Origin of the sequence: Clostridium sp. C8 (genome assembly GCF_001010885.1) — a bacterium.
In the GTDB taxonomy this organism is placed as follows: domain Bacteria; phylum Bacillota; class Clostridia; order Clostridiales; family Clostridiaceae; genus Clostridium; species Clostridium sartagoforme.
This window is the reverse complement of record NZ_LBMX01000015.1, coordinates 1-55,310: the sequence shown is the minus strand read 5'-3', so window position 1 is coordinate 55,310 and position 55,310 is coordinate 1. Positions and strand designations below refer to the sequence as shown.

Genomic DNA, 55,310 nt, shown 5'->3' with positions numbered 1-55,310 from the left:
TTCTTTTCGAATGTTAAGCATCTCTACTACATACTCCATATAATTCACCGCTTTCCTCTTTAATACTTGGAGGGGAATTTAAAAGCTAAGCTTTTAAATTCCCTCTATAATTATTTAATTAAATCACCTTTTTCAGATGCAACTTTAACTTTACCTTCTTTTATTTGATTGAATATTTCATCAACCTTACTTACAGTTTCTTTACTTAAATTTGGATTTTCTTTTGGAAGACCTATACCATCATTCTTAGCATCGAATGTTAAAGTTTGTCCACCTGGGAACTTTCCATCTAATTCAGCTTTAACCATTTCAAATGAAGCTGAATCTACTTTCTTCATTGCAGAAGTTAAAATGATTGATTTATCATCTTTGTAAATACCATCTGCATATTGGTCAACGTCAACCCCTACAATCCAAGCTTCTTTTCCAGCTGTTGCTCTAGCTTTAGCTTCATTTATAGCTCCAACTCCAACTCCACCAGCTGCTGTAAATATAGCTTTAACTCCGTTATCAAACATAGTTGCTGCTAATTGTTGTCCTGCTGCTACGTTATCAAATGATCCTTGATAAACAACATTTTCTGCTTTTATTGACATCTTTGTTCCTAAATTATCATTAGCATATTTAACACCTTGTTGGAATCCCCAGTTAAACTTTTGAACTGCTGGTATTTCCATACCACCTATGAAACCTAATTCTCCTTCTTTTAATTGAAGAGAGGCTGCTACACCAGCTAAGAAACCTGCTTCATGTTCAGCAAAGAATATAGCAACTGCATTATCAGCTACTTTTTCAACTCTATCTGCTCCATTTTTCCCATTATTAGGAGATCCATCGATAATTACAAATTTTGCATCTGTATATTTATCTTGAGATTGGAATATAGCTGTTTCAAACTTAAATCCAGGAGTAACTATAAATTTATATCCTGTATCATAAAGATTTCCAATTTCCTTCATATAGTCAGCTTCTGTTGTTCCTGTTGGTTTTAAATAGTTAGTTTCAACTTTTAATTCTGTTTCTGCTTTCTTTATACCTTCCCAAGTACCTTGGTTAAATGATTTGTCATCAATAGTACCTGCATCAGTAACCATACCTACTTTTAAATCATTTTTCTTGTCTGTACCTGTTTCTCCACCCTTGTTACCACAGCTTACAAGTCCAGTGACCATAAGAGCTGAAAGTGTTAATGCTATTAGCTTTTTTTTCATAATAATCCCTCCATAAAATAATATATAGCAATCTTTGATATACAAAGAAGTGCGTCTTTTTAACAAAAATTTTACCCTTGATACCGCTTACAAATAAACTCAATATTTATTTATTAACTTTTTCTTCTGATCCATTTAAAATTAGTTTTGGTGGAATGTTTATGCGATTTATCTTCTTATTATCTTTATTCTTAAATATCTCTAAAAGTAACTTTATAGCTGATACTCCTAATTCCATAGGCGAATCTTCAATATAAGTTAAATTAATTCCCACTATATCTATTAAATCTATTTTATTAAAACCAACTAACGCCATATCCCTTGGTATATTCTTTTCTCTTTCAAATAAAGCTTTAATTGTTCCTAAGGTCATTCTATTACTGCATGAAATTATCGCAGTAGGTGGGTTTTCCATATCCAAAAATTCTTTAGTTATTTCATAAGCTCTATCTAAACTAAATTGTCCTTCTTTTATATAATCATCTATAATTGGTATATTACTTTGGATTAATGCCTCTTTATACCCATTTAATCTATTCATTGCTGAACTTGAACTAATTATTCCTGTTATTATACCTATTTTTTCGTGACCTTCATTTATTAATAACTTAGTAGCATCAAAACCACCTTTTACATCATCAACAAAAACTCCATTTAAATTTATATAATTTAAATCTGCAGAAACTAATACAATAGGTATATTTATACTATTTATTATATCTATAAATACATCTTCTAATTTCGTATCTCCAAACCCTGGAGTCATTATAACTCCTTTTAATCTATGCTTTTTAACTTCATCTAATGCTTTTAATTCACTTTTTACATCATTATTTGTATTAAATAATATTATATTTAAATTAACTTCTTCTGCAATTTTACTTATACCTTTTATTATCTCACCAAAGTATGAATTTGTTATATCCGGAACTATTATTCCTATAGTGTTTGTCTCTCTTTTAGAAAGACTTCTTGCTATTGCACTCGGAACATAATTCATTTCTTCTATAACCTTTAAAACTCTTTCTTTAGTTTCCTCTTTTACATATGAGGAATTATTTAAAACTCTAGAAATAGTTGCAGAAGATACACCAGCTTTTTTTGCTATGTCATCTATAGTTACTGCCATATTTTTTCTCCTTATGTATCTACGATAAAATTTAATAAATTTGTCTATATGCCTATTATATATCTATTATATTCATTAATACTAGTCCTAAATTCTATTAAATATAGATTTTGATAAATTTTTCTATAATCACATTTACTTAAGTTAATATTAATTTATTTTTATTCTTAAATAATTACTTTTCCTTTTTGTTTTATGTTAAACACAGGTTTTGTAATATTTATTAGGAATTAACTACTATTTTTATAAATATTCTAGATGTTAATATAATCCTTGTATATTTAAATTTATAATTTTATATTAAATACTTAATTGTCTTAATAATATGTAATAGCTATATTTCTGATATTATATGCTGAATATCTTATATTTTAAACAAGATATTCAGCTCATTCAACTATTATTTGTATAATTACTTAATGCAAGCTTATATTTTATAGGTTATATAATTTTATTTAAGAAACTCTCTCCTATGGCAAAATTAAACTTCTTATTATCCTTATTAAAATTATCTACTATGGATACTCCTATATCTGCCATACTCTTTAATACATCTATTTCTTTAGGTTCTGTTAACTTCTTACTATAAACTAGTACAGGAACATATTCCCTAGTATGATCTGTTCCTTCAAATGTTGGATCATTACCATGGTCTGCTGTTATTATTAATAAATCATCATCATTTAATTCATTTAAAAGAGTGCTTAATTGAACATCAAATTTTTCTAAAGCTTCTTTATATCCCTTTGGATCTCTTCTATGTCCATACATTGAATCAAAATCAACTAAATTTAAGAAAATTAACCCATTATACATATTTTCTTTAGCTATTTTTATTGTTTCTTCCATACCCATATCATTACTCTTAGATTTTATACTCTTTGTTATTCCTTGATTGCAATATATATCAGCAATTTTACCAATTCCAACTACATCTAAATTCATTAAATTTAATTCATCTAGCATAGTACTAGTTGGTGGCTTCAATGCATAATCTTTTCTATTTGATGTCCTTTTAAAATTTTCTTTATTATTACCAATAAAAGGTCTTGCTATTACTCTTCCAACTTTATATTCTTCTTTTAAAGTTATTTCTCTTGCAATTTCACATACTCTATAAAGCTCTTCTAGTGGAATAATTTCTTCATTAGCAGCTATTTGTAAAACACTATCTGCTGAAGTATATAATATTAAGCTCTTTGTTTTTAAGTGTTCCTCACCTAAATCTTCAATAATTGCTGTTCCTGATGCTGCAATATTTCCGAAGAATTTATGCCCAGTTTTTTCTTCTAATTCATCTATCAATGATTGTGGAAATCCGTTATCTGTAAAAACTTGAAATGGCTTTTCTATATGGATACCAGCAATTTCCCAATGTCCTGTTATCGTATCTTTTCCTTTAGATAATTCTGTTGCTTTTGTATAATATGCAATTGAATTTTCTACTCTTTTAACACCTTTAATATCTGCAATATTCCCTAGTCCCATTTTTTCCATATTAGGAACATTTAATCCATTCATTGAGTTAGCTATATTTCCTAAAGTATTTGCACCCTTATCTCCGTAATCTTCAGCATCATGTGCTTCTCCTATTCCAACAGAATCAAGTACAACTAGGAATACCCTATTAAAATTCTTCATCTTAATACCCCCTAACTTCTTCATTATTCATTATCTTAATTATTGAACTAGTTCCAAGTCTTGAAGCTCCTTTTGATATAAACTCTTCTGCTTTTTCAATACTCTTTACTCCACCTGCTGCTTTAATTTTAACATCTTTTCCAACATATTTTTTAAACAACTCTATATCTTCAATAGTTGCTCCACCTGTACTGAATCCTGTAGATGTTTTTATAAAATCAGCTCCAGACTTTGTAACACAATCGCATAATTCTATTTTTTCTTCATCTGTTAAAAGACAAGTTTCTATTATAACTTTTAATATAGTATCTCCACACGCCTTTTTAATTTCTTTTATTTCTTCTGTAATAAATTTGTAGTTCTTTTCTTTTACCATTCCTATATTTATTACCATATCAATTTCATCTGCACCTTTTGATATAGCATCCTTAGTTTCAAATACTTTAACTTCTGTTGTATTATATCCATTTGGAAATCCTATTACTGTACATACCTTTAAGTTCTCTCCAACATAATCCTTTGCTCTTTTCACAAAGGAAGGTGGTATGCATACTGATGCAACTTTATATTTCATACCATCATCACATATAGTTTTTATTTCATCCCATGTTGAAGTTTGTAAAAGTAATGTATGATCAACTGTTTTTAGTATATCTTTTATATCCATATTTCCTCCTCTTGTAATTACTCAATTATTTTATATATTATATCTGCCTTAGCTGGCTTTTCATTAGATATTGTATAAGCTGATAAAAGCATTTCTTCGGCTTTTTCAATTCTATTTATATCACTTGTATATATAGTAGCTAATAAATCACCTTTATTAACATAGCTTCCCATCTTTTTTGATAGTATTATTCCTGCTCCATAATCTATATCATCATCTTTAGTTTCTCTTCCTGCTCCAGCTAATAATGATGCTATTCCTACTTTTTCAGCATTTAATTCATATACATACCCTTCTTCTTTTGCTTTAACTTCATGAACTACTTCTGAAATAGTAAATAAATCCTTATTTTCAATTACACTTACATCTCCACCTTGATTAACTACAAGTTCTTTTAGCTTTTCAAGAGCCTTACCATTCTTAAGAACTTCTTCTAAAATTCCTCTAGCCTTATTAACATCACTTTCTATATTTGATAATTTAAGCATTTGTGCTCCAAGTCTTAGACATAATTCTCTTAAATCTTCAGGGCCCCTATCACTTAATACTTCTATTACTTCTTGTATTTCTAATGCATTACCTATTGCATATCCTAATGGTTCTCCATTTAATGTTATTGCTGCTGAAGTATTTCTATTTAACCCCTTACCTATTGATACCATAGCTTCTGCCAATTTTTCAGCATCTTCTTTAGTTTTCATAAATGCTCCATCACCATATTTTACATCTAGTAATATTGCATCTGAACCTGATGCGATTTTTTTACTCATTATACTTGCTGCTATTAATGGAATACTGTCTATGGTAGCAGTTACATCTCTAAGTGCATATAACTTTTTATCTGCTGGTACTATGTTTTGCGTTTGACCTGCTATTACAAGTCCTGATTTATTAACAAAATCTATGAAGTTTTCCTTTGTAACATTTATATCAAAATTAGGTATTGCTTCAAGCTTATCAAGTGTTCCACCAGTATGTCCTAATCCTCTTCCTGATAATTTAGCAACTTTGCCTCCAGCTGCTGCAACCATAGGAACTAATATTAAAGAAGTTTTATCTCCAACACCACCTGTACTATGCTTGTCAACCTTTATTCCATTTATTTCGCTAAGATCAACAACATCCCCTGATTTTATCATAGCCATAGTAAGATTAACTGTTTCTTCTTCATTGAAACCATTTAGATATATTGCCATCAATAATGCTGATGCTTGGTAATCTGTCACCTCACCTTTTGTATATCCATCTATAAAAAATTCTATTTCTTCTTTACTTAATTCTTTACTATCTCTTTTTTTTGCAATAATATCAAAAGCTCTCATTTTAAAACCCTCCATTTAATTTTCATATTTATTTATTTTAACCCAAGCTTCAAGTTCTTCCTTGTTCTTAGGTATTGTTAATTCGTCGTTTACTATCTTAGATTTTATTTTATTTACAGTTTTCATTATATTATCATCTAATTCTACTTCTGATCCTTCTCTTGTTATGTCTATAATTCCTTCTTTTAGTCCTGATAAATGAACTCCATCATTCCAACTATTATCATTCACATACTTTATTTCATTAAATATAATTTGATTCATATATCTTGTAGCAGTTGAAATTATAACACTAGGATCAAAATAATTTTGATTTTCATCTATTCCGAAGGCATATCCACCTACTTCTTTCGCTGCAGAAAATACTCCAAGCCCTGATGCACCTGCTAGATGCTGAATGTATTTTACACCTTTACTATACATCAATAATGCAGTTTCTCTTGCTTTTAAAGGATTCTTAAAATCGTTTACTACTGCAGATATAACTTCCCCATCTGGATTAACATATCTATATCCAGCTTCAAAACCAATCGCGCCTTCTCTTAAATGAGGTACTTCCATACCTAAAATTATTCCGGCCTTATTCATATAACCTATTTTTTCATATTCTTCTTTACTAAGTAATCCTGCAACGACTCCATTTAGAAACGCTTGTTCTTCCCACCTTGTATAAAGTGAACTTATATTTTTTGCTTCAAGCTTTGAATCTATTAAAGTAAATTTTTGATTAGGATATTTTTCTGAAACCGCTTTCACATCTGCTTCTTGTTCTGGCCCAATAGCAATAATCAATTGATACTCTTCAGTTTCTGCAAATTCCATTATACTCTTTTCATAGTCCTCTGCATGTATAGGTTCTGAATAATCAAACTCTATACCAAGTTCTTTTTGAGCTTTTAATAAACCATCATAAATTAAATCATTAAAAGATTTATCTCCAAGACCACTACCTGTAAAAATTACTGCTATTTTTAAGTTCTTTTCTTTTCCCTTTTCATTTGAATTATTGTTGAAGTTAAGAACTATTGCTGCTACAAAAAATATTGTTGAAATCAGTATTAACAATATAACTAATACCTTATCTATTCTTTTAACCATTTAATCTCCTTTGCAATAGATATTATCTATAACATCTTTTGTATAATATAATTATACATAAATAAACCTTTACTTTATATAGAGAATATTGATATTAAATATAATTATTTGGATATAATTTTATTTATCAAATATGTTTTTTTATATCTATTTATAAAATATTGATTTTTTATAATTTATTTGACATTTAGTTATAAACTTATCAATACCTATCTTCTTCTGGAGAAACTCCAGTGTATTTCTTATAATTCTTAGAAAAATACCCTGCATTAGAATATCCTACTTCAGATGCAATCTGTGATATTTTCATATCTGTATTTTTTATTAATTCTTTTGCTTTTTTAATTCTATATATTGTTAAATAAGTACTAAAATTTTCTCCTACCTCTTCTTTAAAAAGTCTTGAAAAATATTCATGAGATAGATATATATGTTTAGCTACATCCATTAAAGAAATATGATTCTTATAGTTATTATCTATATACTTCAACGCCTTATCAATTGATCTAGAATAAGATTTGTTTTTATTTATATCTTTTTTCTCTAATCTTTGCTCTTTAGTATTATCTCCTATAGCTTTTATTTTATTATTTATCTTAGTTAATATTTCGCTTAATTCCTTGGGTCTAATATCTGATTTTATTAAATACTCATAGACTCCGCAACTTATTGCTTCCTTTGCATATGAGAATTCAGCAAAATTAGTTAATATTATTATATAAATTTCCGGAAATAACTCTTTTATTTTTTTAGATAATTCTATTCCATCCATAACTGGCATTTTTATATCCGTTATTATTACATCAGGCTTAGAGTTTAAGGCTAATTCGTAAGCTTCCTTACCATTATTCACGCTACCTATAACATTAAATTCTTCCGATATATTTTTTATAGTATATCCTATCCATTCCCTTATTGGAGCTTCATCCTCTACAATTAATACATTTAGCATAAAAACCCTCCTTATTTAGGTAATTTAAATATAACTTTAGTTCCGATTCCCTCTTTGCTACTTACTTCTATTCCATATTCTTTACCATAGTTTAACTGTATTCTCTCGTGAACATTTATCAATCCTACTCTATTTATAGATTCTTTATTATTAAAAACCTTGTCTATTTGGCTACTGCTCATCCCCTTACCATTATCGCTTATTTCTATAAGTATATTTTGATTTTCTATATATCCCTTTATTTTTATTTCACCTTTTCTATTCTCACCTTCCATGCTATAAAAAATTGCATTTTCTACAATTGGTTGTAATATTAATGCTGGAACCATTGTATGTTTTATTTCATTATCTATATCTATATTTACAACAAAACTATCTGGATATCTTATTTTCTGAAGATCCGTATAAGTCTTGATCATTTCTATCTCATCTTCTAGAGAGATTAATTCACTAGCTTTTGGTAATATACTTCTTAAAAGCTTAGAAAACTTATATAACATCTCTTCTGCTTCTTCATTTTTATTCATTGATACAAGAAATCTAACGCCACTTAATGTATTATATAGAAAATGTGGATTAATTTGAGCCTGAAGAAAACTCAATTCTGCAATACGTTTTTGCTTTTCTTTTTCCTTTATCTCTTCTATAGAGTCATCTAACCATTTAACCATATTATTAAAAGATTCCTCTAAATCACCTATTTCATCATTTCTATCAATTTCAACTTTAACTTTTAAGTTTCCTTTCATTACTTTTTCTATTGTATTTTTTATATTAATTACAGGTTTAGTAACCCAAACAGAAATCTTATATACTACTACTGATGAAACTATTATTACTAAAGCTAAAGTCAAAAGAAACTTTTGTGTTATTTGTTTTATAGGTTGTCTAACTATATGTAATGGTATTTCCTCTATTATAGACCATTCATACCTATCTAATGTATCTATTAACTTCATATAATCTGTATTATCTCTTTTAAATATAGAGTACCATTCTTCTGTTTTTAAATAATCTCCATAATCCAATTCTTTATAGTAATTTTTTCCTATAAGTCTTTTATCTCTTCCTGATATTATATTTCCTTCTTTGTCTATAATATAAATACTTCTTCCATCTTTGATAATTCTATTATATCTATCATATAACATTTTTTCACTTACATCCATTATAAGTACGCCTAAGGTTTCATCTGTAATCAAATCCTTAATTAATCTTCCCATTCTAAATATGCATTTGTACGGACCTATTCCATCTTCATCTTCAAATGTACTTATAAGCACGGTATTTCCATTAGCTTTTACTATTTCATTATACCAGACTTCATTTTTTATGGATTTCATTGTGTACTTATTTTTTGAATAAGTTCCAAAACTAAAACCGTTTTCAGAAATTACATATAGCTCAGGCTTCATATTATATTTTCCATATCTCCATACTTGCTCATTTAATAGACCTTCTACATATTTATCAGCATCTATTGCTTCTTGAGTATTGTTCAAAACATCTTCCTTTTTAATAGATAAAATACTTACTAACTTATTGTCTTCCACAATATTATTACCTATTTCTTCAATATTAGATAAAAGTATTGAAATATTATCTGCTACCTCTTCCAATATTTCATTATTCATTTTCCCTATTTCTATTTGAACTATATTATTAGTATCTTTTATAGACCAAGTTCCTATAATTATTGAAACTACAATTATAAATGTTACTAGTAGTAAACATAATTTTAAAGTTATACTTTTTATTTTCATTATTTAATACCTCAATACTTATTTTAGTTCACAAGGCACAGTTCACAGTTATTTTCATTTTATAGGTAACAAGGAACAGATAACAAGTAATAAGTGTAAAATATATAACAAAAATTAAGAAACATCTGTCTCTGAGCAAGTTTCAGTAGATAGGCTTTCATACTAAGTTCAATTGTAACTGCGTTCAACTTCACTAAGTGTATTCGTCAAATGAACATCTACTTCAGACAAGCTTCAGTAGATGGGCTTTCATACTAAGTTCAGTTATCGTTACACTCAACTTCACTAAGTATTCAATGCCTGCTATTTAAAACTTAAAATTTACTTGACATAAGGTAGATTTTATTTAAAAACAAATTAAGCTTTTCCTTGTATATCTAGTCATTATTTCGCCTTGAAAAATCTAATATTTCTTTCATCTTCCCTCACACCTGTTACCTGTTACCTATTACTTCATTCTAAAAACTGTGAACTGTGAATTGTACACTGTGAACTAACTAAAATTGCTTCGCAATTTATTATTAATTTTACTAAACTTCTATTATCTATGTCTATGATTATTGTAATAATATTTTAATTTTCTAAATTTTCAATTTTAAGAATTAAATAAATTAATTAATATATACTGAAAAATATAAGCTAAGAACATAAAATTCTTAGCTTATTTATATTACACTTTATTTTTTATTTAATGAAGCATTAATTAATCCTATGAATAATGGATGTGGTCTGTTTGGTCTTGATTTTAATTCCGGATGGAATTGTACTGAAACGTACCACGGATGATCCTTCACTTCCACAATCTCAACTAACCTTCCATCTGGGCTTGCTCCTGTAATACTCATGCCTGCATCTGTTATAACTTTTCTAAATTCATTATTAAATTCATATCTATGTCTATGTCTTTCATATATTAATAAGTCATTATAAACATTATATGAATTGCTATTTTCATCCAATTTACATGGATATAATCCTAATCTCATAGTTCCCCCTAACTCTTCTATATCCTTTTGATCTGGCATCAAATCTATTACTGGATATTTAGTTTGAGGATCAATTTCAGCGCTATTAGCACCTTCATACCCTAGTACATTTCTTGCGAATTCAATTACCGAACATTGCATTCCTAAACATATTCCAAGGAATGGCACATTATTTTCTCTTGCAAACTTTATAGATTCTATTTTCCCTTCAATTCCTCTATCTCCAAATCCACCTGGAACTAATATTCCATCACAATCTCCTAAAACTTCTTTACTATTATCTCTACTTACACCTTCTGCATTAATCCATTTTATTTCAACTTTGCAGTTATTAGCTAATCCTCCATGATTTAGTGCTTCTACTATTGAAATATATGCATCATGTAATTCAACGTATTTTCCTACTAACGCTATCTTTACACTTTCTTTTAGATTTTTAACCTTATTGACCATTTCTATCCATTCAGTATTGTCTATATCTCTACATCCTAGTTCTAGTTTTTCACAAACTAATCTATCTAATCCCTCTTTATGTAACATTAGTGGTACTTCATATAAATGCTCTGCATCCAAATTCTGTATAACACATTTAGCTTCTAGATTACAAAACAATCCTATCTTCGATTTTAAATCCTCTGACAATTCCTTTTCTGATCTACAAACAATTATGTCTGGCTGTATTCCTATACTTCTCAATTCTTTAACTGAATGTTGTGTTGGCTTAGTTTTTAATTCTCCTGCTTTACCTAAAAATGGAACCAATGTTACGTGAATAAAGCATACATTTTCTCTACCAACTTCATATTTAATTTGTCTTATCGCTTCAAGAAAGGGTTGTGATTCTATATCTCCAACAGTTCCACCTATTTCTGTAATTACCACATCTACTTCTTTTTCTTTAGACACTCTATAAACTCTTTCTTTTATTGCATTTGTAATATGTGGTATTACTTGAACCGTTCCACCCAAGTATTCCCCTCTTCTTTCTTTAGATATTACTGACCAATATATTCTACCTGTTGTTACGTTATTATTTTGGCTTAAATTTTCATCTATAAATCTCTCATAATGACCTAAATCTAAGTCTGTTTCTGCTCCATCATCAGTAACAAATACTTCTCCATGCTGATATGGACTCATTGTACCTGGATCAACATTTAAATATGGATCAAACTTTTGTATAGAAACCTTAAGTCCTCTATTTTTTAATAACCTTCCTAATGATGCTGCTGTTATTCCTTTTCCTAAAGAAGATACTACTCCTCCTGTTACAAATACATATTTAGTTTTCATAATTTTCCTCCAAAAAAATAAATTTTTTTATTTATTCTCTTGACACTAAGTTCCCTACTTGATATAATCATAATTACCTCACTATTTATGATGGGTTCATAATGTCTAAATTCAATAAGTAGTATAATAACATAAATAAATAAATAAATCTATATATTTTTTATTTATTTATATTATTTTATTTAACCCTTCTTCTATTTTAAAATACATTTCTCTAAATTCTTTATTCACCAATATCTTTTCTTGAGCCTTATTAATATTATAATTTATACTCTTATCACTAATAATTTCTAGCATTTCTTTTACTTTTTCCCTATCTAAGCATTTATAATTTTTCAATAATAATAAAAACATATATTTATTTTCTCTTTTTTTCAACTTTTTATTTATATCACTTGCATCAATTCCTAAATGTGTACATAAAACATTTATAACTATTGCCGTTTTATCTAAATTATTTGTACTACTCATTATATCACCTCTTATTCTTTATATTATTACCAATATTTATGACATATATTCAGACGGCAGTTTATATATAATATTAATTATTCTAATTCTCCTATTAGGATTAAAATAATTTATATATAAACTTAAAATTAAATACAAAAAAATCCTAGTAAAAAGGAATTTATTTACCCTTTACTAAGATTAAAATTTTAATTTATTTTTACATTCACCGCCAATTTAGTTGTTATAGGCGGTTGCCCTGCAAGTTCCATTGAATATTTAGCAACGATGTCTCCACCATTTTCATCAATATCCACTTCTAAATACTCAGTATGTATTTGTAAATCCAAAACACCATATGGGGTATTGTATAAAGATATAGATGTTTCTCCTTTTTTAAAGTCCATTTTTGCGCTTGTACTACCTTCCCTCTCAAGTAATAACGCATCATCTAGCATTGTTAATGTAGTTGTTGTACCGCTCATTCCTGATATCTCTGTTTCTTCGTAAATGGCTTTAAAACCATTTTCAGTTACAAGAAATTCTCCAGGTGTTACTACTTCAATTACATCTTGCTCATCTAAGTCATTAAAACTTTTTAATGATATAATTGCTTTTTTCTTCATATTCTGCCTCCATCTACTCTATAATAATTCTTTTAAATCCTCTTATATTTGCTACTACCAATATCTTTTATAATTTCTATATTTTTGAGTTTAGCTTGTCCGATTACATATTTTCAACTTATATATTTTTCTTTATATCATATAGTTTAAATTTATTAATAAAAATTATCAAGTTTTATATTTTTACTTTTATAGTTTATTTCTCCTTATTTCCAAATAATAATTCAATAAATTTAGATTTAAATTTAATATCACTTTTCGATTTTTTATTATCTTTTTCTCTTGTGATATTTTCTTTAATTTTGCCTGATTCTTCTGTAATCTTTTCTTTAATATTATCAGAGTCAACAGCTTCTTTAGTTTCATCTACAAAACATAATGGAGGAAACATTACACACCACCAATTTTGTCCTTCTGCATTTCCTATAAGTATTCTATAGGCTTCATACTCTCCTTGCGGAAAAACTAAATCTCCATATACTTTATCCGGAAAATTCTCTTTTGAAAGCATACTTGTTACATTATATGAATATCCATTTTCCTTAATAACATCTTCGGCAATTTTTTCTACTGTAGATTTGTTTTCAATTATAAAATCTCTAGCTTCATTTAAATCCTTGCACTCTTCTAATTGATCTGATACATAATCTATAACTCTATCTCTTACTTTTAACTTTAAATTTTGATCCTCTTCACTATCACTGTTAGCTATTACATGGAATCTTATTATTTTATTTACTATATCCTCATAGACTAACTCGTCATTTTCTTGAAAGACTTGTCCTCCGTAATAACTTGAACAGCCTGTCATATTAATAAATAAAATAACTATAAAAAAACTAATAATAATTCTTTTCATACTATAAACCCCCTTATAGCTAAATTATTGCCAAATTTAGGAGGTTTATACTTATATTTTAAACTGTTCTTGTAATAAATACATCATTATATTTTTCTTTCATTTTTTCAAAACATCTTTGAGCCTTTAACATATCATCAAAAAATGCAAAAACAGTAGGTCCACTCCCACTCATCATAGTTCCTATAGAACCATAATACCTCATTTCTTCTTTTATATTTATGAGGATTTTATGTTTTCTTAATGTTACATTTTCTAATAAATTCTTCATATTACTACATACTAGCCTTAAGTCATCTTTTTCCATAGCTTCAATTATCAAATTTGTATCAGGATGATTTCTAGCTTTTTCAATATTAAATTCCTGATATACACTTCTGGTTGACACTCCAAAAGGAGGTTTAACTAGAACTATAATTTTATCTTTAAAATTCTTTAATTCCGTTACTTTCTCTCCAATCCCTTCACATAATGCAGTTCCCCCCTTAATACAGTAAGGAACATCGGCTCCTAATTTAAGGCCCAATTCCATTAATTCTTCATTTGAAGCATTTACATTAAATAATGAATTCATTATTTTTAAGACAGTTGCTCCATCCGTGCTCCCACCTGCCAAACCTGCACAAACAGGTATGTTTTTCTTTATATATATATATACTCCATCATTTATATTATATTTTTCCTTAAATAATTTAGCTGCTTTATAAGCTAGATTTTTTTCATCAGTGGGTACATATTGTTTGTTACACTTTATAGTAATATCTTCTTTTTGTTTTTCTATTGTAATCTCATCATATAAGTCTATTGATTGCATAATCATTTCTAACAAATGATATCCATCTGCTCTTTTACCTATTATATCTAATGATATATTAATCTTAGCATAAGCCTTACTTCTCATACTTTTATTTCCTTTCACTATAGTACAAATATTTCAAAATAAACTTCAGAGTCTAACTCTGAAGTTTATTTTATTATATATTTTTTTACTTATATAGTAAACTAGGAATATCGAAAGCTTAATTTGAAATACTTTTATCTATATAACTATTCTCATCTTTGTATATAGAAAATTCATTTATTATATTAACTAATGGGGCCATATCTTCAAAAAACATTACTATAGTATCTCCTTTTTGAGAAATATTGAGAGCTTTTATTAATGCTTCTTCTTCTCTTAATACAACTTCATATTTTTTCTTAGTATCTCTTTTTTTCACCCCATCAACTATTAATTGTGCGATTTCCCCTTGTTTTCTGCCTCTTAAATCTTTATCTTCTTTTACTATTATATAATCTAAATGATGTGATGATATTTTACCTATTTCTAATGCCATATCATCACTTCTATCTCCTGGTATTCCAACTATTCCATATAACTTACCTTTATTTATATATTTTACAGCTGAAAGAACAGCATTATATCCATCTATATTATGTCCATAATCTAAAATAACGTTCACTCCATTAACATTATAACAATTAAATCTTCCAGCATTCTTATCTGAGTTTAATAAATAGCTTGTTATTCCATTTTTTATCATGCAATAATCTATTTTCAGTCCCACTAAAGCTCCACATGTTGCAAGTATATTCTCAACATTGAACATTAATTTTCCACCTAAGGTAATTGGAACCTCATCTATATTGCATATAGTATGTTTTTTGCCCTCATTAACCACTACTATATTCTTATTTTCTAAATAAACACATATATTGCTTAGCTTATTTTGTTTTAGTAACGGATTATTGCTATCCTTACTAAAAAGTATTATATTAGCTTTTATTCTATTTAAAATAGACTTGCTCCAATAATCATCAGCATTTAATACTACATAACCATCTTCTTTAACTGCTTCTCCAACTAAAGATTTTACATAACATAATTCTTCCATAGTATTTATTCCATCAATACCTAGGTGATCTTGTGTTATATTAGTTATTACTGATACATCAGCTAAATCATATGCTAACCCTTTTTTTATCATTCCACCCCTTGCAGTCTCTAAAACTGCCACATCTACATCTTTATTTATTAGTATTGACTTAGCACTTTCAAAGCCTGTATCATCTCCTGAGTCAATACACTCATCGTTTATATATATTCCACTAGTGCTAGTCATCCCCACACAGTATCCCATTTTAGATAAAGTATGACTTATAACTCTTGTAACTGTAGTTTTTCCATTAGTTCCTGTTATTGATATAACCGGTATATTATATGGATTATTGTTGTATAGCATATTTACTATTTCTTTTCCTAAATCTCTCGCAGCTCCTTCACTTGGGGATAAATGCATTCTGAGTCCTGGTGCTGCATTTACCTCCATTACTATACCATTATTATGTATTATAGGCTTCGATATATCTTCTGTGCATATATCTATACCACAAATATCTAGTCCTAGCATCTTAGCTGCCCTTATACATAAATTTATATTTTCATTACATATTTTATCCGTATAATCTACCGCTTCCCCTCCAGTAGATAAATTAGCATTTTTCCTTAAATATAATTTTTCTTTTTCTTTTAAAATATCATTTATTTCTTTACCTTGCTCATTTATATACTTTATAACTTCAGCATCTATCTTAATCTTAGTTAAAGACCTTTCATGATCCTCTCCTCTCTCCGGACTTTCATTTAGCTTATTTATAAGTTCTAATATTGTATTAATTCCATTTCCCTCAATATGCGGAGGTCTTCTGAGAGATACTGCTACTACCTTATAATTAATTACACAAACTCTAAAGTCATTTCCAACATAATATTTTTCTATGATTAAATCCTTAAACTTATCTTTTACAGATTTATATGCAATTAGTAACTCTTTTTCATTTTTTATGCTTAATATTACACCTTTTCCTTTATTACCGTATTGGGGTTTTAAAACAACTGGATATCCTATTTCCTCAGCACATTTTAATAAATCTATTATATTTCTAACCTTAAATCCTTGTGCAACAGGAATATTTTGTGTTTTTAAAAGTTCCTTTGTTAACATTTTATCGCAAGAAATATCTACAGATACACAACTTGTATTAGTACCTATTGATGACTCTATTATTCTCCCCTGCTTCCCATATCCTATTTGATAAAAGTCTCCATTTCCAAATCTTATAATTGGTAAACCAACCTTTTTAGCATAATCACATATTGCCTTTGTACTTGGTCCAATCATTTCATCTTTTAAAATATTCTTTAAATACTCTATTCTTTCATCATAATTTATTGGAATTTTATTTATTAAAGCATTTATTATATCTATTGCAAGCTTTGCACTTTCAATAGCCACATTTTCGTATAAATATTGATAAATTATATAATAATGATTTCCTTTAACTTCTCTGGACTTTCCATAATGTACATCTATACCAAGTTTATTTTGTATTGCTATAGTTATATGCTCGCATATATGGGCTAAATAAGTTCCTTCAATTAATCTTTTTACAAATCCTCTTTCTTCATCAATTCCGCATCTATGAGTATTCAATTCAGGAATCATATTAATAAGATTATCATTAAAATCTTCTATATCTTTACTTGGAGTTTCACTATATCCTTCTAAATCTACATCCATCCTTATACACATTTTATGAGAATAGATATTTTTCCCTTTAAAGACTTTAGTCTCTATTATTTTCATTTCTATTGCTTTCCTCCTCAAAAGGTACCTTAGTAAGAAGATTAAATCTATCTCCTTCTTTTAATACATGTAAGCTAACATTAAACATACTTAATACTTCATCATAATATTGCTCAGATGCATTGCTATGGGTTATATTTCTTGCATCCAAAAAATAGACAGCTCCACTTCCTACAACTTGAGCTTCTCCACTGTCTTTAACTACTATAGCAGTATCTTCATCGATTCCAATTCCTAAAACTTCTGGGTTTTGAGCTATCCCTGTAAGAAGCCTTCCAATTCTTCCTCTTTGAGCAAAATGTTGATCTATCATTATGCCTTTTACTAAACCTAATCCAGGTGCCATTTTTAAGGTACATTTTCTTGGAGATTCATCATCTTCTCCTTTAACCACCATAGTATCACTCATAACTGAAGCTCCTGCTGATGTTCCAACTATTATACACCCATCTGAACTTGCTTCTTTAATAGCATCATAAATAGGTGTTCCTCCTATTAGGCTAGTTATTCTTAATTGGTCTCCTCCTGTAAAAAATATAAGTGATGCTTCTTCTACAAGTTTTATATTTTCTTTATTTAAAGAATCTGCTCTTTCTTTTATATTTAATCCTTTTATTTTATTAACTCCTAATTTATTGAATATCCTAGTATATTTTTCTAGTGCTTCCTTTGGATATTCTGTTGCTATTGTAGCTATTAAAATATTATCTTCTTCTTTATTTATTGAACTACAAACTTTTTTTAGAATTTCCTTATCTCCTTCTTTATCTTCTGCTCCTCCAATTATTATTAAGTCGCCTTTAATTTTTTCTGACATTTTCTCACCTCTTATCATGCATTTCTTATTTTATCCAACCTTCCTTAATATTATTCACAAAAGTCCAAATGAAACCTTCTATAATAAAGCATAAAAAAATATAGCGGCTATAGAATAAATTCAAAGAATCTATTCTATAGCCGCTAAAAAATTAGAATAATGCTCTACCTGGTATTATTAATTTATCTCCTGATTTTATGTTTTCATTTCCCTCTAATTCATTTAATCTATTCAATTCATCCATTGTAGTATTATATTTTTTAGCTAAATCCCATAATGTATCATCTTGTCCAACAACATATATAGTTACTGATGATTTCTTTTCTTTAACTTCTGAAGGTCCTTCTATTACATCTGTTACGCATTCTTTTTTCACTTTATAACAAACTTTTATAGTAAGACCAACATTAGCCTTCACTGATATGGAATTACCTTCTATACTTGCATCTATGCTTTCTAAGGAAACTTTAACTAGCGCGTTCATGCCCTTTTTAGCGCCCTTTACATCAGCTGCTGTAATAAATGGAATTTCACCTGTTATAATTCCATATCCTAATTCTTCTCCAGCAACCTTGTAAATTATAGCTGTTTTAACTATACCTTCAACTTTAACTTTATCATTATCAACCATTTTATCTGTTATTATAGGATTTCCCATTACTGATATTATTTGCTCTATTCTTTCATCTGAATTTTTTAATTCAACATTATCTTTTGCTGTAGCTTCTACATTGTTTACTGAATGTATAGCTCCAAATTCTTTCTCATCCTTTGAAATATCAATATTCATAGTAGGTGAATATGCATCTTTTAACATTTCTATCTTGTCTTTAGAATACACCTTAACGTTTCCTCTTATTACAAATTCTACATCTACTACTCTATTTTCCCCTAAATCATCTAAATTAATTGCATATTGTTGATCCTTAATATTAAGATTTAATGAGCTAATCATATCTCCTGAAATTCCTAGCATTTCTTCTTCTTTTGAAAGATAGACATCATCTTGCAATGTTATAAGCTCTTTATTTTCTTTGCCTTTATATAAAATTTCTATTTTACAATAGCAGCCTATATATACTTTATCTTCTACAAGTTTTATTTCCTTCTTATGAACATTCATAGAGCACTTCAATATTTCTTCTATTTCTGGTTTATCCATTGTTACCTTAAGCATAGATTTGCCCATTAAATCTATCTCTTTTTCTCCCTTTACACTATTCAACATTTCATCTTTCTTCTTGATTTGTATATCTTCCTTACCTTCAATATCTTTTACATATTCAAATTCGCCATTTTTATACATTTCCCATTTTAATGTAAGAACTCCATCAATGCCTACTTTTCTTTCATTCATCCAATTAGCTTCAATATGTTCTATCTCACACTCAACATCGCATATTATATTATGTTCATCACTATTAAGATCAAGATAGTTAGCGAATTTATCAGTAAAAATAACTGAATGTATTTTATTTGTTGGTGAATCTGTTATGACTTCATCTTTAGGTAAATAAAATACTATATAAACTAGCTGACCTTCTACCATAACCTTATCACCAAGTACTTCTTTATTTGTTATAGTAGCTTTAGAATCTACTCCTAATACCTCTTTCATATCAGGATATTGTGAATCTCTTATTAAGTATTCTCCCTTTAGTACATGATTAGTTGAATTTTCCCTAAGTAATTGTTCATACCGAACCACTTCTTTTATTACATCTATCTGTGACATATAACCCCTCCCATACAATACCTATTACTAAATATATTTCTAACTGTATATATTTATTCATATTACTTTGGAATGTTTCTAAAATAAAAAGTTTAAATTTCAACAAATTTATTACTCTTATTTACAATATAGGATTTAATATCTAAAAAAATGTCGAATTTTAATTATCATTTAAAGTTTTTTGTGTTTTTTTTAAATAATATGTTGACATACAATAAAATATGTCGTATTATAAAGAAGGTTATTGACCATATAACCTCTCATAAATTCTCAATACCCTTTTATACCATAGTTGAAAGATGGAAACCCACCATCTTTCTTTTTTTTATAAAACTACAAAAAAATATAGAGCCTCGTTTTTTCGAAGCCCTATTCTCTATAAAGCAAAATATAACTGTACTGTCTTTGTTAATACATCTGAATAGCTGTATGTTACCGTCCTTTGAATATCATTTTCTAGCCTTACTACAAAAATGCTTGGATGAGCACTTTCTATAACTCCGTTGTTTACTAGGATCTTTTTTCTTCCACCGTTTGCCTTTAGAGTTACTTTATCTCCTATATGATCTTCTATATCCCTCTTTATAGCGGCGATAGTCTTTACTTTTTCCACATAAACACCTTCTTTCTCCTTATATTATACTCTCAAACCCACTTTTTGTCAAGTAAAATTTATATTTTATCACCTTTAATATAAGATGTCAATGTAAACTTTTACCTTTTTAACGCTATAATATACATTTATTATTATACCTATATATTGTTTTTTTATACATTTTGTTTATATATTTAATAAATTAGTAACATTTGTAGAATTTTGCAAAGAAATTTATTCAGTTCACAGCGCACAATTGACGGTTCCCAGTTTATGATGAAACCACTTCGTAGTTTCTGAATTTTAAGTTATTTTAACTCCTTTATTTTTGATATAACAATTTCTTAATTCAGCAGAGCTGAATTATTTACATAACTATGAACCGTCCCTTATTAACTGTGAACTAAAAATCTTAATTACCAATTTATATATACGGTGATCTCGGATATCCTTCTCTATATTTTCCTCTTGTTTGTAAACCACCTATTCCTTTTGTCCCTGTTATTGTATTATCTATAACATCTGTTATAGATACCACCTTATCTATTCTAGTATAGGCTATTTTTTCACATACAAATACAGGATCTAAACAGTGAATTAATACCCTATTAGGTGAACTTGCAAAATTAGCACCTGCATCTAACATACATTCATAACAACTTTGGCAGGCACCTGCAAAGATAACTAACTCATCATAACTTGAGTTATAATTTCTTAAAGCTTTAACAGCATCTATATAATATCTTGAATTTCTATAATTGTCTAAGTTTAAAAAATCATCTGTTATTCTTAAAACACTATCGTGCCCAGTTAAAACTACTATATCTGGCTTTATTTCTTTAACTAAATCAACTATAACCTCTGGTTGATTTTTTTCTGGTACAGCCCTTCCTACTGCCTCTAAAGACAACTGTTTATAAACTTTAAGGCACATTTCTAAATATTCTTTATCACCATCTATATGCAATATTTTCCCTGGCCTTCCAAACATTAATTCTTTATTTTGTTGTGCTTTAGAGGACTTACTCCCCCTTGATAAACTACCTATTTTGCTAAGAGCTTCAGTATCCCCTCTCATAGATACAGCCTTCTTTATTGCCTCATCCACTCTTGTATTTAATATTTTTTCTTTTGTTCCTACATATTGCCCATCAACCTCTTCTAAATCCTCTTTTTGAGAATCTGCTATTATTCTAATACTAATTCCTTTTAGCACATAAATAGGATTTCCATTTTCGTCTTCCTTAATATCTATTATTCTAAAGGTAATATCTTTATCATAGGATTTCCTAACTACTAAATCACCTATTTCCATTTTTCCCTCTTAGTTAATTATTTTATATTATCTTATGTCGAATTTTAATCATTTGTACATAAAAAAAGGTCATATGTAATTTTTCTTATTCAGTCGTTCCACTCTAAGTCAACGTAAACTTATATATCACCTTTCGCAAGATAGAAGAATAAAAAAAGTGCTCATAGCACTTTTTTTATTCTAAATTATATACATTTTTAAATTCTTCTAAAAACTTTAACATAGATTCTTGCTCATTTATTATTGATTCAATTTTGTTTCCAAAAGTATTTTGTCCCCAGTTGACCTCATTATAATAATATCTATTAGCAAGCCTCCAATACCGTTGAGGAAATTGTAGGTATGCATATAGAACTTTATATTCACTATCTAAAAATGGTGAAACATCATTGTATGACTCTATTATCGCTTTAGCAAAATTTATATCCCAGTCTACTCTCTTTAAAACCTTTATCATAAAATTGGATATATCAAATGTTCTTACTTCTCTTTTGCAATAATCAAAATCAATTACATTGCAATCATTGTTTCCATCTAAAATTATATTGTGATAGGTAAAATCATGATGGCAAAAACTTTTTTCATTTTCTGCTATCTCACATAATTTCATATATTCTGATTCTTCTAAAGTTTTTAAAGCTTTTTTACCTATTTCTTTATAAAACTCCATTGATTTTAAATATAGTAAATCAAAATTATTTTTATTATTTTTCTTCCTTACCATATCCCTCATTTTATCAAAGGATTTTATCCTTTTATTCATAAGGTGAGTCCATCTACCTAAATCACTTTTTAGTTTAGAATTTTCTGGAGGGTCATATCCTTTTGATGCTTCATGCAGTCTAGCAAGAGTTCTTGCTGCTAATTTCACCTCTTCTATATTATGAAAATCACATTCTCTGCCATCTATCCATTCTGATAATGTATAAAGATCTTCATTAACTAGAGCGTATGGCTCTCCATCTATGTTTAAAAAATACTTATCTACCCCTTTAAACCCATTGTTTATCAGATGTTCCTTAGCTCCATAAACAAATAATAGCTTTTGAGGGCCATAATTTATCTTCTTTAAACATCTTTCTCCCTTATTAGTTTTTAAATAATATACTCCTTTATTTGCTTTTAAAACTTCAATTTTAACGTTAAATTGTCTTTCTATTTCAAATTCTCTCATCATAACTCTCACCCCCTTTATATTTATATGACTATATGTATTCTTTTATTAACATTTTATTCCTATCTTTAATATAATAAATTAAAAACAATATGAAAGGATTAAATCATGAAGATAGGCATAGATGGCAGAGCTGCAAAATGGTATAGAGGAACTGGAATTGGCACATATACTTATCAACTCATAAATAGTATAAACAAAGTTGATAAACTTAATGACTACTTAGTTTTTCTACCTGAAAACTCAGCTCTAGATTTAAGTGGCAATTTTAATGTTGAATCAGTTAAGGCCTCTTCGAATTCTAGTTTTTGGGATGAAGTTAGAATTCCTAATATTTTAGATGATACTAATATAGATATCTATCATGTCCCTCAGAATGGCGTTGGTCTTTCCACTAGTATAAATTGTCATAAAACCATTACTTTGCATGATATAATCCCATTGAGAATGCCAGAAACCGTTAGTGATCGTTATTTATATATATTTAACAACGAACTTCCTAAGATAATAAATAGTTGTGATGGTATTTTAACAGTTTCTGAATTTTCAAAGCAAGATATATCAAAAGAATTTAATTTTCCTAAGGATAAAATTTTTGTTACTCATCTTGCTGCTGAGGATATATATAGACCTTTGAATAAGCGTCAATGCAAAAAAATTATTGAAGACGAATATAGTATAGAAGATGATTTTATATTATATGTAGGTGGCTTTAGTCCTAGAAAAAATATAGTAGGTTTAATAGAATCATTTTCTCGTCTTCCTAAAAATGCAAAAAGAAATCTTAAGCTAGTTATAACAGGGAAAAAAGGTATTTCATATGATATTTATAAAAAACGTACTATAGATCTTAATATTGAAAATGATGTTATTTTTACAGATTTCATTCCTCTTGAGAAATTACCTATTTTTTATAATGCATGTGAATTATTAGCGTATCCATCATTTTACGAAGGATTTGGTTTACCTCCATTAGAGGCAATGGCTTGTGGTACTCCCGTAATAACTTCTAATGTGACATCACTTCCTGAGATCTGTTATGATTCCGCTTTATTAATTAATCCTTATAGTATAGATGAATTAACCTGTGCTATAGATAGAGTTTTAAATGACAATTCTCTTAGGTTAAATATGATTAGTCAAGGAATAATAAAAAGTTCTAATTACTCATGGAATATAACTGCTAAATCAACTCTAACAGCTTATGAAAAAATTATACAAAATTGATATAGGAAAAATAAAAGGACATCTATTTAATTAATAGTGATGTCCTTTTATTTATTTAGTAGAAATATTGATTCATTTCTACTATAAAATTTTCTATAAGGTCTTTTCTATAATTCTCGTTACTTATTTTATCATTCAGTCTATTTAGAAATACTTCATAATCCCATTTTTTTTGCTTATAATAGTAATCTCTGACTATTGTAACAAAATCTCTTGGAAAACTTATTATTGAATATATAAGTTTTATTTCTTGTTTGCTTAATTTTTCTATTGAATTATAAGAATCTAATACTAGTTTAAATTTACTAATATCATAATAACTATTTTTTATTACTCTTATAACATAATTAGCTACATCTACAGCTCTAGTATCTATTTTACAATAATCAAAATCTATTATCTTCACTCTATCCCCATCAATAATAAAATTATGGTGCGCTAAATCGTTATGACATAAAACTCTTTTATTAAAATCTTCAAGCATTGAATTATATTCACACATAGCTAAAAGTTCTATAGCCTTTTGTATTTGATATATATTATTATCAACGTTTTCTAAGAATATTTTATCGAATTCATCTTTATGTCTGAATCTTTTTACATATTCTTTAATATTATCCAAATCTTCTTTAGCTTTATTAAATTGATAGGGTAAGTATTCGCCTAAGTTTCCTTTTACTATATCTCCATTAAGCTTATTAAATATACCCTTTGATGCCTTATGCATATTTGCTATGCTTTTAGCACACATCTCAATTTCTATAGGATTAGTAAATGTAGCTTCTCTTCCTTCTATCATATCTAGCAATACATAAGTATTTTCCCTAAAATGATGAACTATTTTACCATCTTTATTTACATAATAACTAAGAACATCATTATATTCTTTATATATATAATTTAAAGCTTCATTTATAAATAATATTCTTTCTTCACTTGAATCTGTAAGCTTTAATATTTTCTTACCTTCATTTGTCAATAAAACAAAAACTTTTCTTAATGGTATTATATCTCCAATTTCTAGAGATAACTTTGCAAAAAATTCTTCACTTAAATCATACTTACATAATATATCTCTATCAATATATCTAAATTTATTCATCTTCAAACTCCCCCACTAAATTAATAAACATCTACTATCCATTTTTCTTGCCTTATATAGACTTTCTATAATTTCCTCTTCTTTTAAATTTAATTTTCCTAATATATATCTCTCCATAATCTTAAATTCTTCATTTGGATATGCACTTAATGACCTTAAATATTCCTTACTATCTTCTTCTAAATTTGATTTAGTAACATAAAAATTTATTATCTCTTCTATATCTATATTTGTGTCTTTCCTCTTTATTTTCTTTATATATGAATATATATCATGTTCCTTAATGTTATATGTTAAATATTTTATTGTTCCTATAAAAATTTTATTATCTCTAGATACAATTAAATTATTCTCATCAACTCTACCTAAACAAACTTCATAGTTTTTCATACTTCTCTCAATTAAACTTCTATAATTACTTGAGTATAAGTTGTTTAAGGCTTTTTTACCCTTATTTAATAGATATTCACCATTCTTTATTAAATAGAAATCAATTAAATTTAAGTGACTTTTATTTTCTATTTCTTTAAGATACCTCCCTAGTAAAATTATTTGAGAATTATAATTATTAATTTCTCTCCCAATAGATCCTCCGATTCTAGGTAATAAATTTTCTTTATAAGAATTAACTTTACTTTGAAATAGAACTATATTTTCAATTTGAGTAAATATACTTTCCCAATTCTTATCTATTGTTTTGCTTACTTTTTCATTTAATATATAAATCTCTCTTTCTTCTAAATATGATTTTAGTTCAAATTTTCCCATCTTATCACCTCTATCAAAAAAAGCTATCAACAAACTTTTCTCTATTATTCCTATCCCTTAGGTATTTATTAAGCTTATTAACTAAAAATTCTTCTCCCCAAGGCTGCTGTTCCCAATAGTATTGAAGTCCAATTTGCCAAAATCCCTGTGGAAATCTAATAAACCCTTTTATAAGTTCTAGTTCATCATCATATATTGAATGAGTTTTAGAGTAACTATCTAACACCAAGGTGGCTCTGGCATTACTCCAATTTCCATCTTTCATACTTCTAATTAGTAGTGATGATAAATCATGTATATGGGAATCTAATATGCAATAATCAAAATCTATTATATTTAAATTCCCACTTTTATCTATTAATACATTGTGATTAGCATAATCATGGTGACAAAATCCCCTTTTCATGACTTCCCTATCCATAACTTCTATATATTTATTTAATTTTAATTCCTCTATTGATTTCCTTCCCCTTTGTAATTCATCTTCTATAGCCTCTAGATATATTTCATCAAATATAGATCTATATGCTTTTTGATAAATCCTTTTTTTAAAATCTAATATTTCTTCACATCTTGTTTCAAAAACCTTTATCCATGAATACCAAGCTATTCTTGGCTTCATACTTCTACTAACTGTAAACCCCTCACTACATTTATGAAGTTCCCCTAATTTGGCTGCTGCCAACTCTAGTTCATGCAAGTTTTTATAATTACAATTTCTACAATCTATCCATTTATTTAAATATGCATAACAATTATCAAGCTTTATATATCCACAATTATCTTTAGTTTCTATAATTGTGGGGATCTTATTAAATCCACGTTTTTGTAAATGATTAATAGCTGAAAATATAAAATAAAAATGAGAAAATTGATATTTAATAACTTTAATACCATAATCCTCATCCTCAGTTCTAATCTTATAGCTATTTTTGATCTTTTCTATACTTAATATATTTAAAGAATACTTAGATTCAATTTCTTTCTTTATATATGAAATATCCATAGAATTCTCCTTAAGACTTATTCTATGTCATTATATGAAAATATATATTTTATTGTGTTTATTATCACAGAATTAAATTATTAATAATATTTTGTTATATAAATAAAAAATCCTAATATTTATAATATATAGGATAATTTTAGGAGGATTAGTATGAAAATATCTATAGATGCAAGAGGTATAAACTTATATAATGGTACTGGTATTGGTACTTATACCGAAAACCTTGTTATTGAACTTCTTAATATAGATAAACAAAATGAATACTCATTATTTTGGACAGGAACTGATTATGAAAGATTTAAAAAAGACAATAGCAAAATAATTTTCACCTCTAAAAAGCATGGTGGATTTTACGAAAATTATTATTTTCCTAATTTTATAAATAATAATAATATTGATATCCATCATATTCCACAAAACGGAATTGGCCTTTGTGATAATTATAAAAATAATTGTATAGTAACTATACATGATCTAATTCCATATATTTTACCAGATACAACGGGCAGGAGATATCTTGAAAGATTTTTAAAAAATATGCCTTCTATAATAGATACCGCCAAAGGAATTCTTACTGTTTCTGAATATTCTAAGAAGGATATTTTAAAATTTTTTAATCATATACCTGAAGAAAAGGTTTTTGTTACGCCTTTAGCTGCTAATTCAAATTTTAAACCTTTAGATAAAAACTACTGCAAAAATTATATTAAGGAAAAGTTTAATTTAAATACTCCTTATATATTATACATAGGTGGATTTAGTGTACGTAAAAACGCTAAAGAACTTATTTTAGCTTTTGATAAAATTTTTAAGGACCTTAAAGAGCCACATACATTGCTTTTAGCTGGATCTCTTAAAGATGAAGGTATGAAACTTGCTCAAATGGTAGAAAATTTACCTAATAAAAATAATATAATTTTTACTGGATTTATTGAAGACTCTCTTCTTCCGGTTTTATATAATGGAGCTGAAGCTTTTGTATATCCTTCTTTCTACGAAGGTTTTGGGCTTCCACCTTTAGAAGCTATGAGCTGCATGACTCCAGTCATAACCTCAAATGTCACCTCTATTCCTGAAGTTGCTGGAGATGCTTGTATATTAATAGATCCTTCTAGAAGGCAAGATCTAGAAGAATCCTTAGTAAATTTATTGAATAATAACAGTTTAAAAGAAACCTTATCAAAAAAGGGGTATGAAAGAAGTCTTAAATTTTCTTGGAGGGAAACAGCAATTAAAACTCTGTCTGCCTATGAGAAAATATATCAACTCTAATTATATAAATCGTATATTATATAATTAAATTTATTATAATTCTTTATTTTAGGAGCCCTTTCAACTATATTACTTAATATTAAGAAGGGGCTACTTCCTTCCAAAATTTTATTACTTTTATCTTCATACTTTATTCTTAAAGAATATAATGAACTAGGTACAAAATTATAATTTAATAACTCTTTAGATAATAACTCCTTATGAGTTGCTGAATAAGCAATAAAACTTTTGATAACTTCTTTATTATCATCAACTTTTAAAGCCACTAAATTTTCTCCACCTAAATCATAAAACCTATTTTCACCAATATTAAAGCTTGGAGGATTCTTACACTCCCACTCTCCATTTATTTCATTTGTATTTATATCTTTATAAAAATCTATAGAAGCTATTCTACAAATATAATTATTGTCATTTATAAAGTTATTATTATATACCTCATTTATAGTATCTTTGATTTCTGCTTCAGAATACTCTTTACTTTCTAAATCAACTAATTGCGCAGTTATTAAAAGATTTATATTATCTTTATCCTTGCTTGAAAAGATATTTATTTCTCCATTGCTTTTATTATATATATCTTTTCCTATACTTATTAACTCACTCCATGTGTTTATATCTTCTACTTTATACCCATAAGTCTTTAAAATATCACTTCTTAAAAATAAGCCTATAGGATTAGATGTAAATGGAACTGCATTATAATTTTTATTTATTATAACTTCTTGAAGTCTACTTTCATTAAAATTTTTACTGTAGGTTTCAATTATTTCTTTATTTTCTTCTTTAAAATTCAACTTATCCTTAATTTTATTTAATTCTATAAAATCTAAATAAACTATATTGGGTAAATCTTTAGAATCTGTATTTGAAATCTTTTCTAAATAATTTCCATCATTTATTTTAACAACTTGCACTTTAACCTTTTTATTGTTTTCTTCAAACTCTTTTGCAATAGAAGTAAAATATGAATAGTACTTCTCTTCTGACCATATAACTATATTTCCCTTTAACATTCCATTACTTGGTTTGGCAAAAAACATATTAATGGTTATTATAATAAATATAGCTATTAATAAATATATTATTAATTTCTTTCTTATTTTCATATCAATCACATCCTCATATATATAATAAAATTATACACTATCAAATAGCTTTATTGCATAAATTGTAGTAAATATCCAAACTTAACTAAATTATTGTTAAGAATTATATTATTAAATATATATAATATCAAATAATTTTGATTTTTCTATATTATTATACTATAATATTTAAACATATAGATTATTAGATAGGAGACTATTATGCATATAGATAGTTTAAATTATTTTTTTAAGGTTGCTAAATCAAAAAGTATTTCAACAGTAGCTAAAAATACTCATATATCACAATCTGCACTAAGTCAACAAATACTTAAACTAGAAGATAAATTAAATGTAAAATTATTAAATAGAAGTAATAAAGGTGTTACTCTAACTCCAGAAGGAGAAATTTTATTTAAATATTGCGAATCTATTCTTAGTTCTTATAATAAAATGCAAGAAGAATTATCTAATTCGATTCATAAAAAGACATTTATATCAATTGAAGCTGTTGAATCTATAAGCTTAACTATTTTGCCAGCTTTAGTTTCTAAGCTAAAAAAGGTATATAATTCATATACTATAAATCTTAATACTATAGATTGTTGTTCTAATTTAAATTTATTAAATAATATTTGTGATGTTTATATATGCTATAGAAAACCAGAACGTAATGATAGTATTGTTACAAAACAACTAGGAAATGATGAAATAGTTTTAGTTGCAGATAAAAACTTTCAAATCAATAGTATAAAAAAAGAGCAACTTTTTGAATTGCCCTTAATTTTAGCTTCAGATAAAAACTGCTTAAAACGTTTTTTATGTTCAGAATTAAATTGTGATGAAAATGATTTAGATAACTCAAACATTCTCTATAGAACTAATTCTTATTTTTCTGCACTAAATGGAGTTTTATCAACTAAAGCTGTTACATTTATACCAATGAGTATGTATAACAACTATTGTTCTACTACTAATATAAAAAGGATTAAAATAGAAGACTTTTCTCTATCAATTCCAATTTATATAAATTATTCTGAAGCCTTTTATAAAACTAATTCTGATTTTATAAAATCATTAAAAAATATGTTAAAAGGATACTTAGTTTAAGTATCCTTTTAATATGTTCTTAACAACAACCATTCCGCTATATCTCTTAAAATATACTTATATTCATTTTCTGGAAGCCTATCTATTCCTTTAAAACATTTCTTCATATACTTTTCTGCTAATTCCTTAGCGTTTTCTATTCCATTATTTTTCTTAACTAACTCTATTATTTTACTTACTTCTTCTTCGGTATAAAAATCCTTAGCCAGAATATTATCGAAAGCATTTTTATCTTTTTTGTAAGCATAAATTAATGGAAGTGTGTATATACCTTGTTTTAAATCATTTGCTGCAGACTTTTTAATACTTTCATCATTTCCTTCGTAATCTAATATATCATCTATTATTTGAAAAGCCATACCTAAATTATGCCCTATATTTCTAAGCTCTCTACTAATCTTTGTGTTTGCATTACATTCTGCTGCTCCCAGGTATAATGAAATTGAGAATAATTCAGCTGTTTTACCTGATATTCTGCTTAAATAATCTTTAACAGATAAATTCATTGAAAATCTAGAATTTAATTGATTTACTTCACCCATACATATTTTAGACATTGCTCTTGAATCAACTTTTATAGCTTGTAATGAAGCATTTGTTGCTAGGATTTTAAAGCATACGCAAAAAAGATAATCACCTATGTAAACGGCATAATCCTTTCCATATTTAGATTGAATAGTTTCTTGACCTCTTCTAAGTTTTGAATCATCTATTACATCATCATGTACTAATGTAGCCATATGTAACATTTCAATTACTGCAGCTGTTGGAATAGATTTTTCTCGATCATACTCTCCAAACTTTGATCCTATTAAAACAAAAGCTGGTCTCAATAACTTACCACCAGATTCTATTAGCTCTATTATCGAATTCTCAATTTTCTTGTCTTTGCATTTAACATTACTTTTCATAAGATTCAATACATCAACAAGTTCTTGCTTTATCTCTGGATACTTATTCCAAATTTTGTCCATTATAATCCACCTTCTTAGTGATAATCTAAATCATAAATTTAGTATTTTCACCTTGTTAATATATATGTTTCAATTAATAATTTAAATGATAAATATACTACAAGTATATTTATCTTTTTATATTATCTAAACATTGGTAACTTCCTTAAATGTGCTACTACATAGTTTGCAGTTATACCAATAAAAATCCCAGTAATAATTCCTACAGTTGATAATATAGGTAAATATAGCATAACTCCTATATTTTTGACTATTAAAGAAGCTATTAATAATTGCCCAACATTATGAAATATTGCTCCTGCCGAGCTTACACCTATGATACTAACCTTATCTTTAAATAAATCTTTTACAATAGTCATTGCACCAAAACTTAAAATTCCACCTGTTGCGCTATACATAAAAGATGATAAGTTACCACCGAACATTGTTGATAATGTAAGTCTTAAGAATAATACTAAAAAAGCATCTTTTTTGCTGTCTAACGTATATAAAGCAATAACAGTAATTAAATTCGCTAATCCTAATTTAGCACCTGGTGTTACAAATGGGACAGGAATCATTCGCTCAACAATATGTAAAACTAAGGCTTGAGCCACTAATAATCCTATATATACTATTTTATTAGTTTTTTTCATAGCTCCTCCTTAATAAGATAGTATAACATCATCTTCACTCGTTCCTTTTATTTGTATCATGACTTTATGAGGAAGACATACTAAACTTTGCCCAGGTTTCTCTATATAATCTGGATTCATGCATACCTTATCTGGGCAGTCTGCTTCTATTATACCTATTTTGTTATCCTTTATCTTTATAATATTTGTTCCTTCTTTAGTTTTTATTTCTATAGTTTTTTCACCCTTATTTTCTGATAAAGGTACTGTTTTATACAATTTTCCCGAAACTGTTATTTCTGCATATGTATTGTTAAACCCTTTTCCTACTGATGCTCCTAAAATAATTTCTGGTAAAAAGGATAATAACATTAATACTGCTATTATAACAAAATCTAGTTTTTTAAACATAAAATTATCATCTCCATTATAAATAATTGGATGAATTCACAATTTATATATACATATATATATAAGGTAGAGCAAAAACCCTACCTTATATAATTATTATGCAATATGGAAATTATATCCTACCTTAATTTCTATACATTTTTATAAGTTGGTTGCTTCTTTCCGTGCCAGAAATTATCCGCAAGCCTAGTAATCCATGGCATTATATAATAATCTAATCCAAATACTCTACCTGCACCACCCATTAATGCAATTGAGCCAAAGAAATACCAAAGTATATCCCAACCAGCCATAGCACATAAAATAAAGTTTACTACCATACCTGCTGAAACAGCACTAAATATAAATGTAAATAATCCTGCTATTAAACATAATCCCATTCCTATTTCCATTAATACAACAATTCTTTGGAACCATACAGCTACTTCTGGATTTGGCATCATTATTTGCATTATTGATGCATACCAGCCTGGAATTTCCTTAATAATTGGAGTAGCCCATTCTGTTGCTGCTTCTGCATTTGAAGCTCCTGTTGCTGCTGATGCACCTGATGTTGCATCTTGTAACCAAGTAAATGGCATCTTAACGTTACCTGCTTTAGTCCAACTATCAGCACCAATAGTTATTGCCTTAAAGAAATCCCTTATGCTATCAGCTTTCCACATAGCATCCCATGTGCCTTCACCTAATAGCTTCTTTATTCCTTCTATTAACCATAAGCATCCGATATATAATCTTAAAGGTACTAACCATAATCTATTTGCTTTAGATGATACATGACCTCTCATTACAGATCTTCTATCTTCCATTGTAAAGAATTCATGTTGTAAATAATTATATACAGCGTTAATATTATTTACTCCCCATAGGTAATACATATTAACAAAATGTTTCATTATCATTGCAAAGAATCCTGATAATTTCATTCCCATTAAGTTAGCAACGCAATATCTTCCACCAATTGAAACCATAAATCCATGGTACTTACCTTGGAATTTTTCCATTTCTTTATTTTCTATTGAAGCAATTATATTTTTAACTGCTGTATTAGCTGTTTGTTCTGCTGCTTCAACTATTTGTGGAGTACCCTTACCAGCTTCTTCTTCAAAATAAGCCATATCTCCAACAACAAATACGTCTTTCTTCCCTACAGCTTGCATATATTCATTAGTTTGTAATCTTCCTGCTCTAGCTGTTTCTAGTCCATATTCCTTAGCATCTTGGTTTGCTTGTATTCCACAAGTCCATATTAATGTTTTTGTCTTTATTTCTTTTCCACTCTTAAGTACTATTTTATCAGCAGCTACTTCTGTAATAGGAGAATTCTTTAATATCTCCATTCCATGCTTAGCCATATATCTTTCTGCTTTATCAGCTTGCTTTCTATCTAACATATTTAAGATAGTTCCCATAGCTTCAACAACTTTTAAAGTAACTTCACTTTCATCAACATTATGTTCTTTTGATAATTTAGTTTTCCACTCTAAAAGTTCTCCTGCCATTTCTATGCCAGTAAAACCTGATCCAGCTACTATAAAAGTAAGCATTTCCTTTCTTTTAGCTACATCTCTTTCTAAGCTTGCTTTAGCAAACATATCTTGTATATGCTTTCTTATTTTTAAAGCATCTTCAAATGACCATAAAGTAAATCCATTTTCTTTTACTCCTGGTACTCCAAAAAATGCTGGTTCACTACCAGTTCCAATTACTAAGTAGTCATATGAATATTCTCCACATTTAGTCTTTACTACCTTTTTATCTGTATCTACATTTTCTATAAGATCTGTAACTAAATTAACTTTTGATTTCCCAAAAATTTTAGATAGTTCAACTTGTACAGATTCAGGATGAACTCTCCCCCCAGCAACTTCATGTAATTCGGTCATTAAAGTATGGAATGGATTTTTATCTATTAATGTAATTTCCACATCGTTATTTTTCTTATATTTCTTTGCTAATTTCTTAGCAGCATGAACACCACCGTATCCAGCACCAAGAACAAGTATCTTATTTTTTGACATGTTACACCCTTCCCTTCATTATAAATAATTCTAAAATAGCATATTTAATTCTATACACTATTTTAATATATGTCTATATACATCGCATTATTTTTTTGTGGCTTTTTTAACAATTTTTTCTCTTTAAATAATCTGAAAATTCTTCTTCATCCCTTATAATATCATGTTTTTACTCTATTGTCTATTTTTTAACACGATAATTTTTACTTATACACCATAAGAAAATCGAATATCAAACTAAATTATTATTGTGTATAATAATTTAGTAGTTTAAAGTACTTATTTAATATTTAAATATGTTTAAGGGGGATTTTATTATGAAATCAAAAAGAATTTTAAGTTTAGTAGCTGTTGCTGCATTAGCTACTACAGTATTTGTTGGATGTGGAAGCAAAGATGCTGCTACTGATACAGCTAAGGAAACTGGATTAAAAGCTGGTACATACAAAGCTGAATCAGAAAAAGATGAAAGAGGTTATGTTGCATCTATAGAAATCGAAGTTAAAGATGGAAAAATAGCTACAGTTAAATATGATGAAAAAGGTGATAAAGGCAGTAAGTTAGACGATGCTGACTACAACACTAACATGAAAGCTAAGAGTGGTACTAATCCAATCGAAGTTTATCCTAAATTAGAAGCTGCTTTAGTTGAAAAGCAAGATGCTTCTAAAATTGATGTAATAACTGGTGCTACTCACTCAGTTGATTCATTCAAAGCTTTAGCTGAAAAAGCTTTAGAAGGTGCTAAATAACATCACCTATAAAAGGATTTTAGGTTTTTTAGCCTAAAGTCCTTTTTATTTATAACTTTTTTACCTATAATAGATATTGACATATTATTTAGGAGGATTATATTATATGAAAAAACATTTTAAGATTCTTACTTCTTCCCTTTTGTTAATTTTTTTTCTCAGTATTTTGACTGGTTGTTCAAAAGATAACAAAGTAACTGAACCTATTTCTAGGACTGAATTAATGATGGGAACAGTAGTAAGTGTCTCCCTTTATGATAGCAGTGATGAGAAAATATTAGATAAAGTATTTGATAAAGTAAAAGAATTAGAAAATAATTTAAGCATAAACGAAAATGGTACATTAGTAGATAAGATTAATGAATCTGCTGGAGTTCAACCAGTAAAAGTCGATGATGATACATATAAAGTTATAAAACAAGGAATAGAATATTCCAAGATATCTAATGGGTTCTTTGATATTACCATAGGTCCTTTAGTTAAGCTTTGGAGTATCGGACTACCAGAAGCTAAAGTTCCTACTCAAGATGAAATTAATTCAAAGTTACCTCTAATAGGATTTAATGATGTTGAGTTTAACGATGATGATAAGACAGTATTTTTAAAGAGAAATGGCATGATGCTAGATCTTGGAGGAGTTGCAAAAGGATTTACTGCTGATGTTATATCTGACATCCTTACAAATGAAGGAGTTAAAAGTGCTATAATTGATTTAGGTGGAAATATTTTTGCTCATGGTGAAAAAGTTAATGGTGGTAATTGGAATATAGGAATTCAAAATCCTTTCTCTGATCGTGGGGATATAGTTGGAACTATTACTGTAAAAAACAAATCCATAGTTACATCTGGAATATATGAAAGATATATTGAAAAGGACGGTATTAAATATCATCATATTCTAAATCCTAAAACAGGTTATCCTTATGATAATGAAGTTGCCGGATTAACTATAATAAGTGATACATCTACCGATGGTGACGGATTTTCTACATCAGTCTTCTCAATGGGTGTTGAAAAGGGCATCGAATTTGTTCATAATCTAGATGGTATAGATGCTATCTTTGTAACAAAAGATAATAAAGTTTATATAACCGATGGAATAAGAGATATTTTTAAATTAACAAATACAGATTTTACTTTAGCCAATTAATTTAAAAGGAGCTGTCGCACAATTATCAATTCCTAATTGGAATTCCTATGTGACAGCCCTTTATTATTTAGTTTAATAGCAATAATTACTCCTATGATTCCTGATATTAATTTTACTAATATATAAATTAGAATAACTTCTTTTGCTTCTATAGAAACATATCCTAGTTGTCCACCAAATACATATGCACCACCTACTGAAAAAGCTGAGCATATTAATTTCCCTCTATCATCTAGTTCATCAAAATTAGTAAATATTATTACTGCTGAAGCTAAACTCCCAATAAGAGATGTAACAGATATTGAATTAATATGTAATACATTTCCTAACATGCTTATTTCCTTTTTTAATACTCTTCCTATTACCTCTAACATAACATTAGCACCACCCAAGAAAATAGCTATCTTTCCAACTATGGTTAATATCTCTTCCAAAGGAAGTAGATTTTTTACTATTTCTATTCCTGTTATGGATGTAAAACCTTGCAATCCCAACCCTATAACCCCTATCATAACTATTATTTTAGCTATATATTTAAAAAATGATATCATAGCATTAGGTGCTTTATTCAGAACTATTGAAATAATTATAGATATTATTATAATTGGTAAAATACTAATTATAATATTGTATAACTTGATTTGTAATAGTACTCCCCCAATAAACAATCCTATTGGTAATGCTATTATTCCACATAAAATTCCTTTGCAAAATATATCAATATTATTTCTATTAATTATACCCAGAGCTAGTGGTACTGTAAAACTCATAGTACATCCTAACATTGATGCTATTAGTATTCCAGAAAAGTACATCATATTATGATTTGTAGCTATAGTTTCAGTAATTTTATATCCTCCCATATCAACTGCAATAAAAGAAGAAATTATTACTGATGGGTTTATAAAACTATTTTTAAATATTGGTAAAATATATTTAATTATAATATCTGAAATAATTGGCGTTATTGAAAGTATCCCTATCATCGATAAAGCAAGAGATCCCATACTTTTAATTCCATTCTCTATCCCTTTATATAAATTAAATCTTCCTCCAATAATATAATCTACTATTCCTAATAAAAAAAAACCACCTACTATATAAAGCATTATCTTTTCCATATCATATCTCCATTTATATTCGTATAAAGTTAAATTAATTCTATCAAACTTTATTCAATCAAAAAAGCCCCTTAATAGTTAATTAAGAAGCTTTTTTGATAATTAATCATTTAGTCAAATTAGCAATCGCATCCACATGATGGCTTATCTGGAAATGGTTTTGGAACTGGGTTGCCATTATTTTCAGGCTTTCCTATACATTTTCCATTATAAGATGAAGTTTCTAGTTCAGAGTATTTTATTACTATATTGTCTTTATAAATCTTTAGCATATACTTTGTATTTGGACATAAAGGTCCTAATAAGAATTGTCCGTGACAATCTGTAAAAGTATGAGTCAATGGATAAGGATATCTGCATCCATCTACTACTTGTAATAATTTTACTACTGCATCTACTACAGGCATTCTATTACAATCCAAAACTGTTCCAAATATAACTGATCTCTTTTCCTCTGGTAATCTAACGACTGCTTCAATTTGTTCGTTACATCCTGTCTTTAGTTCGCATGATGTTATTCTTCCGCTCATAACTTTGCCTCCTAAGTTTAAAATTAATTTCGTATAGTATAATGTATTCCGTTATTTATAAAATGTTCTTTGTGTTGAGTGGTTTTGACAAAAAAAGACTAGTTATATTAGAGTATATCTTGTTAAAATATACTTATATAACTAGCCTATAAAATTTCAATCTAAATATTTAGATCGAAATAGTATATATTATTCCTTTACTTCCAATTGAATATCAAAACTTTTAGTTTGACCATTTCTAATTGCTTCTACTTTAACTACATCACCTTCTTTTTTGGTATCCCTAATAGCTCTTAATTCATCAAATGTCTTAATTCTTTGTCCGTCAAACTTAACGATTAAATCTCCACTTTTCAGACCTGCTTTTTCTGCTGGGGAAAATTCTGTTACCTCAATTATATATAATCCTTCTTCCATATCATATTGTTTGGCAAGTTGCTCATTAATCTCTCTTATTGATACTCCTAAATTTAATATCGGCTTTGATAATGAATCTATCCTATCTTTTACTTCATTTATAGGAATTGAAAATCCAATTCCTTCTGCTTCACCTGACATTTTTAATGTATTTATTCCTACTACTTCGCCTTTTGTATTAATAAGTGGTCCTCCGCTATTTCCTGGATTAATTGCCGCATCTGTTTGTATTAAATTTAGTTTAACACCAGTACTTGTTTCTACCGTTCTATTAACTGCACTTACTAATCCACCTGTCACAGTTTGATTAAAATCCTTTGAAAGTGGTGTTCCTATTGCTAGAACTTCTTCACCTGGTTTTAAAGCATCAGAGTTCCCTAATTCAACTATAGCCGGTACTTTAATACTATCGTCAGTTAATTTTAACATAGCTATATCTTGATTTTGATCATAATTTACAACTTTTGCTTTTACATCTCTACCATCCGATAAAGTAACAATAACTTCTTTTGCTCCTTCTATTACATGATAGTTTGTTAATATATATCCTTCTTCATTTATAATAAATCCCGAACCCATTCCATCTACTTGTTGTGGAATTATTCCGCTATAATCTGTTACCCCATTTGCTGATACTATTACAACAGCTGGAGCAACTTTTTCAAAAGCTTCGCTCTTTGTTAATGCTTCTCCTGTTGTATTGAAAGTTTGTGGATTTGGTGTAATATTATTCACCTTTTGGTTTGCACTAATATCCTTCATAGCATAATACACACTTCCTCCCCCTATAGCTCCTCCAAGAAGCCCAGTTATAAGTGCTATTACTATAAATTTAAATCCACCACTTTTTTTCTTCCTTATGACCTTGGTATCTTTATTAGGATTGAAATTATTATTTACTTCTATAAATCTATGTTCGTCCGTATAATCTTCTTTTGTATTTTCTTCAACTGAAGTTCTTAAAACTTCAGTTTCTTCATTGCTAACATCCTCATAATTTTCTACATCATATATATTATCATCACTCATCATAAAATCCTCCTAAGCATTTATAATTCCTTCTTACAGTTATTAATATACCCCTTTTATGTGACAATTATATGACATATAGACATTAATTCTTAGTTGCTTTTTTCTGTACTCTTTCAATCTCATTAGCCTGTTTTATAACTTGTCTTATACCGCTTATTACTGAATCAGGTTCATACATCGCAATTATTTTACTATCAGAATTTATAGTATGAACTTTTGTCAGTTCCTCATCTCCAAGTGATGCTAATTGTTCCTGTCCGTCCTTTGCTATTAAATAATATGGTTTTCCACTAAATATACCATCCTCTTGAGTATTACTTTCCCCACTTGTTATATTTTGTAACTCATTATATACAGCGCTTGTATAATTACTTTTTGTTCTATGTACATTAAATTCATTTAAACTAATATCATCTAACTTATTTTTAAAATCCTCTGTGTCACAAGCTAAATTTAATTTATCCATTAATGTAGTTATACCTATGCTTGATCCAATTTTTTCTATATTTCTTCTAACTTTTTCTATCATAAGATTATTTTTAAATTCTTTTGTATTAATATTATCTTCTACAAATGGATTTACTAAAACAACACCTGCTACTAAATCTGGATATTCTTTTGCAAATTCCGCAAGTACTAAACTTCCATATTCTTCTCCAACTAATATATATGGAGCTGACACCGCAGATTTTCTTAGCAATAACCTTAAGTCTTCTGCCTGCTCTTTAGGAGTTCTTAATGATCCACTATCGCTATACCCATACCCTCTTCTGTTATATACAAAAGTTGTTATATCATCATACTCTAAAGTTAACTTATCTGATATAATGTTCCATTGGCTTAAATTAGTTCCAATATTTCCGTCAAATATTATAGTATATTTACCTTCCCCATTGGTCTTATAATCTAATCTCTTATCATCTACTCTAACATAGTCTACTCTTTGTTTTAATGTTTCCTTTGCTATAAAATTACTTATTCTTTGATATATAAAACCTATAGCTACTAATATTATTAACGATAAAAATATATTTCTAATAATATCCTTAGGTTTTAATTTATTTTTCATATTTACTTTATAAAATCCATTTGAATGTGGTAAAAGCTTCACTTTAAACCTTCCCCCTACTTGTTATAACTTTATTAATTTAAATTACTTATTATTTTATAGCTTTAGATTTGGTTTTGCATTTATATTTAATGGTGATTCTAGTCCTTTTATATAATTGAAATATGCTGCACTACCTATCATAGCTGCATTATCTGTACACAATATTGGTGAAGGGAATAATACATCTATACCTTTTTTTGCAGCAGCTTCAATAAGAGATTTCCTAAGTGCTGAGTTTGATGCTACTCCTCCAGCTATTGCAATTTTGTTAATATTCTTTTGCTTACAAGTCTTTAAAACATTTTGCTTTAATACATCAATAACAGCTTTTTGAAATGATGCTGCTACATCCGCTTTATTTATATCTATGTTTTGCATTTTACATTTATTTATATAATTTAATACGGCTGACTTCACTCCACTAAAAGAAAAGTCTAAAGTATCATCATGAAAATTAGCTTTTGGAAATTCTATTGCATTTTCATTTCCCTCTTTAGCTAATTTATCTATCTTAGGGCCTCCTGGATATCCTAGTCCTAAAGCCCTAGCAACTTTATCATAAGCTTCCCCCGCTGCATCATCCCTTGTCTGCCCTATAACTTCATACTCACCATAATCTTTAACATGAACTATAAAAGTATGCCCACCTGAAACTACTAAAGATACAAATGGTGGTTTTAAATCTTTATGTTCTATATAATTTGCACAAATATGCCCCTCTATATGATTTACTCCTACTAATGGTTTCTTTGATGAATAAGAAAGTCCTTTAGCATATTGTAATCCAACTAGTAATGCTCCTACTAAACCTGGGCCATATGTTACTCCAATTGCATCTATTTCTTCTAGCTTTACTCCTGCATCTTCCAGAGCTTCCATTACGACTCCATTTACTACTTCTATATGCATTCTTGAAGCAACCTCAGGAACTACCCCTCCATATTTTTTGTGTGTCTCTATTTGTGATGCTATTATGTTAGATAATACCTCTCTACCATCTTTAACTACAGCTGCAGATGTTTCATCACAACTTGATTCTATTGATAATATTAATTTACTTTCCATTACAACTACCTCTTAATCTAATTATATTTATAATAAACTGTTTTGAATTTATTTTCATTTTTTGTTTTCTTGTTAAAAGTATTTCATTGTTGTATATTAAAATAAGGTTTATATCTTATTCTTAACATTGTTTATTATATAATGAATAAAAAAATTATTCATTATTTTTTGCTAGAATTAATGGATTTTTAAGGATATATTAATATTATTTTAAAGGAGTTTTCATAATGAGTACTTATGCAAAGGTAATTGTTCCAGGATCACCCATTTCCAAATCTAATTTCAAACTACATAATAAAGATGGCCGAGCAATCCTTCCTTATAATACAGGAAAATCACATGATAGATATGCTCTTTATGAAGAAGAAATTGCATACTATGCTAGGTTTCAAAATCCGGATACTATATTAGATGAATCTCTCATAGCTATTCTTAAAGTTTATTATAAAAGTGAAAAAAGGCATCCTGATACAGCAAATATAACTAAAAGTATTTTTGATGGAATTGAGAAAAGCGGTCTTATTGTTAATGATGCTCAAATAACAAAAATAATAACAGAAGAGTTTTATGATAAAGAAAATCCTCGTTTTGAATTAGAATTTTTTGCTGAAAGTGAATATGAAGTTTCTTATTCAGTTTTACCCAAAAAAGAGCATGGTAGTAAAAAACTTTATTCACCTATAAGAAAATCTAATAAACAAAAAACTATTAAAGATAAAATAGTTAGCAATGAAAATATTAATTCTAGTAATATGCTAATATGTGAATTTTGTAATAAAAAAATTGAAGATTCTAATTTAATTAAAGCAAATGGTGGTAAAACATTTATATGCAGATCTTGTTTTAATAAGTTATTTTAAGAGAGGTGCTTTAAATTGAATAAAGATTACTTTGTTTTTATAGGAGATAGTTTAACTTACGGATATGGAGTTAATAAAACTGATAATTGGGTTGAAAATTTAAAATCATTACAGTCATTAAATATAATAAATAAAGGAATTAATGGCGACACAACTACAAATATGTTAAATAGATTTACAGAAGATGTTATATCCTATTATCCAAAGAAAATTTTTATAATGGGAGGAACAAACGACTTTCTTTCAAATAGACCCTTGAATTCTGTTTTAGAAAATATAGAGTTAATGTTAAAAGAAGCTTTAACTATTACTAGGGATGTATTTATAGGCATCCCCCCAATAATATTAAAAGAAGATGCTAAAAGGCTTTTTATTCCATCTCCTACATACGATTATTGTGAGAATCAACTGCCTTTATTAAGAAAATCTTTAATTAATCTCTGCACTAGATATAATGTTAATTTTATAGATTTTTATAAAATTACTTTAGAAAACTACGAGTCAAATATTTTTATGGATGGTATTCACTTAAACCTTAAAGGCCAAACTTTTTTATTAAATGAATTTATGGTTATATTAGAGAAACTTTCTTATAATAATTAAAAGTGTAAAGTTTATAGTTAATTTATTTTTAGTGATTTTAAATAAATTATACCTATAATTTTACACTCTTAATTTTCAGATAGTAGTACTTGACTAATTTTTAGTACACATATTTTTTCAAGTAATTTGATACCAGTTCTCCAACTGTATATCCATTTTCTCCGCTATTAAATATATTCTTATCCCTTGTTAATAGCGTTCCACAAGCAAATATTCCCTTTGCTGAAGTTTCAAAATTTCTTACTAATGGAATTTCATATTCCCCTAGCTCTATATTTGTTTTTCTCATAAAAGAAATTTCAGGATAATATCCAACCGTTAATATTAAAGAATCACAATGTATAGTATCAATACTTCCACTATCTATATTTTGAATATCTATATTTTCTATTCTCTCATTACCATCTAGTTCAACTATACGATGATTCTTTATTATGTTTATATTAAAACCCTCTATAATCTCAAGTTCATCTTTTTCTAAAGGAATATCACTAGAAGATTCTATTATTGCATTTACTTTAGCCCCTTCTATTAATAATCTTCTTGCAAGAATCAGCGAACGAATATTTTTTCCTAATATTACAGCTTCTTTTCCTGGAAGAAATCCCTGTAAATTAATAAGTCTATGTGCAGAAACCACAGTAAATATTCCTGTATATTTATGAACAGGTATATTTATATTTCCTGTAAATCTTTCTCTGCAACCAGAAGCTAGTATTATAGCAGTTGCTTGTATTTCCTGTATTCCTTCTACCGGATTCACATATGAAACCATCTTGTTCTTAGTCACTTCTAATACTTCAGTATTAAGCTTATATAGTCCACCTAAATTTTTAAAGTCCTTAATAAGCCTGCTTCTAAGTTCTGGTCCTGTAACATCCTTTTCTAAATAATACTGACCAAATCCATTATGTATAAATAAATTTAAATTCCCACCTAATTCATCTTCTCTTTCTAAAATCAAAACTTTTTTAATTCCATTTTTCAAAGCAGAAACTCCGGCTGAAAGTCCAGCTGCTCCCCCTCCAATTATAATTAAATCATATTGAAGCATATATAACCTCCATTAATGTTAAATAAACCTATATAGATATTATATCATAATGTATTTTTCTTAACCTATTATTTGTTAAATTATCTCTGTTATTGAAATTTATTTTTACATTGGATTAAAAATTAGTCAAAACTAATTTGCTTTATAAAAAGACCTATACTATAATTTAATTATTGTAAAAAGGCCTATCACATTACTATATATATTTGAGGTGGTATATTGGATAAATTTTTAAGAAAATTTAAGAATAATAATAACTTTAGCTTTGATAACATTATGAGAATAATATTATTTTTAATTCCTCTTATAGGGATTACTTTTAAAAGCATTATATTTCAAGGTTTTGTCATTAACCAAGATCCTTATTCATTAGATATTCTTGCTGGATACAATTCGGCAAAACCATTTATAAATTATTATTATGCTTTTACATTGATCTTTATTAGTTTTTCTTTATTATTTAAAGGAAAGGGACGAGTTTTATATCTATTTATAATAGATTTAATAATAACTTTACTAATATTACTGGATTTAGGATACTTTAGAGGATTCCTAACAATGCCATCAGTATTATTATTGAGTCAAACAGCTAATTTAGATAATATGGGTGGTACTATATCTTCAATGTTTAGTAGTAAAGATTTTTTACTATTCATCGATTTTATAATATTAGGTATATTTGTATTCCTTACAAGAAAATCTTATACTAGGGTTAAAAAGAGAGCCCCTATTACTTTTATAGTTACATTACTATTAGGTATTTTATACATAGGATATGTTCCTTTTAATTTACATGTACTAAAAAATGAAGATGTTAAAAATGGATACATATTCTCAAATTATGATCCTACAAATACAGCTAGATATTTTTCTCCTGTAGGTTACCATTTATTTGATTTATACAATGTTTATAAAGATTCAATGCCTTATAATTTAACAGAAGAAGAAAAATCTCAAATTGAAGAATTTTTTAATAAAAAAGAAAATCTACCTGATAATGAATATGCTGGTATGTTTAAAGGTAAAAACTTATTAGTTATACAAGTTGAATCATTAGAAAGTTTTGTAATTAATAAAGAAATAAATAATCAAAAAATAACACCTGTTTTAAATGAATTAGTAAATTCAGGTTTGTACTTCCCAAATATCCATGAGCAAGTAAACGAAGGTACAAGCTCTGACTCGGATTTAATGATTAATACTTCAATGTTTCCATTAAGAAGGGGTAGTACTTTCTTTAGATATCCAAATGCTAAATATAATTCGCTACCACTTTTATTAGAAGAAAATAACTATGATACTATAGCGATACATTCCGATAAGGGTTCCTTCTGGAATTACGCTGCTGGGTTAAAGGGTATAGGTTTTGAAAAATTTGTTGATTATTATTCATTTGATATTGATGAAGAAATAGGACTTGGATTATCAGATGAAAGTTATTTTAGACAAGTTACTCCAATGTTAAAGGAATTAAGCAACCCATTTTATGCCTTTACAGTTACCCTAACAAGCCATGGACCTTTTGATTTGCCAAAAGAAAAAAGAGCATTAACTTTAGATAGTGCATTAGACAGTAATGAACTTGGAGGGTACTTCCAAAGTGTAAATTATACAGATGCCCAAATTGGAAAATTTATGGAAACATTAGATAAAGAAGGTTTGCTGGATAATACTGTTGTAATTATTGAAGGTGATCATACAGGTGTTCATAAATATTATAATAGTTCAATTGAAAAACTTTCCCAAAAAGAAGATTGGTATTTGGATAATGGAGATCATACTGTACCATTTATAATCTGGTCAAAAGACATTAAAGAAGCAAAGACATTTGATACTATAGGCGGACAAGTGGACATTATGCCAACACTTTTATATCTTATGGGAGTACCAAATGATAAATATATAAATACATCTTTAGGTAGGAATTTATTAAATACAAACAAATCTTTTGCTATTCTTACAAACTTAGATGTAGTTGGTAACTTAACACAAGAAGAAAAAGAAATGTATAAAAATATTGTTGATTTATCAGATAAAATGATTCGTAGTAATTACTTAGAAGATAATTAAAGATACTAATTTTGAATGTTTATTGTTATTAGTAAAATAGGCTAACTGATCAAATTCAGTTAGCCATTTATTTTAATAATTATTCTGCTTTTAATTCTTGTACTCCAGTTATACTTGTCTTTGTATCATCTTCTTTATCTGCTATTTTAAATGTATCTTTAGCTTCTTGATTTAAGAAGTAAATATTTCCTTCAATTACTTGGTTTACTAATTTAAAGTTTTTACCTGAAACATAAACATCACCTTTAAAAGTTCCATGTTCAAGACTTCCATTTATACTATTGAAAGTTATCTTTGGAGCTGTTAAGGTAAATCTATTTGTAACCTTTTTGTTTTCATCTTGAGTATATAAAGCTATTTTACGTTGATATGTTTCTTCTCCAGTAGTAGCATCTTTTTTACCATTCTTAAAATCTCCATCAACTACTAATTCCTTGTCAAAAGTCAAATCATTTAGTACTGCTACTATCCAAGTTCCTTCTTTGCTTATTCCTTTTTCAAAAGCTGAGTTGTCATTTACTATTGAAGCTGTTGTAACTACATCAGTTTTTTGCTCTTCTGTTGTTGATGGTTTTTCTTCTGTTGTTTTGTCTGTGTCCTTATTATTTCCACAAGCTACAAATGCTGTAGTAGCTACTGCTAGTGTTAATGCTATTAAAAGTGATTTAGTTTTCATATGTGCACCTCCATAATGCTTAAATCTTTTGTTTTAATTAACCAAATAAAGTATATCATATTGATAAAGTCTCAACAATAATATTTTTTGTTTTTATTTTTATATTATTCATTATTAATTAAATTCTATTTACTTTCCTGCTATAGATAATCCATCGACCTTAACTGATGGACTTCCTACACTACTCATTGGGAACTTTAAGTCATTACTTATTTCCTCTATATTCTTTAATAAATCAAAGAAGTTTCCCGCAACTGTTATTTGTTCAACTGGATATTCTTTTTTACCTTCTTTTATATAAAAGCCCTTTGCTGCTAATGAAAAGTCTCCTGTTATTGAATTTGCTCCTGAATGTAAACCAGCAAATTCTGTTATCAATAAGCCTTCTCCAATTTCTTTTAATAAATCATCAAAACTTTTTTCGCCCTTTTCAAGATATAAATTTGTTGGTGAAACTCCCACTGGTGATGCATAAGAATTTTTAAATCCATTTCCTGTTGATTTAGTATTTCCTTTATGCGCAGTTTTTAAATTATGCAATAACGTTATAAGCTTCCCTTCATGTATTATATCTTTTTTCTTCGTTGCAACTCCTTCATCATCAAAAGGAACTGACGCTAGGCCATTTTCTAAATGAGGATTATCTAATAATGTTACTTTTTTATTTGCTATTATCTCTCCTTCTTTTCCTTTCAATAAACTTAATCCTTTTTGAGCTGCATCCCCACTAAATACTCCAGCAAATGTTGATAATAACGACACCATGGCTTCATTATTTATTATTGTATTATATTTTCCTGATGGAATTGACTTTCCACCTATTCTAGATAAAGCTTCATTAACCCCATCTTGTGCTAAAAGTTTTGGATTTACCTCATCTAATGAAGTAGCTATAATATATCCCATACCATCATGCATATCTTCTTGATTTTTTATTATTGGAACTACATAAGCACTTAATAAGTTTGATTTGTTTTCCAAATTTAAGCCTTTAGAATTTATTATTCCATACTTAGCTTTATTATAGCCTATTCCACATCCTCCAAAACTAACTACTCTATTATCTAAAGTTTTTGCTTCTTTTTCCATGTTTAAAGCTAGGTCTATAAGTTTATCTGCTGGAATATTTTCTAGCGTATTATAATAAGTATTAACTGCTGAATATTCCTTATCTCCTTCATATATAAATTGAATATCTTCATTTTCTATAGTCAATGCACTTTCCTTTGCATTTTTTACAAGCATTTCTATTGCATATTCATCTAGTATTTCTGTATATGAATATCCTATTTTACCATTTATTTTCCCTCTAAATGATAATCCATAAGAAGTAGTTAAATTATATTTTTCAACTTCCTCATTATATACATTTATACTTAAGCTTTCTCTATCTACGTAATAAACTTCATACTCATCAAATTCGTTATTTTTAGCTTCTTGAAATAATTTGTTTATAAATATATTTAATTCCACTTTTATATTCCCCCTTATCTTCCACCTACTGTTATTTCTTTAACTCTAATCATAGGTTGACCTACATTAGTTGGAATACTTCCTGAAACAGATCCACACATTCCTTGTCCTTGTGCTAAGTTCTTGCCGACCATATCTATATTCATTAACACTTCACTACCTTTACCAATAAGGCTAGCACCTCTAACCGGCTCTTGTATTTCTCCATTTCTTACTATATACCCTTCTGATACTGCAAAATTAAATTCTCCTGTTACTGGATTAACTGAGCCACCACCCATCTTCTTAGCATATAACCCATCTGATATTGATTTAATAATTTTATCTTCATCATCATTTCCTGCTGCAATATATGTGTTTGTCATTCTTGAGGTAGGTGAAAATTTATAATTTTGTCGTCTTGAGCTTCCAGTTGCCTCCATACCCATTCTTCTTCCATTTAATTTATCAATTAAGTAACCCTTTAATATACCATTTTCTATTAGTATATTTTTCCTTGTTTTATTACCTTCATCATCTATATTTAGTGATCCCCATGCATTAGGTATAGTTCCATCATCAATTGCAGTAACTTTTGATGATGCTATTTGCTTTCCTAACATATTAGTAAATACTGAATTTCCTTTTGCCACGGCAGTTGCTTCTAATGAGTGCCCGCAAGCTTCATGAAATATAACTCCACCAAACCCATTATCTATTGCTACAGTCATCTTGCCAGCTGGACAATTTTTAGCATGCAACATAGTATGTGCAACTCTTGATGCCTCTCTTCCGTAATATTCTGGATCAATGTCATTAAATAATTCAAATCCCTTATGTGCTCCAGGACCTTCAAAACCTGTTTGATTTTCTCCATTTATAGATGCTACAGAACTTATTGATAATCTTGTTCTAACTCTTTTATCCTCTGTAAGTAATCCTTCCGTATTAGCTATTAATATATTTTGTTCCTTATCTAAATATCCAACAGATACTTGAGTTATTTCATCATTATATTCTTTTGCTGCTTTATACCCAGTTTTCATTACCTTTATCTTCTTTTCAATGCCAATTGAAGAAGGCATATATATTATTGGATTATTATTATATATAGATTTTTCATTTAAAACTATGCTTATATCTTCTTTTAATTCCCCAAGAGCCAATGCTGCTTTTTGTGCTGTGTCTAATAAAGACTCTAGATTAGTATTATTTGTATAAGCATACACACTTTTTAATCCTTTAAAAATTCTTATACCTATTCCATGAGTCCTTCCAGATATAGAATTCTCTACTTTTCCATTTAAAATACTTATAGACGTATCTAAAGTATCTTCTTCAAAAATTTCTGCAAAATCCCCGCCTGTTATTAAACATCTAGCTAATACACTAGATAATATATTTTTTGATAACATATTATTCATCCTCCATACTTGTTTGTTTTCCATCTTTAAATGCCTTTGCCCATGAGTCTACATAACTTCCACTTGCCCATTCGGCCATTATTACCTCTTCCCCATCACTTAATTGTATATTCATGAGAGGACTACCCTTTATATTTCTATCTTCCATTTCATAAACTGATATTTTATCGCTAAATACTATAATAGCTATTCTACCTGTAGGCGCTGTATATATATCTTTTATGAAAGGAAAATCATCTATCAAATCTCTCCACGAAACTAATAAAGTATCATAATTTAATATTTTTTTACTTGGACTTATTGATATTCTATATTCTATTCCATCATTATTATTATCTATAGCCGGAATATTACCTACTAAACTCCATTTTCCTTCAATTCTCTTTATTGTAAAATTACTATAGTTTATATTTATATCTAATAAATCCTTTTTTTCATCTGGTAAAGTATCTATAGTTTGATTAAATTCTTTTTTATATTTTTCCTTAGAATCAATATTATATATTTCCTCGATATTAAGTCCATTTCTTGAATTTATATTATCTATAGGTACAGTTTGATATATAGGAAACTTATTTTTAAAATTATCTCCTTCATATTTCTCTATGGATATATAGTCATTTGAAACAAAATTAATGTTCTTATAGACATTTGTAGTTTCTCTCTCCAGTAATTGGTCTTCTTCTCTTCCATCTAATGGTTTAGCTGTAAGGTATTCAATATGATGATTAATGTCATTATTTATAATTTCACTACTAATACTCCATATTCCACTCATCCTTGGAAAAATTATATTATTTTTTTCTATTATAGGTTGTAATGTACCATTTTTAAATGATATCCATAATGTTTTATATTCCTCATTAGTATAATTTCCATCATCCATTAATCTTCTTGGTGTTTTCATTCCTAACATTACCCCTACTGCACTATTATAGTCCTCTAACACTTCATCTTCTTTAACTTCACTACTAATAATTTCAGTTTTTTTGGGGCTACTATCTTTTTTAATTAATTTTAATATTAATCCATCATAAAACAAATATCCATTTGACTCATCTATTAAAATGAATTCTCCTATTATTGTATTGGAGTCAATTATAGATATTACATCAAACTTAGATCCTTCATCTACCAAGTCCTCTAATTTTAAATTAAATTCATATGATAAAGTATATGTTTTATCAACAATCTTTAATTTATATTTAGGATTTATATATGTTTTATTTAATATAGTAATATCTTTATTGGATATATTAATTTGTGAATCTTCTAAATCTAGAACTTCATTCTTATTTTCAATCTCATTATCTATTATATTAATATAATCAATATTCCATATCCCCTCTATTTGAAGATCATTATTATAAGGTGCTTTTATTGCTTGTGTATCTTTTCCATTTACCTTACTACAACCAGTAATTATTGTAAATATAAATATAATCCCTAATAATAAAACTTTTTTAATTATATTCATATCATTCCTCCTCATTTATTGGAATAATAATTTCAACTTTAGTTCCTATTCCTATCTTACTATATATATTAAGTACTCCTTGATGTAATTTAATTATTTCATCACAAATAGATAATCCTATTCCATTTTGAGATTTAGAATTTTTCCCCTTGAAAAATTTTTCTTTTATTCTAGGTAAATCTTCTTCTGATATACCACATCCATCATCTTCAATTATAAATTTTACTTTATTATTAATTTTTATAGTAGTAAATTTTATATTTCCATCTTCTTCTGTAAATTTTAATGAATTATCTAATATATTTATGAATACTTGTTTTAATCTGTTACTATCAACATACATGTTCCCATTAGCTTCTGTTCTGAACTGCAAATTTATTCTCTCTTTTTTTGCTCTTGGACCCATGAAAGATTGTATGTGATTTATAAAATCAACTATGTTAATACTTTTTAAGTCTATAGTTACCTTTTCATTAATGAGTCTTGAAAAATCTAATAATTCTTCTACCATTAATGATAATCTATCTGTTTCTTTCTCTATTATTTCAAAACCAAGTTTCAATGTATCTTTATCTGTTTTATCATTGTTTAATGTTATAGTCCACCCCTTTATCGCTGTTAACGGAGTCCTTAATTCATGTGAAACCGACGATATAAATTCATTCTTTAGTTGCTCTCTTTTTGATATTTCATTTGCCATGAAATTTAAGGTGTTTGATAGTTGCCCGATTTCATCTTGACTACTAATGCTACTTCTTATATTTAAATTCCCGCTCCCCATCTTTTCTGCAATCTCTTTTAAATATTTTATAGGATTTATTATACTATTTGCAAGAAATACTCCTAAAATCATTCCTATTATCAAAACTGCTATTGATATACCTGAGAAAATAACCATAATGTTAGTTATTACTGCATCAATGGCTTCTAATGATGTTATAAATCTAATTAATCCTATTATATCTCCATCTATAATTAGTGGATATGATACTGCCATTACTTTATCATCATAATAATCTACTTTTCCAATCCACCTTGCAGCTTCGCCCTTTAAAGCCTTTGATATATCTGGAGTACTAATTAACTTGTCATCCTTAATTCCAATAGAATCCATTAAAAGATTTCCATTAGAATCAAAAATTTCAACTTGAACATTATTTTCATTCCAAAAAGTATCTATATTATCATAAATAGTTTCTGACAAGGATCTTGATGAAAAATACTTGTTATAAAAATTAATAGATACTTGAATTCGACTTTTCAATAAATCTTCTGTATTGTCATAATAATATTTTCTAACAAAAATAAGTAAAAGAATATTTAAAAACATTACTGTTGAAAAAATTATTACAAATATTCCTTGAAGCAATTTATTTCTTATACTTTTTACTCTTCGGATTTCCACCTATATCCTATCCCCCATATCGTTTCTATATACTTTGGCTCAGAAGCATTTTCTTCTATTTTAGATCTTAATCTTCTTATGTTTACATCTATTATCTTTGCATCACCAAAATAATTTTCTCCCCAAACCAAATCTAATAGTTCATCTCTTGTAAATGCCTTGTTAGGATTTTCTAAAAATATCTTCATAAGTAAATATTCTTTTGGGGTTACATCTATTTCTATACTGTTCTTTAATATTTTCTGTGAATATAAATCTATTATAAATTCTCCTAATTCTAGTTTTTCTTTATCCTCTTCTCCAAGTCTTCTAAGAAGCGCCTTTATTCTTAAAACCACTTCCAATGGATTAAATGGTTTTATTATATAATCATCCGCACCATACTCTAATCCCATAATCTTATCCATATCTTGACCCTTAGCTGTTAGCATTATTATTCCCATATTAGGAAATTCATCTCTTAATTTGCTGCAAACCTTGAACCCATCTATCCCCGGTAACATAACATCTAAAATTGCAATTTTAGGTTTTTCTATAGCTGCAAGTTTTAAGCCTTCTTCTCCTGTTGCCGACTCTATTACTTGAAGATTATTTCGTTGTAAGTTTATTTTCAAAAATCCCCTTATACTGTCTTCATCTTCTACCAATAATATTTTATTCATTCTATCACCTCTAACTATAATAGTATTATTAACTATTTTAATTTCTTATAATCTTTAAAGACAAATAAGAGACGGATACCCGCCCCTTTATTATTTCAATGTTCTAAACTCAAATCCTTCTTTTTTTAAATGATCTATTGCACTTTGTAAATATTCAACAGTCCCTTTTTTAGAATCTGTATCATGCATTAATATAATTATAACATCTTTATCTCCAACAGTTTCTTTTAATTTATCTAATAGGTATTCCTTTGGGAAATCTTTTCCTTCTGCATCACCATTTAAAGAATTCCAATCCATTTGATATATCCCTTTACTCTCTAATACCTTGTCCAATTCAGCTGTTCCATTCCAACTAGCATGTCCGCCAGGCATTCTTATTAAACGTGTTTTAAAGTTTTTTCCAAGAATATCTTTTAATATCTTATTATTCTTCTCTATATCTTTCATAAATGCTTCAACATCTACTATTCTATTTGGATAAAGTATTGAATAATTATGTGAATATCCATGATTTGCTATAGAGTGTCCTTCTCTTGCCATCCTTTTCAATAAATCAGCTGCTTTATCATTATTCTCTATTGAAGTACCTAATGTAAAAAATGTAGCTTTAATAGAGTTGTCTTTTAGAATATCTAATATTTTCCTTGTTGAGTGCCTAGATGGCCCATCATCAAATGTTAAATATGCAACTTTTCTGTTATCATCTCTATAAAAATTCCACTTATACATTGTTTCTGGAAGAATAACTGAAGCATCATCTGCATTAGAATCATTTTCTAATGTAAGATATTCTCCATTCTCTATTTTATTAGAATCTTCATTAACTGATTTTTCTTCCTCTATTGTATTTCCTATATCCTCTTTATTCTCCTGATTTAAAGTTTCCCCATCAGCCACAAAACTTTCTTCTTGCCCTTGCTTCTCATAATTTTCCTGATTTTTTTCAATATCAGAGGTTTCTTCTTCTAAATGACTATTTTTATCATTAGAAGGCTGTGTACCGTCCTTATTTGTATTATTAAATACCTTATTAATTATTGTTTGAGCATTAGTATAAATCAAGTTTTCTCCAAAGTCGCTTATCCCTACTGATATTATAAATATAGATATTACTAACACAAATGTAAATAATATGAACCTCTTCTTATTTCTTATTCTAGTTTTCTTACTCATAAATTTTACTCTTCCTACTCATGTTTTATTGTTTGTCCTTATAATTCAATTATATAGGAGTTTTTTCTTCAAATCATTACAATTTGTTAAACAATAGTTACGAAAAAGTTACATTATTATACATCTTATTACATTCAGTATATAAAAATAAAAGAGTTTTATAACAATAGACTTAATCTACTCTTATAAAACTCTTATTTTTAATGGCTCCGTGGAGAGGATTCGAACCTCCAACCTATCGGTTAACAGCCGAGTGCTCCACCATTGAGCTACCACGGAATATTATAATATTTCAGATTGTTCTCTGAAAATTGCACATAAATGAGAATCAAAATCTTTGATTTTGCTCTCTATTTTACAAACCTTCTTTGTTTTATTTATTGGTCAAGCCCTCGAC

General features: G+C 27.8%; 48 protein-coding genes and 1 tRNA gene. 8 read left to right on the top strand and 41 right to left on the bottom strand.

The window, feature by feature from the left end; all coding sequences use genetic code 11:
• Positions 1-110: 110 nt before the first annotated feature.
• The 19 genes from AAT22_RS03090 to AAT22_RS03000 all read right to left on the bottom strand — a co-directional run bounded on the left by AAT22_RS03090 (position 111) and on the right by AAT22_RS03000 (position 23,283).
• Positions 111-1,211, bottom strand: a complete 1,101-nt coding sequence (locus AAT22_RS03090) for a BMP family ABC transporter substrate-binding protein (protein ID WP_016208769.1) — start codon at positions 1,209-1,211, stop codon at positions 111-113.
• Between the two features lie 106 nt (positions 1,212-1,317).
• A complete protein-coding gene (locus AAT22_RS03085; RefSeq protein ID WP_047000216.1) occupies positions 1,318-2,340 on the bottom strand; it encodes a LacI family DNA-binding transcriptional regulator in 1,023 nt (340 codons plus the stop codon).
• 441 nt (positions 2,341-2,781) lie between these two features.
• On the bottom strand, positions 2,782-3,981 hold the full coding sequence (locus AAT22_RS03080) for a phosphopentomutase (RefSeq protein ID WP_016208771.1): 1,200 nt from the start codon (positions 3,979-3,981) through the stop codon (positions 2,782-2,784).
• 1 nt (position 3,982) lies between these two features.
• Positions 3,983-4,648: a deoxyribose-phosphate aldolase gene (gene deoC, locus AAT22_RS03075; RefSeq protein ID WP_047000215.1), complete on the bottom strand. Its 666-nt coding sequence runs from the start codon at positions 4,646-4,648 to the stop codon at positions 3,983-3,985.
• 17 nt (positions 4,649-4,665) lie between these two features.
• Positions 4,666-5,970 carry a pyrimidine-nucleoside phosphorylase gene (locus AAT22_RS03070; RefSeq protein WP_016208773.1) on the bottom strand — a complete coding sequence of 435 codons (1,305 nt, stop codon included), beginning with the start codon at positions 5,968-5,970 and terminating at the stop codon, positions 4,666-4,668.
• Between the two features lie 15 nt (positions 5,971-5,985).
• Complete coding sequence (locus AAT22_RS03065) at positions 5,986-7,068, bottom strand: BMP family ABC transporter substrate-binding protein (RefSeq protein WP_016208774.1); 1,083 nt, start codon at positions 7,066-7,068, stop codon at positions 5,986-5,988.
• Positions 7,069-7,270: 202 nt separating this feature from the next.
• A complete protein-coding gene (locus tag AAT22_RS03060; RefSeq protein WP_016208776.1) occupies positions 7,271-8,020 on the bottom strand; it encodes a response regulator in 750 nt (249 codons plus the stop codon).
• 11 nt (positions 8,021-8,031) lie between these two features.
• Positions 8,032-9,783 carry a sensor histidine kinase gene (locus tag AAT22_RS03055; RefSeq protein ID WP_016208777.1) on the bottom strand — a complete coding sequence of 584 codons (1,752 nt, stop codon included), beginning with the start codon at positions 9,781-9,783 and terminating at the stop codon, positions 8,032-8,034.
• A gap of 677 nt (positions 9,784-10,460) precedes the next feature.
• The gene (locus AAT22_RS03050) at positions 10,461-12,062 is read right to left on the bottom strand and encodes a CTP synthase (protein ID WP_047000214.1); all 1,602 of its coding nucleotides are present in this window, start codon (positions 12,060-12,062) and stop codon (positions 10,461-10,463) included.
• Positions 12,063-12,230: 168 nt separating this feature from the next.
• Entirely contained in the window at positions 12,231-12,533 is a 303-nt protein-coding gene (locus AAT22_RS03045; RefSeq protein WP_016208779.1) for a hypothetical protein, read from the bottom strand.
• A 188-nt stretch (positions 12,534-12,721) separates the two neighbouring features.
• Positions 12,722-13,138, bottom strand: a complete 417-nt coding sequence (locus AAT22_RS03040) for a DUF1934 domain-containing protein (protein ID WP_016208780.1) — start codon at positions 13,136-13,138, stop codon at positions 12,722-12,724.
• Between the two features lie 196 nt (positions 13,139-13,334).
• A complete protein-coding gene (spoIIR, locus tag AAT22_RS03035) occupies positions 13,335-13,997 on the bottom strand; it encodes a stage II sporulation protein R (protein WP_047000213.1) in 663 nt (220 codons plus the stop codon).
• Positions 13,998-14,055: 58 nt separating this feature from the next.
• Positions 14,056-14,898, bottom strand: coding sequence for a 4-(cytidine 5'-diphospho)-2-C-methyl-D-erythritol kinase (gene ispE / locus AAT22_RS03030; protein WP_016208782.1), 843 nt, complete (start codon positions 14,896-14,898; stop codon positions 14,056-14,058).
• A 118-nt stretch (positions 14,899-15,016) separates the two neighbouring features.
• Complete coding sequence (cphA, locus tag AAT22_RS03025) at positions 15,017-17,644, bottom strand: cyanophycin synthetase (RefSeq protein WP_016208783.1); 2,628 nt, start codon at positions 17,642-17,644, stop codon at positions 15,017-15,019.
• Positions 17,625-18,461: a cyanophycinase gene (locus AAT22_RS03020; protein WP_047000212.1), complete on the bottom strand. Its 837-nt coding sequence runs from the start codon at positions 18,459-18,461 to the stop codon at positions 17,625-17,627. The genes cphA and AAT22_RS03020 overlap by 20 nt, the downstream gene beginning before the upstream one ends.
• Before the next feature lie 151 nt (positions 18,462-18,612).
• Entirely contained in the window at positions 18,613-20,196 is a 1,584-nt protein-coding gene (locus AAT22_RS03015; protein WP_047000211.1) for an SPOCS domain-containing protein, read from the bottom strand.
• A 376-nt stretch (positions 20,197-20,572) separates the two neighbouring features.
• Complete coding sequence (locus tag AAT22_RS03010) at positions 20,573-20,809, bottom strand: Veg family protein (RefSeq protein ID WP_008676552.1); 237 nt, start codon at positions 20,807-20,809, stop codon at positions 20,573-20,575.
• A gap of 406 nt (positions 20,810-21,215) precedes the next feature.
• Positions 21,216-22,106: a sporulation peptidase YabG gene (gene yabG / locus AAT22_RS03005; protein WP_016208785.1), complete on the bottom strand. Its 891-nt coding sequence runs from the start codon at positions 22,104-22,106 to the stop codon at positions 21,216-21,218.
• A gap of 175 nt (positions 22,107-22,281) precedes the next feature.
• On the bottom strand, positions 22,282-23,283 hold the full coding sequence (locus AAT22_RS03000) for a CotS family spore coat protein (protein WP_016208786.1): 1,002 nt from the start codon (positions 23,281-23,283) through the stop codon (positions 22,282-22,284).
• Positions 23,284-23,388: 105 nt separating this feature from the next.
• Here AAT22_RS03000 and AAT22_RS02995 point away from each other — a divergent pair, with 105 nt between their 5' ends.
• A complete protein-coding gene (locus AAT22_RS02995; RefSeq protein WP_047000210.1) occupies positions 23,389-24,507 on the top strand; it encodes a glycosyltransferase family 1 protein in 1,119 nt (372 codons plus the stop codon).
• Positions 24,508-24,562: 55 nt separating this feature from the next.
• On the opposite strand, the gene AAT22_RS02990 is transcribed toward AAT22_RS02995, so the two are convergent.
• The 3 genes from AAT22_RS02990 to AAT22_RS02980 are packed head-to-tail and all read right to left on the bottom strand — an operon-like array spanning position 24,563 to position 27,383.
• Positions 24,563-25,609: a CotS family spore coat protein gene (locus AAT22_RS02990; RefSeq protein ID WP_047000209.1), complete on the bottom strand. Its 1,047-nt coding sequence runs from the start codon at positions 25,607-25,609 to the stop codon at positions 24,563-24,565.
• Positions 25,610-25,624: 15 nt separating this feature from the next.
• Positions 25,625-26,377 carry a hypothetical protein gene (locus AAT22_RS02985; RefSeq protein ID WP_040437093.1) on the bottom strand — a complete coding sequence of 251 codons (753 nt, stop codon included), beginning with the start codon at positions 26,375-26,377 and terminating at the stop codon, positions 25,625-25,627.
• A gap of 13 nt (positions 26,378-26,390) precedes the next feature.
• Positions 26,391-27,383 (bottom strand): CotS family spore coat protein, encoded by a 993-nt coding sequence (locus tag AAT22_RS02980; RefSeq protein WP_047000208.1) that lies wholly within the window; start codon positions 27,381-27,383, stop codon positions 26,391-26,393.
• Between the two features lie 153 nt (positions 27,384-27,536).
• Between AAT22_RS02980 and AAT22_RS02975 the strand changes: the two genes are divergently transcribed.
• A complete protein-coding gene (locus tag AAT22_RS02975; RefSeq protein ID WP_016208791.1) occupies positions 27,537-28,658 on the top strand; it encodes a glycosyltransferase family 1 protein in 1,122 nt (373 codons plus the stop codon).
• Here AAT22_RS02975 and AAT22_RS02970 read toward each other — a convergent pair.
• Complete coding sequence (locus AAT22_RS02970) at positions 28,655-29,767, bottom strand: ABC transporter substrate-binding protein (protein WP_047000207.1); 1,113 nt, start codon at positions 29,765-29,767, stop codon at positions 28,655-28,657. The two genes, AAT22_RS02975 and AAT22_RS02970, sit on opposite strands and share 4 nt — an antisense overlap.
• Positions 29,768-29,968: 201 nt before the next feature.
• On the opposite strand from AAT22_RS02970, the gene AAT22_RS02965 reads away from it, so the two are divergent.
• Complete coding sequence (locus AAT22_RS02965) at positions 29,969-30,856, top strand: LysR family transcriptional regulator (RefSeq protein ID WP_016208793.1); 888 nt, start codon at positions 29,969-29,971, stop codon at positions 30,854-30,856.
• A gap of 8 nt (positions 30,857-30,864) precedes the next feature.
• Here the strand turns inward: AAT22_RS02965 and AAT22_RS02960 are convergent, their stop codons facing one another.
• The 4 genes from AAT22_RS02960 to AAT22_RS02945 all read right to left on the bottom strand — a co-directional run bounded on the left by AAT22_RS02960 (position 30,865) and on the right by AAT22_RS02945 (position 34,876).
• Entirely contained in the window at positions 30,865-31,830 is a 966-nt protein-coding gene (locus tag AAT22_RS02960; RefSeq protein ID WP_047000206.1) for a polyprenyl synthetase family protein, read from the bottom strand.
• A gap of 122 nt (positions 31,831-31,952) precedes the next feature.
• On the bottom strand, positions 31,953-32,465 hold the full coding sequence (locus AAT22_RS02955; protein ID WP_016208795.1) for a Gx transporter family protein: 513 nt from the start codon (positions 32,463-32,465) through the stop codon (positions 31,953-31,955).
• Between the two features lie 9 nt (positions 32,466-32,474).
• On the bottom strand, positions 32,475-32,855 hold the full coding sequence (locus AAT22_RS02950) for a NusG domain II-containing protein (protein ID WP_047000205.1): 381 nt from the start codon (positions 32,853-32,855) through the stop codon (positions 32,475-32,477).
• Between the two features lie 131 nt (positions 32,856-32,986).
• Entirely contained in the window at positions 32,987-34,876 is a 1,890-nt protein-coding gene (locus tag AAT22_RS02945; protein ID WP_047000204.1) for an FAD-dependent oxidoreductase, read from the bottom strand.
• A gap of 317 nt (positions 34,877-35,193) precedes the next feature.
• On the opposite strand from AAT22_RS02945, the gene AAT22_RS02940 reads away from it, so the two are divergent.
• Both AAT22_RS02940 and AAT22_RS02935 read left to right on the top strand, forming a co-directional pair.
• Entirely contained in the window at positions 35,194-35,628 is a 435-nt protein-coding gene (locus tag AAT22_RS02940; protein ID WP_047000203.1) for an FMN-binding protein, read from the top strand.
• A 106-nt stretch (positions 35,629-35,734) separates the two neighbouring features.
• The gene (locus AAT22_RS02935) at positions 35,735-36,778 is read left to right on the top strand and encodes an FAD:protein FMN transferase (protein WP_016208799.1); all 1,044 of its coding nucleotides are present in this window, start codon (positions 35,735-35,737) and stop codon (positions 36,776-36,778) included.
• Positions 36,779-36,810: 32 nt separating this feature from the next.
• Here the strand turns inward: AAT22_RS02935 and eutH are convergent, their stop codons facing one another.
• The 5 genes from eutH to tsaD all read right to left on the bottom strand — a co-directional run bounded on the left by eutH (position 36,811) and on the right by tsaD (position 42,054).
• The gene (eutH, locus tag AAT22_RS02930) at positions 36,811-37,899 is read right to left on the bottom strand and encodes an ethanolamine utilization protein EutH (protein ID WP_047000202.1); all 1,089 of its coding nucleotides are present in this window, start codon (positions 37,897-37,899) and stop codon (positions 36,811-36,813) included.
• 119 nt (positions 37,900-38,018) lie between these two features.
• Positions 38,019-38,429, bottom strand: a complete 411-nt coding sequence (locus AAT22_RS02925) for a hypothetical protein (RefSeq protein WP_016208801.1) — start codon at positions 38,427-38,429, stop codon at positions 38,019-38,021.
• A gap of 189 nt (positions 38,430-38,618) precedes the next feature.
• Entirely contained in the window at positions 38,619-39,875 is a 1,257-nt protein-coding gene (locus AAT22_RS02920) for a trypsin-like peptidase domain-containing protein (protein WP_052953896.1), read from the bottom strand.
• A gap of 85 nt (positions 39,876-39,960) precedes the next feature.
• A complete protein-coding gene (locus tag AAT22_RS02915) occupies positions 39,961-40,989 on the bottom strand; it encodes an alpha/beta hydrolase (RefSeq protein WP_016208803.1) in 1,029 nt (342 codons plus the stop codon).
• Between the two features lie 54 nt (positions 40,990-41,043).
• Entirely contained in the window at positions 41,044-42,054 is a 1,011-nt protein-coding gene (tsaD, locus tag AAT22_RS02910) for a tRNA (adenosine(37)-N6)-threonylcarbamoyltransferase complex transferase subunit TsaD (RefSeq protein ID WP_016208804.1), read from the bottom strand.
• Positions 42,055-42,281: 227 nt separating this feature from the next.
• On the opposite strand from tsaD, the gene AAT22_RS02905 reads away from it, so the two are divergent.
• Positions 42,282-42,914: a RusA family crossover junction endodeoxyribonuclease gene (locus AAT22_RS02905; RefSeq protein WP_047000201.1), complete on the top strand. Its 633-nt coding sequence runs from the start codon at positions 42,282-42,284 to the stop codon at positions 42,912-42,914.
• Between the two features lie 15 nt (positions 42,915-42,929).
• Complete coding sequence (locus AAT22_RS02900; RefSeq protein ID WP_047000200.1) at positions 42,930-43,517, top strand: GDSL-type esterase/lipase family protein; 588 nt, start codon at positions 42,930-42,932, stop codon at positions 43,515-43,517.
• 100 nt (positions 43,518-43,617) lie between these two features.
• Here AAT22_RS02900 and AAT22_RS02895 read toward each other — a convergent pair whose 3' ends face one another.
• Positions 43,618-44,571, bottom strand: coding sequence for an FAD-dependent oxidoreductase (locus AAT22_RS02895; protein ID WP_047000199.1), 954 nt, complete (start codon positions 44,569-44,571; stop codon positions 43,618-43,620).
• A 276-nt stretch (positions 44,572-44,847) separates the two neighbouring features.
• Between AAT22_RS02895 and AAT22_RS02890 the strand changes: the two genes are divergently transcribed.
• On the top strand, positions 44,848-46,641 hold the full coding sequence (locus AAT22_RS02890; RefSeq protein ID WP_242849779.1) for an LTA synthase family protein: 1,794 nt from the start codon (positions 44,848-44,850) through the stop codon (positions 46,639-46,641).
• A gap of 79 nt (positions 46,642-46,720) precedes the next feature.
• Here the strand turns inward: AAT22_RS02890 and AAT22_RS02885 are convergent, their stop codons facing one another.
• The 8 genes from AAT22_RS02885 to AAT22_RS02850 all read right to left on the bottom strand — a co-directional run bounded on the left by AAT22_RS02885 (position 46,721) and on the right by AAT22_RS02850 (position 55,192).
• Positions 46,721-47,317: a hypothetical protein gene (locus AAT22_RS02885; protein ID WP_047000197.1), complete on the bottom strand. Its 597-nt coding sequence runs from the start codon at positions 47,315-47,317 to the stop codon at positions 46,721-46,723.
• A 129-nt stretch (positions 47,318-47,446) separates the two neighbouring features.
• Positions 47,447-48,790 carry a TldD/PmbA family protein gene (locus tag AAT22_RS02880; RefSeq protein WP_047000196.1) on the bottom strand — a complete coding sequence of 448 codons (1,344 nt, stop codon included), beginning with the start codon at positions 48,788-48,790 and terminating at the stop codon, positions 47,447-47,449.
• 14 nt (positions 48,791-48,804) lie between these two features.
• Positions 48,805-50,184 (bottom strand): TldD/PmbA family protein, encoded by a 1,380-nt coding sequence (locus AAT22_RS02875; RefSeq protein ID WP_016208811.1) that lies wholly within the window; start codon positions 50,182-50,184, stop codon positions 48,805-48,807.
• 1 nt (position 50,185) lies between these two features.
• Positions 50,186-51,670, bottom strand: coding sequence for a hypothetical protein (locus AAT22_RS02870; RefSeq protein WP_047000195.1), 1,485 nt, complete (start codon positions 51,668-51,670; stop codon positions 50,186-50,188).
• A gap of 1 nt (position 51,671) precedes the next feature.
• Positions 51,672-53,069, bottom strand: a complete 1,398-nt coding sequence (locus AAT22_RS02865; RefSeq protein WP_040437094.1) for a HAMP domain-containing sensor histidine kinase — start codon at positions 53,067-53,069, stop codon at positions 51,672-51,674.
• Positions 53,057-53,737 carry a response regulator transcription factor gene (locus tag AAT22_RS02860; protein WP_016208813.1) on the bottom strand — a complete coding sequence of 227 codons (681 nt, stop codon included), beginning with the start codon at positions 53,735-53,737 and terminating at the stop codon, positions 53,057-53,059. Before AAT22_RS02860 ends, AAT22_RS02865 begins: the two co-directional genes overlap by 13 nt.
• 90 nt (positions 53,738-53,827) lie before the next feature.
• Positions 53,828-54,913 carry a polysaccharide deacetylase family protein gene (locus tag AAT22_RS02855; RefSeq protein WP_052953895.1) on the bottom strand — a complete coding sequence of 362 codons (1,086 nt, stop codon included), beginning with the start codon at positions 54,911-54,913 and terminating at the stop codon, positions 53,828-53,830.
• A gap of 204 nt (positions 54,914-55,117) precedes the next feature.
• Positions 55,118-55,192, bottom strand: a tRNA-Asn gene (locus AAT22_RS02850).
• Between the last annotated feature and the right edge of the window lie 118 nt (positions 55,193-55,310).

Bases quoted from the DNA above. Each gene is read 5' to 3' on its own strand.
- AAT22_RS02885 (WP_047000197.1), bottom strand. From the start codon at position 47,317: ATGAAAACTAAATCACTTTTAATAGCATTAACACTAGCAGTAGCTACT.
- AAT22_RS03070 (WP_016208773.1), bottom strand. From the start codon at position 5,970: ATGAGAGCTTTTGATATTATTGCAAAAAAAAGAGATAGTAAAGAATTA.
- AAT22_RS02920 (WP_052953896.1), bottom strand. From the start codon at position 39,875: ATGAGTGATGATAATATATATGATGTAGAAAATTATGAGGATGTTAGC.
- yabG (WP_016208785.1), bottom strand. From the start codon at position 22,106: ATGGAAATAGGTGATTTAGTAGTTAGGAAATCCTATGATAAAGATATT.
- AAT22_RS03040 (WP_016208780.1), bottom strand. From the start codon at position 13,138: ATGAAGAAAAAAGCAATTATATCATTAAAAAGTTTTAATGACTTAGAT.
- AAT22_RS02870 (WP_047000195.1), bottom strand. From the start codon at position 51,670: ATGAATATAATTAAAAAAGTTTTATTATTAGGGATTATATTTATATTT.
- AAT22_RS02875 (WP_016208811.1), bottom strand. From the start codon at position 50,184: ATGTTATCAAAAAATATATTATCTAGTGTATTAGCTAGATGTTTAATA.
- AAT22_RS02925 (WP_016208801.1), bottom strand. From the start codon at position 38,429: ATGAGCGGAAGAATAACATCATGCGAACTAAAGACAGGATGTAACGAA.
- cphA (WP_016208783.1), bottom strand. From the start codon at position 17,644: ATGAAAATAATAGAGACTAAAGTCTTTAAAGGGAAAAATATCTATTCT.
- AAT22_RS02940 (WP_047000203.1), top strand. From the start codon at position 35,194: ATGAAATCAAAAAGAATTTTAAGTTTAGTAGCTGTTGCTGCATTAGCT.
- AAT22_RS02995 (WP_047000210.1), top strand. From the start codon at position 23,389: ATGAAGATAGGCATAGATGGCAGAGCTGCAAAATGGTATAGAGGAACT.
- spoIIR (WP_047000213.1), bottom strand. From the start codon at position 13,997: ATGAAAAGAATTATTATTAGTTTTTTTATAGTTATTTTATTTATTAAT.
- AAT22_RS02895 (WP_047000199.1), bottom strand. From the start codon at position 44,571: ATGCTTCAATATGATTTAATTATAATTGGAGGGGGAGCAGCTGGACTT.
- AAT22_RS02975 (WP_016208791.1), top strand. From the start codon at position 27,537: ATGAAAATATCTATAGATGCAAGAGGTATAAACTTATATAATGGTACT.
- AAT22_RS03020 (WP_047000212.1), bottom strand. From the start codon at position 18,461: ATGTCAGAAAAAATTAAAGGCGACTTAATAATAATTGGAGGAGCAGAA.
- AAT22_RS03065 (WP_016208774.1), bottom strand. From the start codon at position 7,068: ATGGTTAAAAGAATAGATAAGGTATTAGTTATATTGTTAATACTGATT.
- AAT22_RS03045 (WP_016208779.1), bottom strand. From the start codon at position 12,533: ATGAGTAGTACAAATAATTTAGATAAAACGGCAATAGTTATAAATGTT.
- AAT22_RS03090 (WP_016208769.1), bottom strand. From the start codon at position 1,211: ATGAAAAAAAAGCTAATAGCATTAACACTTTCAGCTCTTATGGTCACT.
- ispE (WP_016208782.1), bottom strand. From the start codon at position 14,898: ATGAGAAGTAAGGCTTATGCTAAGATTAATATATCATTAGATATAATA.
- AAT22_RS02945 (WP_047000204.1), bottom strand. From the start codon at position 34,876: ATGTCAAAAAATAAGATACTTGTTCTTGGTGCTGGATACGGTGGTGTT.
- eutH (WP_047000202.1), bottom strand. From the start codon at position 37,899: ATGGAAAAGATAATGCTTTATATAGTAGGTGGTTTTTTTTTATTAGGA.
- AAT22_RS03085 (WP_047000216.1), bottom strand. From the start codon at position 2,340: ATGGCAGTAACTATAGATGACATAGCAAAAAAAGCTGGTGTATCTTCT.
- deoC (WP_047000215.1), bottom strand. From the start codon at position 4,648: ATGGATATAAAAGATATACTAAAAACAGTTGATCATACATTACTTTTA.
- AAT22_RS02960 (WP_047000206.1), bottom strand. From the start codon at position 31,830: ATGGACAAAATTTGGAATAAGTATCCAGAGATAAAGCAAGAACTTGTT.
- AAT22_RS02985 (WP_040437093.1), bottom strand. From the start codon at position 26,377: ATGGGAAAATTTGAACTAAAATCATATTTAGAAGAAAGAGAGATTTAT.
- AAT22_RS02890 (WP_242849779.1), top strand. From the start codon at position 44,848: ATGAGAATAATATTATTTTTAATTCCTCTTATAGGGATTACTTTTAAA.
- AAT22_RS03000 (WP_016208786.1), bottom strand. From the start codon at position 23,283: ATGATGAGAGAATTTGAAATAGAAAGACAATTTAACGTTAAAATTGAA.
- AAT22_RS02990 (WP_047000209.1), bottom strand. From the start codon at position 25,609: ATGAATAAATTTAGATATATTGATAGAGATATATTATGTAAGTATGAT.
- tsaD (WP_016208804.1), bottom strand. From the start codon at position 42,054: ATGGAAAGTAAATTAATATTATCAATAGAATCAAGTTGTGATGAAACA.
- AAT22_RS02950 (WP_047000205.1), bottom strand. From the start codon at position 32,855: ATGTTTAAAAAACTAGATTTTGTTATAATAGCAGTATTAATGTTATTA.
- AAT22_RS02935 (WP_016208799.1), top strand. From the start codon at position 35,735: ATGAAAAAACATTTTAAGATTCTTACTTCTTCCCTTTTGTTAATTTTT.
- AAT22_RS02965 (WP_016208793.1), top strand. From the start codon at position 29,969: ATGCATATAGATAGTTTAAATTATTTTTTTAAGGTTGCTAAATCAAAA.
- AAT22_RS02980 (WP_047000208.1), bottom strand. From the start codon at position 27,383: ATGGATATTTCATATATAAAGAAAGAAATTGAATCTAAGTATTCTTTA.
- AAT22_RS02955 (WP_016208795.1), bottom strand. From the start codon at position 32,465: ATGAAAAAAACTAATAAAATAGTATATATAGGATTATTAGTGGCTCAA.
- AAT22_RS03050 (WP_047000214.1), bottom strand. From the start codon at position 12,062: ATGAAAACTAAATATGTATTTGTAACAGGAGGAGTAGTATCTTCTTTA.
- AAT22_RS03060 (WP_016208776.1), bottom strand. From the start codon at position 8,020: ATGCTAAATGTATTAATTGTAGAGGATGAAGCTCCAATAAGGGAATGG.
- AAT22_RS02905 (WP_047000201.1), top strand. From the start codon at position 42,282: ATGAGTACTTATGCAAAGGTAATTGTTCCAGGATCACCCATTTCCAAA.
- AAT22_RS03080 (WP_016208771.1), bottom strand. From the start codon at position 3,981: ATGAAGAATTTTAATAGGGTATTCCTAGTTGTACTTGATTCTGTTGGA.
- AAT22_RS02970 (WP_047000207.1), bottom strand. From the start codon at position 29,767: ATGAAAATAAGAAAGAAATTAATAATATATTTATTAATAGCTATATTT.
- AAT22_RS02855 (WP_052953895.1), bottom strand. From the start codon at position 54,913: ATGAGTAAGAAAACTAGAATAAGAAATAAGAAGAGGTTCATATTATTT.
- AAT22_RS02860 (WP_016208813.1), bottom strand. From the start codon at position 53,737: ATGAATAAAATATTATTGGTAGAAGATGAAGACAGTATAAGGGGATTT.
- AAT22_RS03055 (WP_016208777.1), bottom strand. From the start codon at position 9,783: ATGAAAATAAAAAGTATAACTTTAAAATTATGTTTACTACTAGTAACA.
- AAT22_RS03015 (WP_047000211.1), bottom strand. From the start codon at position 20,196: ATGTCACAGATAGATGTAATAAAAGAAGTGGTTCGGTATGAACAATTA.